41 protein-coding genes and 1 riboswitch are annotated in these 49,683 nt (G+C 46.1%); of the genes, 15 read left to right on the plus strand and 26 right to left on the minus strand.

The window, feature by feature from the left end; translation table 11 throughout:
• The 3 genes from H8A87_RS19900 to purD form a co-directional block, all read left to right on the plus strand.
• Positions 1–280: hypothetical protein (locus H8A87_RS19900; RefSeq protein WP_232370215.1), on the plus strand; the 280-nt coding region annotated here is incomplete at its 5' end.
• Positions 281–389: 109 nt separating this feature from the next.
• Entirely contained in the window at positions 390–1,979 is a 1,590-nt protein-coding gene (purH, locus tag H8A87_RS12280; RefSeq protein ID WP_198690249.1) for a bifunctional phosphoribosylaminoimidazolecarboxamide formyltransferase/IMP cyclohydrolase, read from the plus strand.
• A 30-nt stretch (positions 1,980–2,009) separates the two neighbouring features.
• Positions 2,010–3,293 carry a phosphoribosylamine--glycine ligase gene (purD, locus tag H8A87_RS12285; RefSeq protein ID WP_198690250.1) on the plus strand — a complete coding sequence of 428 codons (1,284 nt, stop codon included), beginning with the start codon at positions 2,010–2,012 and terminating at the stop codon, positions 3,291–3,293.
• Positions 3,294–3,318: 25 nt separating this feature from the next.
• Here purD and H8A87_RS12290 read toward each other — a convergent pair whose 3' ends face one another.
• The 7 genes from H8A87_RS12290 to nudC all read right to left on the minus strand — a co-directional run bounded on the left by H8A87_RS12290 (position 3,319) and on the right by nudC (position 7,820).
• On the minus strand, positions 3,319–4,005 hold the full coding sequence (locus H8A87_RS12290) for a DUF1481 domain-containing protein (RefSeq protein WP_198690251.1): 687 nt from the start codon (positions 4,003–4,005) through the stop codon (positions 3,319–3,321).
• Positions 4,006–4,022: 17 nt separating this feature from the next.
• Positions 4,023–4,295 (minus strand): nucleoid-associated protein HU-alpha, encoded by a 273-nt coding sequence (hupA, locus tag H8A87_RS12295; RefSeq protein ID WP_198690252.1) that lies wholly within the window; start codon positions 4,293–4,295, stop codon positions 4,023–4,025.
• Positions 4,296–4,480: 185 nt separating this feature from the next.
• Positions 4,481–5,071 carry a YjaG family protein gene (locus tag H8A87_RS12300; protein ID WP_198690253.1) on the minus strand — a complete coding sequence of 197 codons (591 nt, stop codon included), beginning with the start codon at positions 5,069–5,071 and terminating at the stop codon, positions 4,481–4,483.
• Positions 5,072–5,147: 76 nt separating this feature from the next.
• Positions 5,148–5,825, minus strand: a complete 678-nt coding sequence (nfi, locus tag H8A87_RS12305) for a deoxyribonuclease V (RefSeq protein WP_198690254.1) — start codon at positions 5,823–5,825, stop codon at positions 5,148–5,150.
• A 4-nt stretch (positions 5,826–5,829) separates the two neighbouring features.
• The gene (hemE, locus tag H8A87_RS12310; protein ID WP_198690255.1) at positions 5,830–6,894 is read right to left on the minus strand and encodes a uroporphyrinogen decarboxylase; all 1,065 of its coding nucleotides are present in this window, start codon (positions 6,892–6,894) and stop codon (positions 5,830–5,832) included.
• Positions 6,887–7,012, minus strand: coding sequence for a hypothetical protein (locus H8A87_RS20200; protein WP_269749545.1), 126 nt, complete (start codon positions 7,010–7,012; stop codon positions 6,887–6,889). Before H8A87_RS20200 ends, hemE begins: the two co-directional genes overlap by 8 nt.
• A 37-nt stretch (positions 7,013–7,049) precedes the next feature.
• Positions 7,050–7,820, minus strand: a complete 771-nt coding sequence (nudC, locus tag H8A87_RS12315) for an NAD(+) diphosphatase (RefSeq protein ID WP_198690256.1) — start codon at positions 7,818–7,820, stop codon at positions 7,050–7,052.
• A 215-nt stretch (positions 7,821–8,035) separates the two neighbouring features.
• On the opposite strand from nudC, the gene H8A87_RS12320 reads away from it, so the two are divergent.
• The 7 genes from H8A87_RS12320 to thiH all read left to right on the plus strand — a co-directional run bounded on the left by H8A87_RS12320 (position 8,036) and on the right by thiH (position 14,572).
• Positions 8,036–8,698, plus strand: a complete 663-nt coding sequence (locus H8A87_RS12320) for an HAD family hydrolase (protein WP_198690257.1) — start codon at positions 8,036–8,038, stop codon at positions 8,696–8,698.
• Positions 8,699–8,760: 62 nt separating this feature from the next.
• Positions 8,761–8,885: riboswitch (TPP riboswitch) on the plus strand.
• A gap of 166 nt (positions 8,886–9,051) precedes the next feature.
• On the plus strand, positions 9,052–11,022 hold the full coding sequence (thiC, locus tag H8A87_RS12325; RefSeq protein WP_198690282.1) for a phosphomethylpyrimidine synthase ThiC: 1,971 nt from the start codon (positions 9,052–9,054) through the stop codon (positions 11,020–11,022).
• The gene (gene thiE / locus H8A87_RS12330; protein ID WP_198690283.1) at positions 11,006–11,680 is read left to right on the plus strand and encodes a thiamine phosphate synthase; all 675 of its coding nucleotides are present in this window, start codon (positions 11,006–11,008) and stop codon (positions 11,678–11,680) included. Before thiC ends, thiE begins: the two co-directional genes overlap by 17 nt.
• Complete coding sequence (locus tag H8A87_RS12335; protein WP_198690258.1) at positions 11,674–12,468, plus strand: HesA/MoeB/ThiF family protein; 795 nt, start codon at positions 11,674–11,676, stop codon at positions 12,466–12,468. Before thiE ends, H8A87_RS12335 begins: the two co-directional genes overlap by 7 nt.
• Positions 12,465–12,665 (plus strand): sulfur carrier protein ThiS, encoded by a 201-nt coding sequence (thiS, locus tag H8A87_RS12340; RefSeq protein WP_198690259.1) that lies wholly within the window; start codon positions 12,465–12,467, stop codon positions 12,663–12,665. Before H8A87_RS12335 ends, thiS begins: the two co-directional genes overlap by 4 nt.
• Before the next feature lie 18 nt (positions 12,666–12,683).
• A complete protein-coding gene (locus H8A87_RS12345) occupies positions 12,684–13,451 on the plus strand; it encodes a thiazole synthase (protein ID WP_198690260.1) in 768 nt (255 codons plus the stop codon).
• Complete coding sequence (gene thiH, locus H8A87_RS12350) at positions 13,448–14,572, plus strand: 2-iminoacetate synthase ThiH (RefSeq protein ID WP_198690261.1); 1,125 nt, start codon at positions 13,448–13,450, stop codon at positions 14,570–14,572. The genes H8A87_RS12345 and thiH overlap by 4 nt, the downstream gene beginning before the upstream one ends.
• A 128-nt stretch (positions 14,573–14,700) precedes the next feature.
• Here thiH and H8A87_RS12355 read toward each other — a convergent pair whose 3' ends face one another.
• The 7 genes from H8A87_RS12355 to malT form a co-directional block, all read right to left on the minus strand.
• Entirely contained in the window at positions 14,701–15,045 is a 345-nt protein-coding gene (locus tag H8A87_RS12355) for a hypothetical protein (protein ID WP_198690262.1), read from the minus strand.
• A 349-nt stretch (positions 15,046–15,394) separates the two neighbouring features.
• Positions 15,395–15,991, minus strand: a complete 597-nt coding sequence (locus H8A87_RS12360) for a DUF1349 domain-containing protein (protein WP_198690263.1) — start codon at positions 15,989–15,991, stop codon at positions 15,395–15,397.
• A gap of 14 nt (positions 15,992–16,005) precedes the next feature.
• A complete protein-coding gene (locus tag H8A87_RS12365) occupies positions 16,006–17,115 on the minus strand; it encodes an MFS transporter (RefSeq protein ID WP_198690284.1) in 1,110 nt (369 codons plus the stop codon).
• Between the two features lie 112 nt (positions 17,116–17,227).
• Positions 17,228–17,866 carry an HAD family hydrolase gene (locus H8A87_RS12370; protein WP_198690264.1) on the minus strand — a complete coding sequence of 213 codons (639 nt, stop codon included), beginning with the start codon at positions 17,864–17,866 and terminating at the stop codon, positions 17,228–17,230.
• Between the two features lie 13 nt (positions 17,867–17,879).
• Positions 17,880–18,941 carry a zinc-dependent alcohol dehydrogenase gene (locus tag H8A87_RS12375; RefSeq protein ID WP_198690265.1) on the minus strand — a complete coding sequence of 354 codons (1,062 nt, stop codon included), beginning with the start codon at positions 18,939–18,941 and terminating at the stop codon, positions 17,880–17,882.
• Entirely contained in the window at positions 18,941–20,191 is a 1,251-nt protein-coding gene (locus tag H8A87_RS12380; RefSeq protein ID WP_198690266.1) for a class-III pyridoxal-phosphate-dependent aminotransferase, read from the minus strand. The genes H8A87_RS12375 and H8A87_RS12380 overlap by 1 nt, the downstream gene beginning before the upstream one ends.
• 211 nt (positions 20,192–20,402) lie before the next feature.
• Positions 20,403–23,120: an HTH-type transcriptional regulator MalT gene (malT, locus tag H8A87_RS12385; protein WP_198690285.1), complete on the minus strand. Its 2,718-nt coding sequence runs from the start codon at positions 23,118–23,120 to the stop codon at positions 20,403–20,405.
• A 356-nt stretch (positions 23,121–23,476) separates the two neighbouring features.
• Between malT and malP the strand changes: the two genes are divergently transcribed.
• On the plus strand, positions 23,477–25,924 hold the full coding sequence (gene malP, locus H8A87_RS12390; RefSeq protein WP_198690267.1) for a maltodextrin phosphorylase: 2,448 nt from the start codon (positions 23,477–23,479) through the stop codon (positions 25,922–25,924).
• A gap of 9 nt (positions 25,925–25,933) precedes the next feature.
• Positions 25,934–28,093 (plus strand): 4-alpha-glucanotransferase, encoded by a 2,160-nt coding sequence (gene malQ, locus H8A87_RS12395; protein WP_198690268.1) that lies wholly within the window; start codon positions 25,934–25,936, stop codon positions 28,091–28,093.
• A gap of 442 nt (positions 28,094–28,535) precedes the next feature.
• Here malQ and malG read toward each other — a convergent pair whose 3' ends face one another.
• The 3 genes from malG to malE form a co-directional block, all read right to left on the minus strand.
• Positions 28,536–29,426: a maltose ABC transporter permease MalG gene (malG, locus tag H8A87_RS12400; protein ID WP_198690269.1), complete on the minus strand. Its 891-nt coding sequence runs from the start codon at positions 29,424–29,426 to the stop codon at positions 28,536–28,538.
• A gap of 12 nt (positions 29,427–29,438) precedes the next feature.
• Entirely contained in the window at positions 29,439–30,995 is a 1,557-nt protein-coding gene (gene malF, locus H8A87_RS12405) for a maltose ABC transporter permease MalF (RefSeq protein WP_198690270.1), read from the minus strand.
• Between the two features lie 102 nt (positions 30,996–31,097).
• Complete coding sequence (malE, locus tag H8A87_RS12410; RefSeq protein ID WP_198690286.1) at positions 31,098–32,297, minus strand: maltose/maltodextrin ABC transporter substrate-binding protein MalE; 1,200 nt, start codon at positions 32,295–32,297, stop codon at positions 31,098–31,100.
• Positions 32,298–32,726: 429 nt separating this feature from the next.
• On the opposite strand from malE, the gene malK reads away from it, so the two are divergent.
• The 3 genes from malK to malM are packed head-to-tail and all read left to right on the plus strand — an operon-like array spanning position 32,727 to position 36,088.
• Positions 32,727–33,836: a maltose/maltodextrin ABC transporter ATP-binding protein MalK gene (gene malK / locus H8A87_RS12415; RefSeq protein WP_198690271.1), complete on the plus strand. Its 1,110-nt coding sequence runs from the start codon at positions 32,727–32,729 to the stop codon at positions 33,834–33,836.
• 33 nt (positions 33,837–33,869) lie between these two features.
• Complete coding sequence (locus H8A87_RS12420; protein WP_198690272.1) at positions 33,870–35,126, plus strand: maltoporin; 1,257 nt, start codon at positions 33,870–33,872, stop codon at positions 35,124–35,126.
• Positions 35,126–36,088, plus strand: a complete 963-nt coding sequence (malM, locus tag H8A87_RS12425; protein ID WP_198690273.1) for a maltose operon protein MalM — start codon at positions 35,126–35,128, stop codon at positions 36,086–36,088. The genes H8A87_RS12420 and malM overlap by 1 nt, the downstream gene beginning before the upstream one ends.
• 134 nt (positions 36,089–36,222) lie before the next feature.
• On the opposite strand, the gene H8A87_RS12430 is transcribed toward malM, so the two are convergent.
• The 9 genes from H8A87_RS12430 to secE form a co-directional block, all read right to left on the minus strand.
• Positions 36,223–36,495, minus strand: coding sequence for a hypothetical protein (locus tag H8A87_RS12430; RefSeq protein ID WP_198690274.1), 273 nt, complete (start codon positions 36,493–36,495; stop codon positions 36,223–36,225).
• Positions 36,496–36,932: 437 nt separating this feature from the next.
• Complete coding sequence (gene rpoC / locus H8A87_RS12435) at positions 36,933–41,159, minus strand: DNA-directed RNA polymerase subunit beta' (protein WP_198690275.1); 4,227 nt, start codon at positions 41,157–41,159, stop codon at positions 36,933–36,935.
• A 131-nt stretch (positions 41,160–41,290) separates the two neighbouring features.
• A complete protein-coding gene (gene rpoB, locus H8A87_RS12440; RefSeq protein WP_198690276.1) occupies positions 41,291–45,319 on the minus strand; it encodes a DNA-directed RNA polymerase subunit beta in 4,029 nt (1,342 codons plus the stop codon).
• Between the two features lie 455 nt (positions 45,320–45,774).
• Entirely contained in the window at positions 45,775–46,140 is a 366-nt protein-coding gene (rplL, locus tag H8A87_RS12445) for a 50S ribosomal protein L7/L12 (RefSeq protein WP_198690277.1), read from the minus strand.
• 63 nt (positions 46,141–46,203) lie between these two features.
• The gene (gene rplJ, locus H8A87_RS12450) at positions 46,204–46,701 is read right to left on the minus strand and encodes a 50S ribosomal protein L10 (RefSeq protein ID WP_198690278.1); all 498 of its coding nucleotides are present in this window, start codon (positions 46,699–46,701) and stop codon (positions 46,204–46,206) included.
• 336 nt (positions 46,702–47,037) lie between these two features.
• Positions 47,038–47,742, minus strand: a complete 705-nt coding sequence (rplA, locus tag H8A87_RS12455; protein WP_198690279.1) for a 50S ribosomal protein L1 — start codon at positions 47,740–47,742, stop codon at positions 47,038–47,040.
• Positions 47,743–47,745: 3 nt separating this feature from the next.
• Positions 47,746–48,174, minus strand: coding sequence for a 50S ribosomal protein L11 (gene rplK, locus H8A87_RS12460; protein WP_198690280.1), 429 nt, complete (start codon positions 48,172–48,174; stop codon positions 47,746–47,748).
• Between the two features lie 208 nt (positions 48,175–48,382).
• Positions 48,383–48,928 (minus strand): transcription termination/antitermination protein NusG, encoded by a 546-nt coding sequence (gene nusG, locus H8A87_RS12465; RefSeq protein WP_099114156.1) that lies wholly within the window; start codon positions 48,926–48,928, stop codon positions 48,383–48,385.
• 3 nt (positions 48,929–48,931) lie between these two features.
• Positions 48,932–49,315, minus strand: coding sequence for a preprotein translocase subunit SecE (gene secE / locus H8A87_RS12470; RefSeq protein WP_198690281.1), 384 nt, complete (start codon positions 49,313–49,315; stop codon positions 48,932–48,934).
• Positions 49,316–49,683: the final 368 nt, after the last annotated feature.

The following is a 49,683-nucleotide window of genomic DNA, read 5'->3' on the forward strand; positions in this document are numbered from 1 at the left end:
TTCGCCTCAGGAGTCAAGCGGTTATTTTCGCTTTCTGCCGCCTGCCCGCCGCGGCGTGTCTCAGCTCAGCGTCGGTCAGTGGTGGCGCATTATAGGGAGTTTTCTGAGACTGGCAATAGTTTTTTTCGAAAAAAATTATCGTTTGCTGCATTACACAGCAAATAGCCTATTTATACCAACTTACACACAGAGTTATGCACATTTCGATATTTTGATGAAATTTGTCGAGCATCACGCAAACGTTTTCGTTACAATCTCAGAGGGAAAAATCGCCACATGATTTTTTCAAATTGTTTTGAAATGTTATTGCAGAAGCCATTTTTTCTCTCAATCAGTAGCTTTTTCTCAATAACACATTCTTGTTTTATGAAATCCAAGGGATCACACCAATGCAACAGCTTCGTCCAATCCGTCGTGCCCTGCTGAGTGTTTCTGACAAAGCGGGGGTTGTTGAATTTGCCAAAGCCTTATCCAGTCGCAGTGTCGAACTGCTTTCAACAGGGGGTACTGCTCGTCTGCTGGCCGGGGCCGGACTAAACGTCACTGAAGTTTCAGACTATACGGGCTTTCCCGAAATGATGGATGGACGGGTCAAGACACTTCATCCCAAAGTTCATGGCGGCATTTTGGGCCGACGTGGACAAGATGATGAAGTGATGTCACAACACCAGATTTCACCGATTGATATGGTAGTCGTTAATCTTTATCCCTTTGCACAAACCGTCGCAAAGCCAAATTGCTCTCTGGAAGATGCCATAGAGAATATCGATATCGGCGGCCCAACGATGGTTCGCTCTGCTGCCAAAAATCACAAAGACGTCGCGATTGTTGTCAACAGCCAGGATTACAACAAGATTATTGAGGAAATGGATAGCAACCAAAACTCACTGACACAGGCCACTCGCTTTAATTTAGCCATCAAGGCATTTGAGCATACAGCCGCTTATGACAGTATGATTGCCAACTATTTTGGCAAACTGGTTCCCGCTTATCATGGCGAGACTAGCCAACCATCAGGACGCTTTCCTCGCACGCTGAATCTGAATTTCATTAAAAAGCAGGATATGCGTTATGGCGAAAACAGCCATCAAGATGCAGCTTTCTATATAGAAGAACAAATCACTGAAGCTTCGATTGCGACGGCAACCCAGTTACAAGGCAAGGCTCTCTCTTATAACAATATTGCAGATACCGATGCCGCACTGGAATGTGTGAAAACTTTCTCCGAGCCCGCCTGTGTGATTGTCAAACACGCCAACCCTTGTGGTGTTGCGATTGGTACTGACATTCATACCGCCTATGACCGAGCCTTCAAAACCGATCCAACTTCCGCGTTCGGTGGCATCATTGCCTTTAACCGAGAGCTGGATGCCGATACCGCCAAAGCCATCATTGAGCGCCAGTTTGTTGAAGTCATCATTGCTCCTTCTATTAATGAAGCCGCCCTGCCAATTTTGGCAATTAAACACAATGTTCGCATTCTAGTATGTGGTGAATGGCATTCGCTTGTTGCTAACTTAGATTTCAAGCGTGTCAACGGTGGTTTGTTAGTTCAGGATCGTGATTTAGGAATGGTGGAAGAAAGTGATCTGTATGTTGTATCCAAACGCCAACCAACAGAACAAGAGATGCAGGATGCTCTGTTCTGCTGGAAAGTCGCGAAGTTCGTCAAATCCAATGCCATTGTTTATGCCAAGGATAATATGACGATTGGCATTGGTGCCGGACAAATGAGCCGTGTTTACTCTGCCAAGATCGCTGGTATTAAGGCGGCCGATGAAGGATTGGAAGTTCAAGGCTGTGCCATGGCTTCAGATGCGTTTTTTCCATTCCGTGACGGTATTGATGCCGCTGCCGCAGCGGGTGTGAGTTGTGTTATCCAACCAGGTGGCTCCATTCGTGATAATGAAGTGATTGCCGCTGCCGATGAACACGGTATCGCCATGATTTTCACTGGCATGCGTCATTTCCGCCATTAACAACTTCTGCCTTATTAATAGGAGCTTCAGATGAACATATTGATTATTGGCAATGGCGGAAGAGAGCATGCATTGGCATGGAAAGCAGCACAATCGCCTTTGGCAAATAAGGTTTATGTTGCACCGGGTAATGCAGGCACTGCGCTGGAAGCGAATTTGGAAAACGTGGACATTGCCGCGACCGATATTGATGGATTATTGGCGTTTGCCCAAAGCCATGATATCAGTCTGACTATCGTGGGGCCTGAGGCTCCACTGGTTATCGGCGTGGTCGATACTTTCCAGCAAGCAGGGCTGACTATTTTTGGCCCAACAAAAGCGGCTGCTCAACTGGAAGGCTCCAAAGCCTTCACCAAAGATTTCCTCGCTCGCCATCATATACCTACGGCGGACTATCAAAATTTCACAGAAATTGAACCCGCACTAGCCTATTTGGAAAAAATAGGTACACCGATCGTCATTAAAGCCGATGGTCTGGCCGCCGGCAAAGGTGTAGTCGTCGCCATGATCATGGAAGAAGCACAAAGCGCTGTCAAAGATATGCTGGCAGGTAATGCTTTTGGCGATGCAGGGCATCGTATTGTCATCGAAGAATTTCTGGATGGGGAAGAAGCCAGTTTTATTGTCATGGTGGATGGCAAAAACGTGGTTCCTATGGCAACCAGTCAGGATCACAAGCGAGTAGGTGACGGCGATACCGGGCCAAATACCGGAGGCATGGGAGCTTATTCACCAGCGCCAGTGGTAACAGATGAAATCCACCAGCGCGTTATGGAAAAAATCATTTATCCTACTGTCGAAGGAATGACGGCCGAAGGTCATACCTACGTTGGTTTTCTCTATGCGGGTTTGATGATTGATAAACAGGGCGAACCGAAAGTGATCGAATTTAACTGTCGCTTTGGTGATCCTGAAACCCAGCCTATCATGATGCGTCTGCACTCTGATTTGGTCGAACTATGTCTTGCAGGAGCAAAAGGCCAGTTAAGCGGAAAAACATCCTCATGGAATCCTCGTCCTGCATTGGGTGTCGTCCTGGCAGCGGGAGGCTATCCAGCCAATTATGCCAAAGGTGACATTATCAGTGGGTTAGCTCTGGAAGCAAATAGCGATGAAAAGGTCTTTCATGCTGGAACCGCTTTCAACGACGAAGATGTTGTCACTGCGGGTGGGCGTGTTTTATGTGTTACTGCTTTAGGTAACGACATTGCTGACGCGCAGAAAAAGGCTTACCTGAGAGCCGAACAAATTAGTTGGAAAGGATATTTTTACCGCAAAGACATTGGCTACCGGGCGATTACTCGTCTGAAATAAATCTAAGCCGGCGAAAGGAATAGAATTACAGCTTATCTTTCGTCGGTTCCCAACGACAAAAATCATCATTAGCGACCAACAATAACTGCTTCCCTTCTGGCGAATCTAGCCACGCAATAGTCAGTGAACCGGAACTATTGTTTTGCCTTTCTTTAATCCATCTCCGAGCATAAGGCTCAAACTCAGTGGATAATTGTTTCCCTGAACAGGTGGTAACTTGACCATCCTGCCAATGCCCCTGTAATAGCTTAATTTTTCCTGCAATTAAGACATCACTGATTTCAGCTATCTGCTTGGCATCAAACCGCAGACGAATCACATCATCATCGGAAAGCAGTTCATTGCGTGCTTTCAATTGCCGCAGCTTAAAAATGACCGCGTTATTTTGATCAATACGCAACGTTTCTACGATTGGAGGATTATCAAGCACATTACGACGGATTTGCCATAAGCTGCCATAGCGATATTCGTAGAAAGTAACAATGGTATTTTTATTACGGTACGGACTGTAAACGCTCATAATAACCTGAGGCTTACTGTTTTGAGCATTCAAGCGCCATAAGCGGATAACACCGCCGTCGGTTACAAAACCACTGGCGTTGAAAAGTGGTGTTTTTGACTGAATCGAACAGGCGCTGAGCAAAGAGATGAACCCTAATGCTAGCAGCCCCTGTAGAATCAACAAAAGGGGTTTTAAATTTCCCCCTCTCATTTTTTTTCGCAATGCGCTTATTTAACTGCGTCTTTCAGAGCTTTACCAGCGGAGAAAGCAGGTACGTTTGCTGCTGCAATTTTAATTTCTTTACCAGTCTGTGGGTTACGGCCGGTACGTTCTGCGCGATGGTTAACTTTGAAAGTACCAAAGCCTACCAGCTGCACTGCATCACCAGTTTTCAGGGATTCAGTGATTGCGTTCAAAGTTGACTCCAGAGCAGCTTTAGCCTGAGTTTTGGTCAGATCTGCGCCTGCTGCAATTGCATCAACTAATTCGGTCTTATTCATAGATTATCCTTACAGTGTGTTTATCGTTTGCAAAGCATCGAGTGCGACGGATATGCCGATTTGACAGCACCCCTGCATACACGCACCGATAGCCACTTCTTTTCGCCCACCAATGTAGAACAGAGTGAGGGCAAATGTGAAGCCTTTAAATACGGCAAATCAAGCACTAAGTCACGTTTTATGAGTTATTGCTCCAAATTTATGCCGATATTGCTCACCCCCGCCTCACGGAGATCAGCCTTTAATCCTTTAACTAATTCGAGGTCCCGTTCTTCGCAATTTGCCAATAAACGGAAAATCTCCCATTGAATATCCCATTCGTCCTCAATGGCAGGTAATACTTTTAACTCATCCTCGGTCATTTCCCTACCGGCCTGCGTCATTTCCAGCATAGCAACAGTACGGATGGATATTTCACTGACGGCTATTGCATGTTCTAACGTCGAGCCACTCAGACGAGAATGAATTACTTCACCCAATGCAATGCACGCATCAATCGCTGGATACACACCATAAATATCATAATCTTCTGATGATGGGATAATGGCTTCCAATTTTTCCAGCTGATTATCAAAATTCACTTTTGCATCTTTGACGACCAATATTTCCCACACTAGATCCAGAATGTGTCGATACTGTGCGGGGTCTACAAACCCACTTTGGTGACAAAACACCTGATAATTTGGATACATCCGCTCACATAGACTAGCCATAAAAGTCAAATGCTGCCAACTTTCGAGTTTCTCCAACCTCAGGTGGATCGGGTTTCTTAACATTGGTCGTTACTCATGATGCCTAATTTGCGCCGAAGTTTACCTGAAAATCAAGAATATCCACACATTTCCGCCACAATTATAGATTTTTCTGCATTGTTTGCTTAAAAAACGATCTATTTGAGGCAATCCCATCCGCCCAACGGGTCGGCTCAGGCAGCCTATATCCTTTTATACACTGTTCAACCCAGAATATAGCACTGGCAATACTGACCTTATGTCCAATGGAAATATAGAGTGGATTGCATCTCTTTTTGCTTCGCAGCACGACACCAATCTGCTCACCATGATCCATCAATGGCTGACAACTTCCCGGAGTTTCTCCCACTAGTGCATGTTCACCACACAGACGGCTTTTTGCCACACCGATTGTCGGAACATCCGCCAGCAATCCAAAGTGACTGGCAACTCCAAAACGCCGAGGATGGGCAATACCTTGTCCATCCACCATGACTAAATCAGGCCGCTGTCTTAACTTTTGCCAAGCAGCCATCAATGCAGGGTATTCACGAAATGAGAGTAAACCAGGGATATAGGGAAGTACCGTATCAATTCTGGCGATTTGGTATTCGACCAATTCTAGCGAGGGATACTGCAAAACCGCAACTGCGGCACGGGTTACCGTACCGCTTTCTTCGAATCCAACATCAGCACCCGCAATGAACCTTGGCGTAAAAGGCGTAGAAAAAGCATCATGGCGAATAACCTGTCGTGATTTCTCTATCTGTTCCTGACGTAGTATCTTTGTATCAATCATAGAGTCATTGATGATATTTTACTGAAAGTCTATGTACGGCTTCAACGAATGCTCCGGCATGTTCCGGTGGGACATCCTGATGGATACCATGCCCCAAGTTGAAAACATGCCCGTTGCCTACACCAAAATCTTGTAAAATCGTCGAAACTTCTTGTTCAATGCGAGCTGGCTGAGCATACAACATGGATGGATCCATATTGCCTTGCAAAGCGACCTTATCTCCAACACGACGACGGGCATCAGCAATATTGGTTGTCCAATCCAAACCCAGTGCATCACATCCCGTTGCAGCCATCGCCTCAAGCCATTGCCCTCCCCCCTTGGTAAACAGGGTAACAGGCACTCGGCGGCCTTCGTGTTCACGGATCAATCCATCAACAATTTTATGCATATATTGCAGGGAGAATTCAAGATAATCACGGTGGGACAAAACGCCCCCCCACGTATCGAAAATCATGACAGATTGAGCGCCAGCTTTTATTTGCGCGTTCAAATATAGAATAACGCTGTTTGCCAATTTATCCAGTAACATATGTAAAGTAGCGGGCTCCGCATACATCATGGCCTTAATTTTGGTGAAAGCCTTGCTGCTTCCTCCCTCAACCATATACGTTGCCAGTGTCCACGGGCTACCTGAAAAACCGATTAAAGGGATCTGCCCTGCCAGCGCCTTGCGAATGGCACGTACGGCATCCATGACATAGCCCAGATCCTGTTCTGGATCAGGCACGGGCAATTTTTCCACATCGGCATGATTCAAAATCGGAGATTGAAAACGTGGCCCCTCACCCGCTTCAAAATAAAGTCCCAATCCCATTGCATCTGGAATAGTCAAAATATCGGAAAATAAGATAGCCGCATCCAATGGAAAACGGCGCAAAGGCTGGAGAGTCACTTCACAAGCCAATTCAGTGTTTTTGCACAACGAGATGAAATCGCCCGCCGCCTGACGCGTGGCTTTATATTCAGGTAAATATCGGCCGGCCTGACGCATCATCCATACAGGTGTGATATCAACAGACTGACGTAATAATGCACGCAGATAGCGGTCGTTTTTCAACTCATTCATGACAAGTTCCCTTGATTAATTGGCCACAGCCTTCTTTCACTGCAACATACGCGACAAAAAGCTGACGCATTTTAACATGCCGGAAATTGTAACATGCCAGAAATTGAACTTCTGTCATAACCTCCAATAACGTGATTTACTCGCCTATCATCGGGTTATTGATGACGACATAACGCAACCGTATCTTCGATTAGACGGCGGGCAATCGTATCAGGAGGAGGAATCAACGGAAGATTATCGTAGCGATACCAATCTGCGCTAATAAGCTCGACGGGATCAGGGGTGATTTCACCGCTATCATAATCGGCTAAAAATCCCACCATCAATGAATTTGGGAAAGGCCACGGCTGGGACGCGACATAACGCAAGTTACGGATCTTAATCCCACTCTCTTCCATCACTTCGCGATGCACCGCTTCTTCCAAGGTTTCACCTACTTCAACAAATCCGGCAAGTACTGTATGGATACCATTGCGATGACGCTGGTGCTGTGCCAGCAAAATATGATCATCACGGCGGATACCTACAATAATGCTGGGCGCAATTTGTGGGTAATAACGTTCATGGCAATGATTGCACAAACAGACCCATTCGTGCTCGCTATGCTGCATCTCATGACCACAGTAACCACAATAGTGATGCGAACGATAAAACTCAGCCAATTGGACACCACGTCCTACCAGTTGAAATAATTCGGTATCCCGATCAGCAATTAAACGGGGAGAAGACATATCTGAAGCCATTTTCTGGCGAACCAACCAAACCGTTTCTCCCAGCCACTCGCCGATGGGTTGTGCCTTATGGCCTTGCAATGACCACTGTCTGGCAGTTCCTGACGGTAACTCCCCTTGTGGTAGCCAAACCTGATTGTCAAGACTGACAATCCACCAGCCCCGTTCTATACCCGCCAGTTTTTGTTGCATCATCTGTTATCTGTTCCACCATCAGTTGGGCCATTGTCTTAATAACGTCTTGTCCGAATTCAGAATACTCTTTTCATCATCTTCCGTCTTCAATCTGTTATATTAGTGACTCTTATGAATATTCATTAATTTAAAACCAGTAGGTATAGTGTCAATCAGATTCCCGATTCGAATTTAATAAAAATAAAATACATACCTTAAACTAAGGAATAGCAACTATGTCACAACAAATTGCCGTATTTGATCTGGATGAAACCCTGATTGGCGGAGATTCCAGCCAGTTATGGACACAATATCTATGGGAGAAAAGCATCATTACTGATCCTCGTTTTATAGAAGCAGACCAGAAAATGATAGCTGACTATTGTGCAGGTAAACTGGATATGCACAAATATCTGGCATTCAGTTTGCAGGCACTCAGCCAAATTTCCCATGAACAAATAGATATTTGGCTAACAGATTTTGTAGAAACAAAAATCAAACCCCTCTTCTATCCCGCAGCCCAAAAACAATTGGATATTTACCGGCAACAGAACATTCCCATCATTATTATTTCTGCCACGGTTTCTTTCGTAGTCAAGAAAATCGCTGCGGCATTTGGCGTACAAACCGCAATGGGTATTGATATGGCGATGGAAAATGGCTGCTATTCCGGCGATATTCAAGGAGTTCCCACCTTTCGTGAAGGGAAAGTCACCCGTTTGCAACAATGGCTCGCAGAACAGAACTTATCGCCACAGCATATTTCAGTCTATACGGACTCCATAAATGATTTGCCAATGTGTTTATTTGCCAACGAAGTATTTACTGTCAATGCAGATATGCAATTACGCTCGGAAGCAGAACACCGTGGATGGAATCAATTGAATTGGGTTCTATAAAAGGGCTGGATACGACGTTATTTTAGGTTGTAGTTTTTACAATCCACTTTATACTCTGGGATGTTTTCTTGTCGGAGTGCCTAGCGTTCAGCGTATACCACGATGGACACAGGCTGAGACCGTTAATTCGGGATCCGCAGAACCTGATCGGGCTAATACCCGCGAAGGGAACAAGAGTAATCACTCCGCTGTCAGTATCATCGTACATCTAAATACCGTGTACAAATACCAATCAGCACCAACCATTACTCCTGCGAGCTCCAGACAAGCAATTTTCTCAACTTAAGCCTGATCAGCAATGACACAGGCGATAACACAGTCAGGAATTTGCTATGTCTAAATCCAACGATACCGTGGTTTCAAATACCATCATCCCAACGGCTGATATCTCACCAAAAGCCCATCCTGCAAGGCCACGTAAGGCCCAACGAGATGCAGCACAAGCGTTCATCAATTCAGTCCAAGGCGTGACTTTTCCCAACTCAAAACGCATTTACCTCGAAGGTTCACGCCAAGATATTCAAGTGCCGATGCGTGAGATCCAACTATCCCCCACACTCATAGGTGGCACAAAAGAAAATCCCCAATTTGAGGAAAATGAATCGGTTCCCGTTTATGACACCTCCGGCCCTTATGGCGATCCTACGTCCGTACTGAATGTGCAGACGGGTTTGCACAAGATCCGCCAGCCGTGGATCGACGAACGCAATGATACCGAGCCTGTTTCAGTCCTCAGTTCCGATTTTACCCAGCAACGCCTCACAGATGCAGGGCTAGATCACCTGCGCTTTCACCATCGCCCACATCCACTGAAAGCCAAACAGGGTAAGCGCGTCACCCAATTGCACTATGCGCGCCAAGGTATCGTCACACCAGAAATGGAATTTATCGCATTACGTGAGAATATGGGACGAGAACGCATTCGCAGTGAAATCCTGCGCCAGCAACATGCAGGGCAAAATTTCGGTGCTAACTTACCAGAAAACATCACACCAGAATTTGTCCGTCAGGAAATTGCTGCCGGTCGCGCGATTATTCCCGCCAACATTAACCATCCCGAATCCGAACCGATGATTATCGGCCGCAATTTCTTGGTCAAAATAAATGCCAATATCGGTAACTCCTCCGTCACCTCGTCCATTGAAGAAGAGGTGGAGAAGCTAATTTGGTCTACCCGCTGGGGCGCGGATACCGTGATGGATCTCTCCACCGGACGCTACATCCACGAAACTCGCGAATGGATACTGCGCAATAGCCCAGTCCCTATCGGAACCGTACCCATTTATCAAGCACTGGAAAAAGTCAACGGCATAGCAGAAGACCTGACATGGGAAATGTTCCGCGATACCTTACTGGAGCAGGCCGAGCAAGGGGTGGATTATTTCACCATTCATGCTGGTGTATTGCTGCGTTACGTGCCGCTGACCGCCAAGCGGCTGACGGGCATTGTTTCCCGTGGTGGCTCAATCATGGCGAAATGGTGTCTCTCTCATCATCAAGAAAACTTCCTCTACACCCACTTCCGAGAAATTTGTGAAATCTGTGCTGCCTATGACGTATCCCTCTCTTTAGGAGATGGCCTACGACCCGGCTCAATTCAGGATGCCAATGACGAAGCACAATTTTCTGAACTGCATACCCTTGGCGAGCTGACCAAAATCGCGTGGGAGTATGATGTTCAAGTCATGATCGAAGGGCCGGGGCATATCCCAATGCAATTAATCCGCCGCAATATGACGGAAGAACTGGAGCATTGCCACGAAGCCCCATTCTATACATTAGGGCCACTGACGACTGATATCGCCCCCGGTTATGACCATTTCACCTCCGGCATCGGAGCCGCCATGATTGGCTGGTTTGGCTGTGCAATGCTGTGCTATGTCACGCCCAAAGAACATCTCGGCTTGCCCAATAAGGACGATGTGAAGCAAGGCCTGATTACTTACAAAATTGCGGCACATGCGGCTGATCTTGCCAAAGGCCATCCCGGTGCTCAAATCCGTGACAATGCCATGTCGAAAGCACGCTTTGAATTCCGCTGGGAAGATCAATTCAATCTAGCGCTTGATCCTGACACCGCCCGTGCCTATCACGATGAAACCTTACCGCAGGAATCGGGCAAAGTTGCTCATTTTTGCTCCATGTGCGGCCCCAAATTCTGTTCAATGAAAATTACGCAAGACGTACGCGATTATGCGGCAAAATTGGAACAGGAATCCGGTATGGAACAGATGTCAGAAGAATTTCGTACCCGTGGCAGCGAGCTGTATCACAGTGCAGAGGACATGACTCATGAAAAGCCAGCTCATGAAAAATCAGCCTGACACGTCAAAGACCCCGCTTGCTCCTTTTGCCCCGACAGCACATCGTTTGGGGCTTTATCCCGTAGTGGACTCCCTGACGTGGATTGAGCGATTACTGGAAGCAGGCGTCAGAACTCTGCAATTGCGTATCAAAGATAAGCCGGAAGAACAGGTAGAGAACGCGATCAAATCCGCCATTACATTCGGTCATCAATACAACGCCCGTTTGTTCATTAACGATTATTGGCGTCTGGCGATCAAACACCAAGCCTATGGCGTTCATTTGGGACAGGAGGATCTGGATATCGCCGATCTCAATGCAATCCAACAAGCGGGGCTACGCCTGGGCATTTCCACCCACGACCAACACGAACTGGCACGAGCGAAACTCCTGCGGCCCTCTTATATCGCATTGGGGCATATTTTCCCCACGACCACTAAAGAAATGCCCTCATCACCGCAAGGTCTTGAGGCACTAAAACATCAAGTTGGGATCACACCAGAATACCCCACCATCGCTATTGGCGGCATCTCACTGGATCGTGTACCGGATGTGGTTGCAACAGGTGTTGGTGGTGTGGCATTGGTCAGTGCCATCACAAAAGCAAAAGACTGGAGACAGGCAACGGCCAGGTTACTTCATTTGGTTGAAGGGCAGGATCGGGGGCTTTTATGTTAAACGATCAAGAATTTATGCGTTACAGTCGCCAATTATTACTGGAAGACATTAGCCTTGAAGGGCAAGAAAAATTAAAGACCAGCAAGGTGCTGATTGTCGGACTCGGTGGATTAGGCTCACCTGCGGCGCTCTATCTCGCGGCTGCGGGAGTGGGAAACCTTTACCTTGCGGATAATGACAAGTTGCATATTTCAAACCTGCAACGCCAAATCCTCTATCGCACGACAGATATTTCCGCGAACAAAGCCCAATTAGCGGCGAAACATCTGGCTGACCTGAACCCGCAAATCAATATCACTGATCTGACCGAACGGCAAGATTATGAGTCTTTGACTAATACTATCAATCAGGTCGATTTGGTACTGGATTGCAGCGATAACATGACCACCCGCCACGCCATCAACGCCGCCTGTGTTGCGGAAAACAAACCGCTTATCAGCGGCAGTGCGGTCGGATTTAGTGGACAACTGATGGTATTCGAGCCTCCTTACCAATACGGCTGCTATGCCTGTCTCTATCCCGATCAGGAAGAACCTCAACGCAATTGTCGGACCGCCGGTGTTTTAGGCCCTATCGTTGGAGTGATCGGTACATTGCAAGCATTGGAAACAATCAAAATGCTGGTTGGCCTTCCCTGTTCCTTGAGTGGAAAACTCCGGCTCTTTGATGGCAAACAGCAGAGCTGGAGCACATTACAGCTTACCCGATCATCACAGTGCCCAGTTTGCAGAACGGTTAGCACAAAAGCTGATTCGGATAAAAATCGAGCCGGGAAAGAAATGGCATGAACATTATCGTCAACGATCAAACTATTACACTGAGTGCGTCCATGACGGTACAGCAGTTGCTGGAACATATACAGCGTACTCAATCAGGAACCGCTTTGGCTATCAATCAAACCATTATTCCGCGCTCAGAATGGCACACCCATCAGATTAATGACGGGGACAATATTCTGCTGTTTCAGGCCATTGCTGGTGGCTAATATTGCTGGAGGCTAATTATGTTAAAGATTGCTGATACCCCGTTTCACTCCCGCCTATTTACCGGAACAGGCAAATTCGCCAATGCAGGATTAATGATCGAAGCGATCCGGGCCTCTGGCAGCCAATTAGTGACAATGGCGATGAAGCGCATCGATCTCCATGGCAATGACGATGGCATTCTCGCGCCACTGCAACAGTTGGGCGTCAGACTACTGCCCAATACCTCTGGAGCCAAAACTGCGGAAGAAGCGATATTCGCCGCTCGTCTCGCACGGGAAGCGTTGGGAACTAACTGGATTAAATTAGAGATCCATCCCGACGTAAAATACCTGCTACCCGACCCGATTGAAACGCTAAAAGGGGCAGAACAGTTAGTGAAAGAAGGATTTATCGTCCTGCCCTATTGTGGTGCTGATCCTGTGCTGTGCCGCCGACTAGAAGAAGTCGGCTGTGCGGCTGTCATGCCGTTGGGTGCTCCTATCGGCTCAAATAAAGGATTACTGACTCGCGACTTTCTGCAAATCATCATCGAACAGGCCAACGTGCCCGTTGTTGTAGACGCAGGAATCGGAGCACCGAGCCATGCACTGGCGGCCATCGAAATGGGAGCGGATGCTGTTCTGGTCAATACCGCCATCGCAGTTGCTCGTCATCCTGTCAAAATGGCTCAGGCGTTCAAAACCGCCATTGAAGCAGGCGAGCTGTCACATCAGGCTGGCGTGGCAAACCAGAAATCCCATGCTGAGGCTTCCAGCCCGCTGACCGATTTTCTGGGGGCGTTATGACAAACAACACATTTCGCCAACGCTGGCAGCAACTGGATTGGGATGACATCACTCTACGCATCAACAGTAAAACAGCGCAGGACATTGAACATGCGCTAAACAGCGATCGCTTGACGCTGGATGATTTTATGGCTTTGCTCTCCCCTGCTGCACTGCCTTATCTTGAGTCACTCGCCCAACGGGCACAGCAACTCACCCGCCAGCGCTTTGGTAATACCGTGGGATTTTTTATCCCACTTTATCTTTCCAATCTGTGTGCCAATGACTGCACCTATTGTGGTTTCTCTATGAGTAATCACATCAAACGCAAGACACTCAATGAACAGGAGATAGAAGCGGAATGCCTCGCGCTGAAAAAACAGGGATTTGAACATATTCTGCTGGTGACAGGGGAACATCAGAACAAAGTTGGCATGGATTATTTTCGCCGCTACCTCCCTCTGATCCACCGCTATTTCAGCTCTGTCTCAATGGAAGTCCAACCATTGGCACAAGAGGAATACGCTGAACTGAAAACACTGGGATTGGATGGAGTCATGGTCTATCAGGAAACTTATCACCCACCCAGTTATCAATTGCACCATTTGAAAGGCAAAAAACAGGATTTTCACTGGCGATTGGAAACACCGGAACGTCTTGGGCGAGCGGGGATTGACAAGATTGGGTTAGGAGCCTTGATCGGACTATCCCACAATTGGCGAACTGACTGCTATATGGTCGCGGAGCACCTCTTTTTCCTGCAAAAACAGTTCTGGAAAAGCCGTTACTCCATCTCCTTTCCACGTCTACGCCCCTGTGCGGGCGGCATTGAACCCGCTTCTTTGATGAATGAGGCCGAGCTGCTACAACTGATTTGCGCATTCCGCCTGCTGGCACCGGATGTGGAACTTTCTCTTTCTACCCGCGAATCACCGTTCTTTCGCGATCACGTTGTACCGCTCGCTATCAATAACATCAGTGCAGGTTCAAAAACCCAGCCGGGTGGCTATGCCGATGACCATCACGAATTGGAACAATTTGCTCCCCACGATAACCGTTCTGTTTTTCAGGTTGCTGAAGCTCTGGTCAAATCAGGTTTACAACCTGTTTGGAAAGATTGGGATAATTATTTGGGGCGGTAAATAACTACTGCCATTCCCGCCCGATAGAATGGGCGGGAATATATCGCCTTTATCTTTGATAATTACGAATTTGTTAGCTGCAATTTGAGACCTATAGAGTGTATTATTCCAAGAGCCACAGCCCATTATTAGTTATCATCAGATCCAATAATTATGATATTTGTGGCAAATGAATCTCTACCCTGAATAGAAGAGTAATTTGAAGCGTTATAAGTTACTACATAATCCCCTGAAAACTGATTTTTATTAAAATAAAATGAGAAGAACAGTTTAACTTCGGCAGGATCTGACGGGTCACCCATAGTATGTACTTCGCTTTTATGTGATCCGAAATAAATATAAAGCTTGTCTTCTTTACTCAAGTTATCATATGGGGGAACTTTAACTTCAATGTCTCCTTGTATTTTAGATTTATCCAAAAAACAATTGCGAGCTTGAGGGAAAATAAGCGCAGGCAACAATACATAACTCATAATTTATCCTCATGAAATTATTTACATTATGCAACTTACTCATTAAATTGGGTATAACCAATATAAATAAAAAAACACAATGACCAATGAAAATAAGTTATCACCAAATAAAACCATAACAAACTTATTTTATTGGTAGATTTAATATATCCAATATATGGAAGATAAATTCACCTTAATAACTCGACATAGGATAAAAATAAAATATTAAAACATATGGATAAATGTATTTGATTATTAACATACTCCAACTTTAATAACCTTGTTCAATGATATTATCATAATAAATTTTATATCTTGATCATCACTTTTACAGTTAGATAATCAAGATATAAGGTTATTTAAGACACTAACTCAAATCATGCAAATGTTTTTTCAACGATGATGTCAGCCTGAAATCTGAAAATTTCACCTGTAATCCTTCACGCTCTGGCGAACAGCACATAGCCCCGACAAAGATACGCTGATTACTCACCGCAAAAGGGGACAATCGCAGTAACGGCCATGCCACGCCATCAGTAGAATATTGCAACCTGATAGCTCCCTCACCATAAGTTATCCGTAGCCAAAACTTATCGGGATTACCCGGAAAAACACCCATCGCCCAGTCAGAACATCCATTCGTCAGTACACTGCCAATAGTTGCCTGACCATCAGAATGTTCGATGCCCGCTTTTAGCCAATGCTGCTCATCCACCAGCAGCATAATGCCAGCCTGATCGTATAACTGCTTAAACTGGCCTTCTATACAAAACTGAAAAGTGAAACCATCATCAAGCTGAAAATCATTAATATAACCACCAAATACATGACCACTATGACGCTGAAAACCATACCATGTATCACGCCAGAAATCGGTTTTATTATCCGTCGTGACATGAAGCTCATTATCCTGGCACCGCCATGAAGCGGGCTCATTCAACCAATGGCATTGCTGCAAATTCATCAATATTTACCCTGTTATTTTTTGGTGGGATTAACCAAACCATATCCCGCTAACAATGAAAGAGAAAGCAAAGCAATACAAGCAAAAGCACCATGCAGCGTGACCTGATGTGCCAAACCTCCAATAATTGCCGGGCCGAGCAGAATCCCCGAATACCCCATCGTCGAAACGGCAGAAACCGCCAACGCATCAGGCATGACTTTCTGCTGCCCGGAGGCGGTGAAGAACATCGGAGCCAAATTAGATAGCCCAGCCCCTATCATCAGGAAAGAAATTCCCAACTGAACCATGCCAGATGCCAGATAGATCAGAACAAAACCCGAGGTCGCCAAAATTGCACTGCCCAAAAACACGCGCCGATATCCACACGCTGCAATAATTTTATCACCCAAAAATCGACCGCATGTCATGGTAATGGCGAAAAGGGTATAGCCAAAGCCCGCCTGATGGCTGCTCATGTTATGCACACTACTTAACAAGATCCCGCTCCAATCCAGCATGGAGCCTTCCATCAGATACACGACAAAACAGAGAGAACCGATCAGGACAACAATGCCACGAGGTAAGGCAAAAAATGGCGTTTCCTCCGTTTCGGCGTTATCCAGCAATCCATTCCACGCTGGCAATAACAAAAGGATAACGAAGAGTGCCGCGGCAACTGTGACCTGAAATGAAGGAATGCCCATAAACAGTAATAGGCTGACAGATCCTGCTCCCGCAATTCCACCTAAGCTGAACAACGCATGAAACCCCGACATAATCGGCTGATGTACTCTTTTCTCAATATTGACCGCATGAATATTGATTACTACATCTGTCGCCCCAATTCCGGCACCGAACACAAACAAGGCACAAGCCAGTGTCAATGGGGTCGAAAGCACACTTAATCCCGGTAATATCAAGATAGCCAGTAAGGTAAAGAAGGTAAAAATCTTCCGGCAACCGAAGCGAGTCGCCAACATTCCCGCTATCGGCATCATAATGAAAGAGCCAATACCAAACGCCAGTATCAACAACCCCATTGAACCATCATTCAACCCCAACCGCTCCTTCACCAACGGGATCAGCGGTGCCCAACTCGCAATACTAAATCCAGCAATAAAAAACGAAACTCGGGTTGCCATGATAGGCTGTTTTATCGAAGAGACTGCATATTCTTCAGACAACTTAATTCCTCCATAGATAATGCCCCCCACAGGCTTTGGCGGAGGACACCAAATATTGATCACCAAAACATCACATTAACTTAGCACTTATCCCAGAGAATTGGGGAATATCCGCTAACTTCTCAATGATGCAGGAAGCCTGCCCATACTGTTCTGCCATCGACAAGGCATGAGGCCAAGCATATATCCACGGAATACCTGCCTGTTTTGCCGCCGCGATACCCAAATCAGTGTCTTCAATCACCAATGTTTGCCCAACATCCATCGCTTTCAGTTTCAGCATCGCTAGATAAGGATCAGGAAAAGGCTTGGTTCTTTCGACATCATCACCAGAGATCAAGGCAGGTTTATCCTTCAAATCCAGCAAGCTCAAATTTGCCAAACACACTTCACGCGGCGCTGTAGAGACAAAACCAAAAGCAATACCATTTTGCTGTAAGGCCACTATCAGTTGGATAATTCCCGGACGTAGATAATGATCAGATAGCTTTTCCTTATAGACTGAAATGATCCTATCGGTGATGCCTTGTTGTTCCAGTGGTGGAATGCCAATTTCATCCAGTGTTTCCGATAGGCTCAAGCCAATCAGTTGCTGTGGTTGAACATGGCGAGTGTAGTCAGGAGCCAGCTCGCACAACACATCAAAATGCAACTGCTCACTATCGACAATAACTCCATCAATATCAAAAATGACATTCAATTTATCCATAGGAAACATTCCATCACTTAAGATCAGCAAGGCGAATCAACACCTTACAATTTGGTGTACTGAGCGGTACTTGCGTTTTTTCCGCAATATCACAGCCAACGGTCAGAAAAGCCTGCCGATAATCGTCAAAATCAAAGACCTGACTAATCAAACGATTGGCAGGGATCACACCATCTCGGATCATGGCATAAGCACGCTCAAAACTGTTGTTCAGGGAGTCAATGGAACCGATGACCGAAAGACTTTTATCCGCAATTTTCAGAATATCGAGACTGGCATGTTTATCTTTCAGGGCAACATTGAGCAACTTCCCACCTGGCGCCAAGTGGTCAAAAACATATTCAGTCAATTGCCCCGTTGTATCGACACACAGATCAATCCGAGCTAATTTGTCGCCATATTCCTGTGTCAACGCTTCATCAAAATCGGTATATAACCGACATTCTGCGGGCAGGTTTTTGGTAGCAAATTGCACACGGCTAGGATTTTTCTCGACCATAAAAGCTTTGACACCCCGCTCATGCAGCGCCCAAATATAAAGCATCCCCATTGGGCCAGCGCCCGCCACTGCTGCGCGAATATTGGTATGAGTGATTCCCAGTTTATCCACACCCGTCAAAGTGCAGCTCAATGGCTCAGTTAACGAAGCTTCTTCCATACCAACATGATCATCTAACTTGACCAGTGAACTTTCTTTCCCTCGATATTGTTCAGCAAACGCACCGTCATAGGAAACACCAGCTTCCGTTCCCAATTTTCTTTCACAGTGGTTTTGGTTACCTGTCTGACACATCCGGCAATGCCCACAGGAATATGTCGGATTGATAACGACACGATCGCCAACCTGAAATCGGGTCACACCACTACCCACTTGCGCCACGACTCCTGTGGTTTCATGACCCAATGTGGTTCCTGGCACCGCAACAGGGTAAGAACCAGTGATAATTCCCACATCAGTGCCACAAACACCACATACCGCAATATCAACGACAACATCATCCGGTTCAATGCAGGATAAGGGTTCAACATCCTGTATCTGAACATCCCATACTTGATGAAATTTAAGAGCTTTCATTATGCAACCTCCCTGTGTTTCTGCACGATAGACGTTAATTCCGCAAAAGTCAGATCCAGCTTATGCAGGATTTCATTCAAATGTTCCTTTGTACAAATTAATGGAGGACGTACCTTGAGGGCCCGCCCCTTGCCATAACGGGAACCACGCAGAATCAAATGGTGGCGGGCTGCGGTTGCAATCACCTCCGCCGCAAATTCTGGCGTTGGCGTATCAAAGCCATACATATAACCCACCCCCCTGACTCCCGTAATGTCTGGGTATTTATGCTGCAATTCCAGTAACCCATCACGCAAGTAGGCTTCATGCTGCTGTACATTTTCCAGAATGTGATCATCTTCAATAATGTCGATGATTTCGTTGAGGGCAACCAAGGAAAGAGGGTTGGCGCCAGAAGTGCTTGAATGTTCGAACGATTCCAGCACATCCAGTGAAGAACGCATCAGTACGCCGCCAGTCGGAATACCGACTCCTCCGGCACCTTTGGCGAAGACAATGATATCCGGCTCCAATTCCTTGGCATAACCTGTCGAAGCAAAGAAAGTTCCGGTACGACCAAAACCTGTCTGCACTTCATCCGCAATAATGATGATGCCATGTTGGTGGCAGATATCCCTGATCTTACGGTAGAACGCCACAGGGAAAACGGTATTCCCACCATTCCCCTGAATCGGTTCAATAATCAGACATGCAATATTGTCGCTAGAGCCCAATTGAATGAACTGCTCTAGATCGACAAACTGCTCTTCTTCCGGCTGTAATTGCGATTCCGCCAAGACACTGGTAGGTGCAGGAATTTTTATCGAACCATCAATATTAATATGAAAGTCTTTAATCCTGAACGCATTACCAGAGATCTGCGCTGTCGCAAGAGATTGACCGTGATGAGCAAGAAAGAACGAGATAACACCTGAGCGCCCTGTGGCTTTTTGGGAAATGCGAATGGCGCATTCAACCGCGCTGGAGCCAGAAACATCCCGCAACCAGATACGGTCTATCCCTTCTGGTGTATGTTTCACCAATTTACTCAAAATATACTGTGACATTTCATGTGTATAAGCCGAACTCAAATGTGTACATCTATCAATCTGCTGCTTGAGTTTTTCTGCAATCCTATGGTTTGTGTAGCCAAGCGGTAAATTAAACGTTCCTGATGCTGCATCTATATATCTTTCGCCATCGATTTCCAAATAAGGGCCGTAACCGACAAAACGGGAAAGCATATCTTCGAGATGATTTTTATTTTCCATAATCACTAACCACCATTAGTTATTTTTAACAAAAAACGTACTACCTATGATGGGATTAGCTTAGACCCATTAAAAAGTTATAGCGATCACATAAAACCAACAAAAAATGTAAAATGATTTTAAAAATTAATTTATATTTTAATTTTATATCATTTATCATTTATATTTATTTATCTTATTAAAGAAAATATCACCTCAGTTAAATATTTGCCTACTCAACACCTAGCCCCATCATTTGCATTAAGATTTGAGCCTGCTGAATAGCTTCCTGCCGGTGCGTGATCCCCATTTTCTGGTACAGATTCCGTATATGGGTTTTGATGGTGGTCGCCGCCACATCCAGTTCTGTGGCAATTTGCTCGTTGCTGTAGCCAGAATAAATCAAACCCAATACCTGCCATTCACGCTGGGTTAACGGACTATTGCGGATAAGCTCCGGTACGTCAGGATGAGTGAGTAATTGTTCAACAAATGTCTCATCAAAATGGGCAAATTTATGCCGATGCTGACGGTTAATTTCCCGCAGGATACGCTGCGCCCGATGCTGTTCCATCTCAGGTAAAATATTGAGTTGGATAAGCTGGCGCAGTTGCAAGGCCATCAACTCTCCTTCAATAACAAAATGGCTGATAAACCCCGTGCGGTTAGCCAAACTCAAGGCTTCCATCAAAACATCCTGAGCCTCAGCCTTGCACTCAAGTTGCCAGTAAAGTAGATTGCACAGCAAAAGATTACGGTTCAGATCACTGATCAACACCAATTTTCTCGCGTATTCATTTAGCGTCTTCAAGATGGATTCGGCTTCTTCATACTGACCCAGCAAGATTTGAGAACGGGCAATATTGCGCCATTGGTTTTGATTGAAATGATTACAGAAGCTTTCTGGCCGTTCTGCCTGTATCAACCATTGAGTCACCGAACTGCTATCCTCCAAACTCTGCCAGATGATGACACGTAGCTTGTCGGTATTCGTTCGCCAATCACGATGATAATGCCCATTGCTCAACAAGTTTTCGCAACGAGATAAGTAACGGCGGGCATTATCAATGTCCCCACGAACCAAAGAACATTTTGCCAGTTGGGTCAGACATTGTAATTGCTGCTGTGGCTGAAAATTGGATAGCACTTCCAACCCTCGACGAGCTGCCTCTTCCGACTCATCAATGCGTGCCCAACACCACAAAAGCTGCGAACGGATCCTCAGCAAAAATTCATGCATCGGCAACTGTTCCAGATGCTGTTCACGAATCAAATCAAAAGCTTGGTTCTGAATATCATAGGCTGCCTGCAAATAACCTTGTGCTAGTAAAATCTCACTTTGTTGCAACAGTGCCCATAAAGCATAGTGATAAACATGGCAAAGACGGGCAAGCTGTTCCGTCTGCTTCATCAGAGCTAATGCACTGACCAGTTGCCCATTGCAGTGCAATACCTCTCCTTTCACTGACATCGCCACAATGCGGCCATATTGATTATCCGGTAGCAAGGTCGCCAGTGCCTTCTCAGCCAAGACATCAGCATCATTCGGCCGTCCATCGTTAATCGCTACTTGAGCTCGCAGAGCATCAAACTCCGCCAACAACTCTGGCTCAATCGCTATCTGTTTCTGCTTCAACGATTGTTCTGCCTGATTCAATAACGCATTCACCTCATAATGGCGATGCTGACTCTGCGCCAGCCACGCCTGCAACAACACCAAACGCGGGCTTTCCAACAATTGCTCATACGGCAGTGCGTTCATGCACTCTTCCAGTAGGGACAATTTGCTTTGGTTAAACAATTCCCAAGCATGTTGCAGCAAAATATCCCGTAACAACACCGTATCTCCCGCAGCAAGGGCATGATGAATAGCTTCCCCCGGATATCCCTGCATTAACCACCCTTTCACTGCCGCCCTGTGTAATTCTGGCATTTTTGCGGCCATTTCCCATTGGCAGCGTTGGCGTAAGAATGAAGCAAACAAAGGATGAAAACAGAACCATTCACCAGAATCATCCATGCGTTGGATAAACAACCCCTGACGCTCAATATCTTCAAGCCGCTGCTGGCCGTTTTCTTCCCCCGTCAGGCAAACAATCAAACCATCATTCATGGAGCGCAGAATAGAACTATGCAGTAAAAAATCCCGCGTCGCGTGATCCACCCGATTTAAAACTTCATCCACGAGATAATCCGCAAGATGGCTGGCATTAATCCCCGAAAGGCGCTTTGCTGATATTTCAGCCGTATTGCCCGATTGACGGGCAGAGAGGGCGATAAGCTGCAACGCAGTTGCCCATCCCGCAACGTCATTGCACAACTGTTTGCAATTATCAGCATCCAATGGAGCGACTAACCGTTTGGCAAAAAATTGCTGGGTTTCCTGATAATCGAACGCTAACTGCTGACTATCAATCTCCAGTAATTGTTCGCGCACGCGTAGATTGGCAATTCCCAACGATGGCAGGTGACGCGATAGAATCACCAGCGTCAAATTTTCTGGCTGGTGCCGGAGGAAAAAACGCATCGCTTCATGAATAAGACCATTCACTATCAGGTGATAATCATCGATCACCAGAAAAATCGGCTGCTGCCATTCGCTAAGTTCAATAAACAATTGAGCAAACAATGCAGGTAAATTGGCATATTGGTGCTTCTGGGCCAGCACCTCACTTTTCACGCAGTGTCCCTTCGTTGCCTGCTGAATGGCCGCGATCAAATAGCTGGCAAAACGCTCCGGCTGATTGTCGCTGTCATCAAGAGAATACCATCCCAGATTATCTTGCCCAGCAGCCCATTGGGACATCAGAGTAGTTTTACCATACCCCGCAGGGCTAGTTATCAACACCAATCGATAATCTTGTACCTCATTAAACTTTTCGAGCAGACGCTCTCGCATGACCATATTATTCAGACGAAGGGGGCGACTGAGTTTCGATGGGATAAGCATTAATTTTCTCCCCTCACAAGCAATGAATAAAACTGATACCAACATTCTGTCCGATGCAATTGACTCACTTACACTATTAACATTCATCAACGCCCAACCAAATTTAGAGAAACGCCCATCTTTTGCAAACAAGTTGATTGGTTTCATTGTGTTAAGTTGCACCCTGTCACATTCTTTGATTGCAACCTTTCCATTTCTCTATGAAATTGCGAAAAAGTTCGAAAGAAATGGCTACGCCCTTACACTCCTCCCCGCGAATATTTTCATGGGATGATGCTTCCCACTTCTCTAGCCTTCAGCATATCCCGTTAAATAATCCGCAAACTTTGCTTATTCAGTGACAGGATGACGACGCCATGCAACTATCTACATTAGACAAAAGCCCCACATTAGATAAAAAAAACGAATTAGATAAAGCCGCATTTCAAGCGGCTCTCACGCGCCAATGGCAACGTTTTGGCCTTGATTCAGCTCAGGAAATGACGCCACATCAGTGGTGGCAAGCTCTTAGTGCGGCTCTTTCTGAATTACTCCCCCTTTCCATTCAGCAAAACCGTGCCAATCCATCTTCTGGCAGCCAACGTCATGTAAACTATATCTCGATGGAATTTCTGATAGGTCGCCTGACAGCCAACAACTTATTGAATCTTGGTTGGTATGATGATGTGCAAGCTTACCTGGCGGAAAATGGCATCATTCTGAGTGACCTATTGGAAGAAGAAACCGATCCCGCTTTGGGTAATGGGGGGCTAGGGAGGCTGGCAGCCTGTTTTCTAGATTCAATGGCGACCCTCAATCAACCTGCTACGGGATATGGCCTAAATTATCAATACGGCCTATTTCGCCAATCCTTTGAACACGGGCAACAAATTGAGGCACCCGACAACTGGGGGCGCGAGTCTTATCCGTGGTTCCGCCATAACTCACAATTAAAAGTTGACGTTAGTTTTGGTGGTGAGATCGTGACAACTGCCGATGGTCATGAAACTTGGATCCCTTCATTAACCCTGATTGGTGAAGCATGGGATTTACCAGTGATTGGGTATGATAATGGCGTAACTCAGCCACTACGCCTGTGGCAAGCAACATATGATAGCCCCTTTGATCTGTCACTTTTCAATGATGGGCAGTTCCTGCATGCCGAACAACAAGACATTGAAGCTGCCAGCCTGACCAAAGTGCTCTACCCGAATGATAATCATCAAGCCGGTAAACGCCTGCGCCTGATGCAACAATACTTCCAGTGTGCCTGTGCTGTGGCAGATATTCTGCGCCGCCACCAACAAGCAGCACGCAAAATAGAAGAACTGCCACGATACGAAGTTATTCAGCTTAACGATACCCACCCAACTATCGCTATTCCTGAAATGATGCGTGTTCTGCTTGATGAGCACCATTTGAATTGGGAAAAAGCATGGGAAATCACGGGAAAAACCTTCGCCTATACCAACCATACCTTGCTGCCAGAAGGCTTGGAGCGTTGGGATGAACAACTGATTAGCGAGCTACTGCCACGTCACCACCTCATCATTCAAGAAATCAACCGACGCTTTAAAAAAACCGTGGAGCAAATCTGGCCTGATAACCAACAAGTCTGGGAAAAATTGGCAGTAATCCATGACAATCAAGTCAGAATGGCCAATCTCTGCGTTGTCGCCTGCTTTGCCATCAACGGAGTCGCAGCACTGCATTCATCCTTGATCGTGACAGACCTGTTCCCTGAATATCATCAACTGTGGCCAACTAAATTCCACAACGTGACCAATGGAGTAACCCCTCGTCGTTGGTTAAAACAGTGTAATCCGGCGCTCTCTTCATTGATTAGCCAGACATTAAATCGCGAATGGGTTAACGATCTTGATACCCTCAAACTGCTTGAGCCTTATGCTGACGACACCGCATTCTGTACGACTTATCGAGCCATCAAACAGGAAAATAAAATCCGCCTGTCCAACTATGTAAATAAAGTGATGGGGCTAAAACTTGATCCTCATGCCATTTTCGATGTGCAAATAAAACGTCTACATGAATACAAACGTCAGCATCTGAATCTACTCCATATTTTGTCACTTTATCGTCAAATCCAGGAAAATCCAGAGCTGGATATCCATCCTCGTGTCTTCTTATTCGGTGCCAAAGCCGCCCCTGGTTACTATCTGGCAAAAAATATCATTGCTGCCATCAATCATGCCGCCGAAAAGATCAATCATGATCCAATCGTTCGTAATCGCATCAAGATCGCTTTTATCCCCGATTACAATGTTTCCGCAGCGGAATTGATGATCCCAGCCGCAGATGTATCAGAACAAATCTCCACAGCGGGCAAAGAAGCCTCTGGTACAGGCAACATGAAACTGGCCTTAAACGGCGCGCTGACCATCGGAACATTGGATGGTGCGAATGTTGAAATCGCCGAACAGGTTGGAAACGACAATATCTTTATCTTCGGAAAGACCGTAAAAGAAGCAAAAGCCTTACTGAACAACGGCTACAATCCACAAGATATTCTCCAACAGAACCATCATCTAAAAGACATACTGGATGCCCTATCCAGTGGCGAATTCAGCCACGGAGATACACACGCATTTGATCTCATGTTACATAGCCTGACTGATGGTGGTGACCCTTATTTGGTACTGGCCGATTTCGCTTCCTACTGCCACGCCCATAAGCAAATTGACACTCTGTATCGTGATACCCAAGTTTGGACACGTAGCACTGTTCTCAACACCGCCCGAATGGGTAAATTTAGTTCTGATCGCGCCATTCAGGATTATCAACAGCGTATCTGGCAAACCAAATAGGGATTTAGTATGGAAAACAAACGCCTCGATGATTTGGCAACTGAGGCCGGAATTGCCAGCGAATATATTAATGCCTATGGGAAGCCGCAAGCTATCCCAGCTGAAATCAGGCATCGGATATTGGAAGCCATGAATACAGAGAAACTGGTCGGTAGACCGGTTTCTCACTTACATGCCTCTGCTCATGCTCCTTCTTTGCCTAACGTTAAAGTGATTATGCAAGGGCAGATAGTAACTCTGCCCTTGCACGAGACAAACAGTTACCAATGGCAGATACACACTGAACAAGGGGAAATATTTCATGATCACTGCCAAAATAAACTCACTTTGCCAACCGATCTCCCTTTGGGATACCACACTCTGACGCTAATACCGGAAGCGAAACAAGAAGCCGACTCTCAACAGCAATCCATGCAACTTATTGTTGCTCCCGAACGCTGCTACGAGCCGCAAGCCCTAACACATGGTGAAAAACTTTGGGGGGCTTGTGTTCAACTTTATACCCTGCGTTCAGAAAATAACTGGGGAATTGGCGATTTTGGCGACCTGAGATGTATGCTGCAAGAACTGGCACAACGTGGTGGTGCCTTTGTTGGCCTGAATCCCCTGCATGCCATATATCCCGCAATGCCCGAAAATGCTAGCCCTTACAGCCCATCCTCCCGTCACTGGCTCAATATCATTTATATTGCAGTGCATAAGGTGGAAGATTTTACGTGCAGTGCCGAAGCGCAAAAATGGTGGCAATTGCCGGAGACACAGCTCAAACTCCAACATGCCCGTCAAGCGGAATGGGTCGATTACCCCACCGTGATGACACTAAAAATGTCCGCACTACGTCTGGCTTATCCGCAATTTAAGCTCCGGTCTGACAATGACTCCCAACAAATCGCGTTTCAGCAATTTGTAACCAAAGGCGGCAAAAATCTTTACTTTCAAGCGATTTATGATGCTCTTCACCATAAACTGTATGGAGAAAATATCACTTATTGGGGCTGGCCCGTATGGCCGGAGCAATACCGTGAACCAGAAAGTGACGCCGTTAAGGCATTTTGTCATTCACACCCACAGGAAGTAGAATTTTTCCTTTGGTTACAATGGATAGCCGATATTCAGCTTACCGAGTGCTTCACTACCAGCCAAACCAATCACATGCCGATTGGCATTTACCGTGATCTTGCTGTCGGTGTGGCACCAGGCGGCTCAGAAACATGGTGTAACCGAAACATCTATTGCACCAAGGCATCCATAGGAGCGCCACCCGATATTCTGGGACCACGAGGACAAAACTGGGGGCTTCCGCCAATGAATCCCCATGTATTAAAAACTCAGGCCTATCAACCTTTCATTGAGTTATTGCGTAGCAATATGCGCCATTGCGGGGCATTACGTATCGATCATGTGATGTCTCTACTCAGGCTCTGGTGGATACCACAAGGAGAAACCGCTGATAAAGGCGTTTATGTCCACTATCCGGTTGATGACCTGTTGGCGATACTGGCACTGGAAAGCCAGCGCAATCATTGCTTGGTGATTGGCGAAGATTTAGGAATTGTGCCGGAAGAAATTGTCGATAAATTACGGGATCGAGGGGTTTATTCTTATAAGGTGTTTTATTTTGAGCGCAATGAGCGAGGTGAATATCGTTCTCCCGATGAATATCCCGTGCAAGCAATGGCAACCATTACCACCCATGACTTACCCACCTTACGCGGATTCTGGCAAAACAGAGATCTAGCTTTAGGAAAAGCCATTGGTTTATACCCTGATAAAGCACTCCTTGCTGAGTTATATACTGAGCGCAAACTCTGTAAGCAGGCATTATCGGCCAGTTTAAATCGCCGCAGTTATCTATCGGAAGAACTGACAATGATGGATACATCATCATCCTTGCAGCAAGCAGCACCTCTCATTCAAGCCGAACAGCCCATGTCAGCCGCTATCAACCAAGGCGTCCACCGCTATATCGCCCATAGTGCTTGCGCCTTATTGGGATTGCAACCTGAAGACTGGCTGGATATGGAACAACCCGTCAATATTCCGGGAACCACTACAGAATATCCTAACTGGCGGCGCAAGCTCACCACCACATTGGAAGCTATGTTTACGGATGCATATATCAACCAATTGTTGCGAACAGTAGGAGAGCGCCGAAAGCAAGGCTCATAACCCTTAGAACCACCAGCTATAAAACAATATTGGTGGTTCATCCTTGGCGTAAACAAAATAGAAAGCGCGAAAATGGCATTATTATGAGTTGGATGAAAAGGAGACGAAACCACTTTTCTGTTAGCTCTGCGGCATATTGACGAGGCCAAAGGAGGAATGGCAACGATTGCGGACAAATCCAGAAACCCACCTTCATTGAACGCTCTCCAAAAGAGAATTTCACCCTGAAAATCATCACGCGTGTGTACATGCTTCTGGCCTTAAATTTGCTGCTAATGCAGCATAAACGCTCTGACAGCTTATGTTTACGGTTCAATAAGATGGTTATCATTGTAAACTTCGTACCAGCTTACTATTTCAGTACGAATCTGGTACGAAGTTTGATAGTTTTTACCTGATGTTTTTTGCGAAAAGTTTTGCGCTGATAGACTTTAATCAGACATCAACCTTTCACGCCTCCCGATGTCAATCCACCAACTAACCAACGTTGAGCAAGTAAGAAAACCACAGTGATAGGAATGGCAGAAAGCACAGCCGCAGCGGCAAAGTCTCCCCAGAGATAATTTTGTGGGTGAAGGTATTGCTGCATTCCCACTGCCAGCGTGTAATTGTCTACATCCCGTAACAGCAGGGACGCAACAGGCACTTCAGTAATCACACCAATAAAAGACAGGATAAACACAACAGCCAATATTGGTACAGAAAGCGGCAGCAGTATCAAACGGAAAACTTGCCATGATGTCGCCCCATCCAGCATGGCCGACTCTTCCAGCGAGCGATCTATCGTTTCAAAATAACCTTTGATCGTCCACACATGCAGAGCAATCCCTCCCATATAGGCAAAAATCACACCTCCGTGGGTATTGAGGCCAAGAAAGGGAATATATTCTCCCAGACGATCAAATAAGGCATATAGCGCCACTAACGAGAGTACCGCAGGGAACATCTGAAAAATTAGCATGCTTTTAAGTAAGATACTTTTGCCACGAAAACGCATGCGGGCAAAAGCATACGCACAAGTCGTTGATAGCGCTACAATCCCCGTGGCTGTAATAAATGCGACTTTTATGGAATTCCACAACCACAACAGAACAGGAAACGGCGGTGAAATAACCCGCCCATCTGAAGATTCCACACTGTAGCCCAATGCCAACTTCCAATGCTCCCACGAAATAGTATCTGGAATCAGACTACCAGTAGCAAAATTTCCCGGCCGTAAAGAAATGGCAACGACCATCAGCATCGGGAACAGAATCAAGGCAATAAAACTCAGTATCAATGCATGTGTTGTCCATATCCGCCACCGCTGCGATTTGGATTGCACCATCGCCATACCTTTTCCTCCTCAATCAAATTTAATACGGGTGGTTTTTAGGTTGATGATGGCTAACGCCCCCACCAGCAAGAATATCAACGTAGCAATCGCCGCCGCCAGGCCAAAATCCTGCCCACCACCTCCTTCAAAAGCGATACGGTAGGTATAACTTACCAAGAGGTCGGTATAGCCCGCAGGTGTTGTCGTACCAATGTGGTCGGGTCTTCCATTGGTTAGCAATTGAATCAGGACAAAGTTATTGAAGTTAAAAGCGAAGCTGGCAATCATCAACGGCGTCAATGGCTTAATCAGTAATGGAAAGGTAATTTTGGTGAAGTTCTGCCATGGCCCTGCCCCATCAATTGCCGATGCCTCATAGAGATCATCAGGGATTGACTTGAGCAACCCCATGCAGAGGATCATCATGTAAGGATAACCCAACCACGTATTCACAATAATCAGCATCGTGCGTGCTAATGTTGGATCTGTAAACCAATCCGGTTTCAAGCCAAACAACCCATTAAGCACCAGATTAATTTCACCAAAACTCTGGTTAAATAATCCCTTAAAAATCAGGATAGAAATAAACGAGGGAACAGCATAAGGTAAAATCAGTAGCACTCGGTAAATTGCCCTTCCTTTGATGGCTTCCCACTGCACAATACAGGCAAGCATCATACCCAGCGCAACGGTCAATATTACTGTCAGCAGGGAAAAGATCACCGTCCAGACAAAAATAGATAGAAATGGTTTTTGGATCCCCTCATCCTGCATCACCCGCTGAAAGTTTTTCCAACCAATGGAAACCGTGAACCCGGGACTTAACGTTTCCTTATCCCATCCCCCTTCAGCATTAATGGATTGATAGAATCCTATATCCATATTCGGTCTGTATTGTATGCCAGTTTGTTTATTCGTCAGCGTGACTTCATCTTCGCCAAGGGAATAAAGAGGGTGTATAGCGGAAAACTGGCGCAGTGAACTCATTCGCAACTTATTACCATCGGGGAGAACAGCGACTAATTGGCCTAATACCTGTCGATGTTGGGTAATCGTGCGTAATGTCGCAGCATCATGCTCAAACGCTTTTTCCTGCTCATGCAAAGGCAAAATAATTTCTTCTGTCCCAGACAAAGAAAAAGGTGCTGACACCAGTAAATGGGAGTTATCAGGGATAGTCAGTGCCAGAACCCACTGTTCAGATTCAGGATAAAGTTTGAAATTAAATGTCTGGCCTGCTTGATATTGGCGACTCATTAATACCTTTTGGGCACGTTCAAGAGTCAATTGGTTGGTGCTGCTATAGTTGGTAAAAGCAATGGCAATGGTGCAAATAAGCGGAAACAGTATAAACAACCCTATTCCGGCAATTCCTGGGTAGGTATAGCGCCAGACATAAGCTTTACGGTTGGCAAAAACATAAATACCACTTCCCAGTAATACCAGTGTCAACATAGCAAACAAGTATTCTCCCTGCGCATACATCAACACGACTAGATAGCCGGTAAAAAATAGACACAACCCCACCGCAAACCATTTCAAGACCGGGTGCTGCCACCATACTGTTTTTTCTAGTGTCGCTGACATCTTGCACTTCCTGTTACTATTGCCCGTGATGAAGTTCTCGTGATTAAGGGCCTATTCCAATAGACGCCAAGGCTCCTTTGAACTCAGGAGCCTATCATTCGTTTATTTTGTTATTCTCGCTTCGGCATCATTAAGCGCCGCATCTACCGTCTGGCGACCACTGATCGTGTTGAGCACCGCACTGCGCATGGCGTACCAGAAACTACTCATTTGCGAAATATTCGGCATAATTTCGCCTTTCTGAGCGTTTTCCATCGTGGCAGCAATACGCGGATCTTTCGCAAGGATCTCTTGATAGGATTTCAAAGCTACCGCTCCCAACGGCTTATCTTTATCCATCATTGCCAAGCCTTCGTTAGTAAGCAGGTAGTTTTCCAGAAATTCCTTCGCTAGTTCTTTATTGGGACTGGCCGAATTAATTCCCGCAGTTAAAATGCCAACAAAGGGCTTAGAGGAATTTCCTTTGAAAGTTGGCAACAAGGTCACGCCATAATTAATCTTGCTGTTATCTATATTCGCCCATGCCCACGGACCATTGATCGTCATTGCTGTTTTGCCTTTATTAAAGGCAGCCTCGGCAATGGAGTAATCGATATCAGCACTGAGATGTTTGTTTTTGACTAAATCAATCAGAAACTGCATTCCCGCTTTGGAGCCTGCGTTATTAACACCGCTGTCTTTAACGTTATAAGTACTATTCTCTGCCTTGAAAGCATACCCACCATCAGCCGCAATCAACGGCCAGGTGAAATAAGGCTCCTGCAAATTGAACATAATTGCGCTTTTATTTTGCTTTTTCAGCTCATTATCCAAGGCTGGGATCTCTTCCCATGTTTTTGGGGGAGATTTGATCAAATCTTTATTGTAGATAAGAGAGAGTGCTTCAACTGCGACAGGATATCCCACCAATTTTCCGTCATAACGTACGGCATCCCACGTAAAAGGAAATAGCTTATCAATAAAATCTTTATCAGGTGTAATTTCAGCTACCAAGCCTGATTGGGCATAACCACCAAAGCGATCATGTGCCCAGAAAATGATATCTGGCCCATCTCCGCTAGCAGCGATCTGGGTATATTTTTCTTCCAATTTATCAGGATGCTCAACAACGACTGGAATTCCCGTTTCTTTTGCAAATTTGTCACCAACCTGTGCCAACCCGTTGTAACCTTTATCACCATTGACCCAAATGACTAGCTTGCCTTCCTCCAGTTTCGCAAAAGCGGGAGTTGCTAGTATCCACGTCGTTAAAACGGAAAGTATCAGAGTGCGGGTACCCACTTTCAAAACTTTTTTAGTCATCATTCCGCCCTTTTTATCATTTGTCAGTTCAGGATGAATTTCTTCATTACTAATTTCTTCACTACAAAGCTAGAAAATGGTTCCCAGTGTGCAATCAACATGAAAAAGACTCATCCTCCCCTACTCTACGCCTCACTTCAAATGAGTGTGAGCCAGCTTACAAAAATAATTAAAATCAGAAAGTTAAAACCAATATGACATCTTTTTTTGCGATTTAAGTCACACCTTATCTGACAATTTGTTCTTCCATTCCCCAATCACATTAAGCTCATCATCCTAATTCCTCCCCCATAAAAAACTCAGGGATGGAGGATTCTCACGTCTGTTGTTTTGTACACAATCCTGCCATCAGTTTTTCACTAGGTTTCTCACTACGATGAATAAGAAACACATAGGAAGCTGAGGTGGCAAATTCGAGGGAGGGAACAAATGTCTAGCGTCACATTCCGCAATGTATCTAAATCGTATGGTGAAACAGTCATTTCCAAAGATCTCAATCTTGATATTCAGGAAGGGGAATTTGTCGTATTTGTCGGCCCATCAGGGTGCGGAAAATCAACGTTACTAAGGATGATCGCGGGGTTGGAAGACATCACATCCGGTGATTTGTTGATAGCAGGAAAGCGAGTGAATGATGTTCCGCCAGCCAAACGCAGTGTCGGCATGGTTTTTCAATCTTATGCACTATATCCCCATCTCTCTGTTGCAGACAATATGTCATTCGGAATGAAACTGGCTGGGGCCAAAAAAAACGATATTCAAAAGCGAGTGCAACAAGTTGCAGAAACCCTCCAACTTGCCCACTTGCTGGCTCGCCGTCCCAAGGCGCTATCCGGCGGACAACGTCAGCGAGTCGCCATTGGTCGAACACTAGTGGCGGAACCGAATATCTTTCTGTTGGATGAGCCCCTTTCCAATCTGGATGCTGCTCTGCGTGTACAAATGCGAATTGAGATTTCACGCCTGCACAAGCGCCTGCGACGTACAATGATCTATGTAACCCATGATCAAACCGAAGCCATGACACTGGCGGATAAAATTGTTGTGCTGGATGGCGGCAATATTGCCCAAGTTGGCAAACCACTTGAAATTTATCACTACCCAGCCAACCGTTTTGTTGCGGGTTTCATTGGTTCACCGAAAATGAATTTCCTACCAGTCAAAATCTCTGCCATTGCCGTCGATCAGGTGCAAATTATCCTACCCAATGGTCAACCTATTTGGTTACCTGTTGAAAGTAAAGGACTCACTGTCGGAAGTAATGTGTCTTTGGGAATTCGCCCCGAACACCTTTTGCCTAATGATGTAGCCGATGTTACGTTAGAGGGGACAGTACAGATCGTGGAACAACTGGGGAATGAAACTCAGATTCACATCCGCATACCTGCCATTCATCAAAACTTGGTTTACCGCCAACCTGATATTGTTCTCGTGGAAGAAGGAGCGAACTTCACTATTGGGTTAGCTCCCCATCGTTGTCACCTTTTCCGCGAAGACGGAACCTCATGTCAGCGTTTACATGAAGAGCCCGGAGTTTAAATCCGCGCTATAAAAAATAACAGGGGAATCATCATGCGTATATTGTCTCTCTCATTGGCCATGCTAACTGGCCTATTATCCATGCAAGCTGTTGCAGTAGAATTTCACGGCTATGCCCGTTCGGGCATTGGCTGGACCGGTAGTGGCGGTGAGCAAAAATGTGCTCAAACCACGGGAACGCCGAGTAAATACCGTCTAGGCAACGAATGTGAAACCTACGCGGAACTTAAACTAGGGCAAGAATTATGGAAAGATGGCGACAAACGTTTCTATTTTGATACCAATATTGCTTACTCTGTAGCCCAGGAAAAAGACTGGGAATCCACCAACCCCGCTTTCCGTGAAGCAAACGTGCAGGCAACGAATATCATTGACTGGTTGCCCGGCTCAACACTATGGGTCGGTAAACGTTTCTATCAACGACACGATGTGCATATGATCGATTTCTATTACTGGGATATTTCCGGCCCTGGTGCGGGTTTGGAGAATCTTGATCTTGGTTTTGGTAAATTGTCTCTCGCAGTAACCCGCAATACAGAATCCGGAGGGTCGCGTGGTTGGATCGCTGGTGAACGTAAAGAAATCCCAACCTCGAATGATGTTTTCGATATACGGCTAGCCAACTTACCTGTCAATGCTGGCGGCACACTGGAGCTTGGCATTAATTATGGACGAGCCAATGCTCGCAAGGGATACCAGCTTGATAAAAAGGCATCCAAAGACGGTGTGATGCTGACCGCCGAACATACTCAAAGTATATTCGGTGGTTTCAACAAATTTGTCTTACAGTACGCAACTGACGCGATGACTTCTAACAACAATGGTCGTTCCGAAGGTGCCAGTGTAAACAATGACGGGCATATGCTGCGACTTATAGATCATGGCGCAATCAGTATCACAGATAAATGGGATCTCATGTATGTCGCCATGTATCAGAATATTGACCGCGACAATAACGATGGCAACACATGGTACACCGTGGGTGTCCGTCCAATGTACAAGTGGACACCGATAATGAGTACTCTGATGGAAGTTGGTTATGACAATGTGAAATCTCAACGCACCAAGGCAACCAATAATCAGTACAAAATCACACTGGCTCAACAATGGCAAGCTGGAGATAGTATCTGGTCACGCCCAGCCATTCGTTTATTTGCCACTTACTCCAAATGGGATGAGAAGTGGGGTTACACCAAAGGTGTTGCTTACCGTGATACATCAGCACAACGATTCAGCCGTGGTAACAGTGATGAATTTACGTTTGGTGCCCAATTTGAGGCTTGGTGGTAATGAAAACAAAACTACTCCCACTTTGCCTCAGTGCTCTGCTCTGCAACATAATTCCTGCTGTGAGTTATGCTGCATCAGATACCGCTGTATCCGATGCAGTAATCACGAATAAAACAGAGTCTGACATAAAAACGTCTAACGCTATCGCGCCTACTTTTTCTATGTCAGCCTTGCAGAAATTACAGTGGCAGCCAATTAATGCTCATGACACGCAGACCATTATCCTCAATGACGCGTCACAACAACTTAATGACGGAGATATTCGCGGAGCGATAGCCGCATTTGCTTTGCCAGCTAATCAAGGCTCATTGGAAATTATACTGAACAGTCTGATAAAGGATAAGCAAGTATATTCGCCAAATGTTTTAGTCCTTGATGAGCAACTCCATCCTGCTGCCTTTTATCCAAGCCACTATTTTCGCTATCAACGGCCAGGCATTATGTCCGTTGATCGGCTTGAAGGTGTATTAAAGCTGACACCAGCATTGGGACAACAGCGAATTTATTTACTTATTTATACCACCCGTGCTGATTTGCAAGCCTCTACGCAAATGGTCGATCCCGCTAAAGCCTATGCTCAGGGGATAGGTAATGCGGTTCCTAATATCCCAGACCCGATTGCTCGCCATACAGAGACTGGAGCATTAACACTAAAAGTGAAATCAGAACGCGATACCGGCAATATTCTGATTGGACAGGTATTTTCTACACCTGCACCCAAACCAGTCACAATCGGTGCTACACAGGTAACAACAGCCCCTGCTGCGTCTATACCGCAATCTGTTGCACCTACAGTGAAACCTGTACTGAACGATACCGAACAATATTTCAATGACGCCATCAAGAGAGCCATTAGCAGTGGCGATATTGATAAGGCGTTGAAACTACTAAATGAAGCGGAGCGCCTTGGCTCTCCAACTGCGCGGAAAACTTTTATTAAAATGTTAAAGAATAAAGGATAGATTTGATTTATCAAATAGTTATAGTGATATTTGGCATTTAACTTAAGAGCCTAATGGAATAGGCTCTTAATATGCTATAAACCCATTAGTCTACTCTAATGAATTATCATTATCTTGAGTTAACATCAGCATATTTATTTAAAATAATCCATAATGCCTTTTTTATTCAAATAATTTTTTATTTTTCCACGAATTTTATAAACCAAACCAACCAACATTGCCAACAATAACAGATTAAACATAAACCTAGGTATTATTCCATAAAAGATAATCAAGAATAGAATGCCTATAGAAAACAAAGAAATAACAATATCTTTTACGGCAACATTAAATATCCAAGCTAAAAATTTCATTATACATTTTATGATTCTATAAAATATTTCCAGCACATCTGCCAATACATCCATCAATATCATCCTCCATAAAATTATTCTCAACCTAACTATCACTTATAATAAAGGAAAAAATTATAGTGTTATCGAATAATCCATTGTTAATTATCGAATAAATAATTTTACATCTTATAGTCGATTATCAATCGGTTACAAAAGCATTGGATCTGGTTTATTAGCAAAAGTTCTTGCCATTTTTTCAGTCGAATCTGTCCGTAATAGATAATTGATCCAGAAAAAAGGATTATCATCCAACTTTATTTTATCCTATGTCGTAGTGACGACAAAATGAAATATGGATTGGTAAAACGCATCAAAATGGGAAGAAAATAATTGCAATAATATGAATGATTCATCTCATTTTGATTTTCCATCCAATAAAAAATGCCCTCTACTAAGAGAGGGCATTTCACGATTAGCTATACGTATAGAGTATGCTACTTATTACGATATTACTCTTTATCGCTGCTACTACCGAAACCTGCATTCAACAATTCAGCAAGGTTTGCAGTGGCTTCATCAACGCTAACTGGTGGCACTTCGGCCGCTTCGTTTGCGTGACGGCGGCGAATGCGCTCCTGATGGTAAGCATAACCTGTACCCGCAGGGATCAGACGACCAACAATGACGTTCTCTTTCAGGCCACGCAGTTCATCACGTTTACCTGCAACAGCGGCTTCAGTCAGTACGCGGGTTGTTTCCTGGAACGACGCCGCAGAGATGAAGGATTCTGTTGCCAGTGATGCCTTGGTGATACCCAACAGGTCACGATGGAAGGTTGCCGGTACTTTGTCATCCTGCTCCAGCTTACGGTTCGCGACTTTAACGCGCGCGTATTCAACCTGCTCGCCTTCGAGGAATTCGGAGCTACCCGCACTCGCGATAGTCACTTTACGCAGCATCTGACGAACGATAACTTCGATGTGTTTATCGTTAATCTTAACGCCTTGTAGACGGTAAACTTCCTGTACTTCGTTGGTGATGTAACGAGCAACCGCGTGAACACCACGTAGGCGCAGAATGTCATGTGGAGATTCTGGGCCATCGGAGATCACGTCGCCGCGTTCAACAACTTCACCTTCGAATACGTTGAGCTGACGCCATTTAGGGATCATCTCTTCGTAAGCATCACTACCATCCAGCGGGCTGATTACCAGACGACGTTTACCTTTGGTTTCTTTACCGAAGGAAACGATACCGCTGATTTCTGCCAGGATAGCCGGCTCTTTCGGACGACGAGCTTCGAACAGATCCGCAACGCGTGGCAGACCACCGGTGATATCTTTAGTACCGCCAGATTCCTGAGGAATACGCGCCAACGTATCACCCGCAGAGATGGATATGCCATCTTCCAGCTGAACAATCGCTTTACCCGGCAGGAAGTACTGAGCAGGCATATCTGTACCTGGGATCAGAACATCTTTACCCTGAGCATCAACGATTTTCAGTGCTGGACGCAGATCTTTACCGCTACCGGTACGCTCTGCACTGTCCAGAACTACCAGTGAAGACAGGCCGGTCAGTTCGTCCGTCTGACGGGTGATGGTTTGACCATCTACCATGTCGTAGAACTGGATGATACCGGATACTTCACTCACGACTGGCATGGTATGTGGATCCCAGTTCGCAACGGTCTCGCCGCCGGTCACTGTCTCGCTATCACCTTTCGCCAATACCGAACCGTAAGGCACTTTATAGCTTTCTTTGGTACGGCCGAAATCGTCAATCAGGCGCAGTTCGGTATTACGGGAAGTAATAACCAGTTTGCCCGCTGAGTTAGTAACGAATTTAGCATTGGTCAGTTTCAGATGACCTTTGTTACGAACCTGAATGCTGGATTCTGCTGCCGCACGAGATGCCGCACCACCGATGTGGAACGTACGCATCGTCAGCTGTGTACCCGGCTCACCGATTGACTGTGCCGCGATAACACCAACTGCTTCACCTTTGTTAATACGGTGACCACGAGCAAGGTCACGGCCATAACAGTTCGCACAAACACCGAAGTCAGTTTCACAGCTTACTACGGAACGTACTTTCACGCTGTCAACAGAGTTTTCTTCTAACAGATCACACCATTTTTCGTTCAGCAAAGTGTTACGTGTAACCAGAATATCCGCTGTGCCTGGTTTCAGAACGTCTTCAGCCGTCACACGGCCCAATACGCGCTCACGCAGTGGCTCTTTAACGTCACCACCTTCGATAACCGGAGTCATCAGGATACCGTTATGAGTACCACAGTCATCTTCAGTCACAACCAAGTCTTGGGCAACATCAACCAGACGACGAGTCAAGTAACCGGAGTTCGCCGTTTTCAATGCGGTATCCGCAAGACCTTTACGAGCACCGTGAGTTGAGATGAAGTACTGGAGTACATTCAAACCTTCACGGAAGTTCGCGGTGATCGGGGTCTCGATGATGGAGCCATCTGGAGTCGCCATCAGACCACGCATACCTGCCAACTGACGGATCTGAGCAGCAGAACCACGAGCACCGGAGTCAGCCATCATAAAGATGTTATTGAAAGAAACCTGCTGTTCTTCTTCACCGTTACGGTTAATAACAGTTTCAGTAGACAGGTTTTCCATCATCGCCTTAGCAACACGTTCGTTCGCCGCAGCCCAGATATCGATAACTTTGTTATAGCGTTCGCCAGCAGTTACCAGACCAGACTGGAATTGTTCCTGAATTTCGGCCACTTCTGCTTCTGCTTCCGCGATGATGCCTTCTTTCTTCTCAGGAATAACCATGTCGTCGATACCTACGGATACCCCTGAACGGGCAGCGTAAGCAAAACCGGTATACATGGTCTGGTCAGCTAAGATAACTGTTGGTTTCAGGCCCAGTACGCGGTAACAGGTGTTCAGCATTCTGGAGATTGCTTTTTTACCCAGCGCCTGGTTAATCAGTGAGTATGGCAAACCTCTAGGCACGATCATCCACAGGATGGCACGACCGATAGTGGTATCCACCAGACCTGTATTAACGGTGACATTGCCTTCGCCATCTTTCACTTCTTCAGTGATACGGACTTTGACACGAGCGTGCAAAGAAGCCAGACCTGCGCGGTAAACACGCTCTGCTTCTTTAGAACCGCTCAGAACCATGCCTTCGCCTTTCGCGTTAACACAGTCACGCGTCATGTAGTACAGACCCAATACAACGTCCTGAGATGGAACGATGATTGGTTCACCGCTCGCTGGAGACAGAATGTTGTTGGTAGACATCATCAGCGCACGTGCTTCCAGCTGTGCTTCCAGCGTCAGCGGTACGTGAACAGCCATCTGATCACCATCGAAGTCGGCGTTATAAGCCGCACACACCAATGGGTGCAACTGAATCGCTTTACCTTCGATCAGTACGGGTTCAAATGCCTGAATACCCAAACGGTGAAGGGTCGGTGCACGGTTCAGCAGAACCGGGTGCTCACGGATCACTTCATCCAAGATATCCCATACAATGGCTTCTTCACGCTCAACCATTTTCTTGGCTGCTTTGATGGTAGTCGCCAGACCACGCAGTTCCAGCTTGCCGTAAATGAATGGTTTGAACAGCTCCAGTGCCATCTTCTTAGGAAGACCACACTGATGCAGGCGCAGGTATGGACCTACGGTAATTACAGAACGGCCTGAGTAGTCAACACGTTTACCCAGCAGGTTCTGACGGAAACGACCCTGTTTACCCTTGATCATGTCTGCCAAGGATTTCAGAGGACGCTTGTTGGAACCGGTAATCGCACGACCGCGACGGCCGTTGTCCAGCAGCGCATCAACCGCTTCCTGCAACATACGTTTTTCGTTACGTACGATGATGTCTGGCGCAGCCAGATCCAGCAGACGTTTCAGACGGTTGTTACGGTTAATCACGCGACGGTACAAATCGTTCAGGTCTGACGTTGCGAAACGACCGCCATCCAGTGGAACCAGTGGACGCAGATCCGGTGGCAAAACTGGCAGTACGGTCAGAACCATCCACTCTGGTTTGTTACCAGACTGAATGAAAGCTTCCAGCAGTTTAATACGCTTGGTCAGTTTTTTGCGCTTAGTTTCAGAGTTGGTTTCATTCAGCTCTTCACGCAAAGTTTCGCATTCGTTTTCCAGATCCAGATTTTTCAGCAAAGACTGGATCGCTTCTGCGCCCATTTTTGCATCAAATTCATCACCGAACTCTTCCAGTGCATCCAGATACTGTTCTTCAGTCAGGATTTGGCTACGCTCAAGGCTAGTCATGCCGCCTTCGACAACCACATAGGATTCGAAGTACAGTACGCGTTCAATGTCGCGCAGAGGCATGTCCAGCAACAAACCGATGCGGGATGGCAGCGATTTCAGGAACCAGATGTGCGCGGTTGGAGATGCCAGCTCGATGTGTCCCATACGTTCACGACGAACTTTGGTTTGGGTCACTTCAACGCCACACTTCTCACAAATCACACCACGGTGTTTTAATCGCTTGTATTTACCACACAAGCATTCGTAATCTTTTACTGGCCCGAAAATACGTGCACAGAAAAGACCGTCACGCTCAGGCTTGAACGTACGGTAGTTAATAGTTTCCGGCTTTTTTACTTCCCCGAATGACCACGAACGGATCATATCTGGGGAGGCCAGAGCAATTTTGATCGCATCAAACTCTTCGGTCTTGGTTTGCGCTTTCAGAAACTTCAATAAGTCTTTCACGAAATGGCTCCTGTCGGAGTTAGACCTGTTAGGTGAGTGGCACATGCCACTCCCCCCTTATGACCAGTGTAACCACTGGCTGATAGACTGTCCGACATCTTCATGCCGGACAGTACCAGCGGTAAAACGATTTACTCGTCTTCCAGCTCGATGTTGATACCCAACGAACGGATTTCTTTCAGCAATACGTTGAAAGATTCCGGCATGCCGGGTTCCATCTGGTGGTTACCATCCACGATGTTTTTATACATCTTGGTACGACCATTAACATCGTCGGATTTAACGGTGAGCATTTCTTGCAGGGTGTACGCAGCACCGTATGCTTCCAATGCCCACACTTCCATCTCACCGAAGCGCTGACCACCGAACTGTGCCTTACCACCCAGCGGCTGCTGAGTAACCAGGCTGTAAGAGCCAGTAGAACGGGCGTGCATCTTGTCATCAACCAAGTGGTTCAATTTCAGCATGTACATGTAACCAACGGTTACCTGACGCTCAAATTGCTCACCAGTACGGCCGTCGAACAGTGTGATCTGACCAGAAGTCGGCAAACCACCTAATTTCAGCAGTTCTTTGATTTCGGTTTCTTTTGCACCGTCAAAGACTGGTGTTGCGATTGGCATACCTTTTCTCAGGTTTTCTGCCAGACGCATCACTTCTTCGTCGGTGAAGGTGTTCAAGTCAACTGTCTGACTGGTATCGTCACCCAAATCATAGGCTTTCTGGATGAACTCACGCAGTTTGGCAACTTCTTGCTGCTGTTTCAGCATCGCATTGATCTTGTCACCAATGCCTTTTGCCGCCATACCCAAGTGAGTTTCCAGAATCTGACCGATGTTCATACGTGATGGTACACCCAGCGGGTTCAGTACGATGTCAACAGGTGTACCGTTTTCATCGTAAGGCATGTCTTCGATTGGGTTGATCTTGGAAATAACACCCTTGTTACCGTGACGACCAGCCATCTTGTCACCAGGCTGGATCTGACGTTTCACAGCCAGATACACTTTGACAATTTTCAGCACGCCCGGTGCCAAATCATCGCCCTGTGTGATCTTACGGCGTTTAGCATCCAGTTTTTTCTCGAACTCTGCTTTCAGTTCGTCATACTGTTCTGCCAGCTGCTCCAGCTGATTTTGTTTTTCTTCATCAGCCAGGCCCAGCTCCAACCAACGTTCACGAGGCAGTTTGCTGAGTTTTTCCGCTTCAATACCACCGGCAACCAGTACAGAGTGAATACGGGCAAACAAGCCAGATTCGAAAATTCGCAGTTCTTCTGTCAGGTCTTTCTTCGCATCACGCAACTGCATTTCTTCGATTTCCAACGCACGCTTGTCTTTCTCTACACCATCACGAGTAAAGACCTGTACGTCGATAACCGTACCAGAAACACCGTTTGGTACGCGCAGTGAGGAGTCTTTCACATCAGACGCTTTCTCACCGAAGATCGCACGCAGCAGCTTTTCTTCTGGTGTCAGCTGAGTTTCACCTTTCGGTGTCACTTTACCAACCAGAATGTCGCCGCCTTTCACTTCCGCACCGATATAAACAATACCGGATTCGTCCAGTTTAGACAGCGCAGCTTCACCCACGTTAGGGATGTCAGCCGTGATCTCTTCAGGCCCCAGTTTAGTGTCGCGGGACACACAGGCCAGTTCCTGAATGTGAATGGTGGTGAAACGGTCTTCCTGAACAACACGTTCAGATACGAGGATGGAGTCCTCGAAGTTATAACCATTCCATGGCATGAACGCCACGCGCATGTTCTGACCCAGTGCCAGCTCACCCAAGTCGGTGGATGGACCATCAGCCAGTACGTTACCACGCTCAACCAGTTCGCCCAGAGAAACACATGGCATCTGATTGATACAGGTGTTCTGGTTGGAACGGGTATATTTGGTCAGGTTATAGATATCAATGCCCGCTTCACCCGCGTACATTTCATCTTCGTTAACCTTGATAACGATACGGGATGCGTCAACGTACTGAACCATACCGCCGCGTTTAGCAACAGAGGTTACACCGGAGTCAACTGCTACCGCACGCTCCATGCCTGTTCCTACCAGCGGCTTATCAGCGCGCAGAGTTGGAACTGCCTGACGTTGCATGTTCGCACCCATCAATGCACGGTTGGCATCATCGTGTTCAAGGAATGGGATCAGGGAAGCACCGACGGACACGATCTGTTGTGTCGAAACGTCCATGTACTGAACCTGATCACGGTTGAACAAGCTGGATTCGTCGTAATGTCGGCAAGTGACCAGTTCTTCAACGAAATGGCCTTCTTCATCCAATACGGTGTTAGCCTGTGCAATGACGTAATTACCTTCTTCGATCGCAGACAGGTAGTGGATCTCATCGGTCACTACACCATCACGAACTAAGCGGTAAGGGGTTTCAAGGAAACCATACTCATTGGTACGCGCATAAACGGACAATGAGTTAATCAGACCGATGTTTGGACCTTCAGGCGTTTCGATTGGACATACACGACCGTAGTGAGTTGGGTGTACGTCTCGAACTTCGAAGCCTGCGCGTTCACGGGTCAGACCGCCTGGACCCAACGCTGAAATACGGCGTTTATGGGTAATTTCAGACAGTGGGTTGTTCTGGTCCATGAACTGAGACAGCTGACTGGAGCCAAAGAACTCTTTCACCGCCGCAGAAATTGGTTTGGCGTTGATCATGTCCTGTGGCATCAGGGTATCCAGATCGCCCAAAGACAAACGCTCTTTCACGGCACGTTCAACACGAACCAGACCGACGCGGAACTGGTTTTCAGCCATTTCGCCAACGGAACGGATACGACGGTTGCCCAAGTGGTCGATATCGTCAACTTCACCTTTACCGTTACGGATATCAATGAGCTTCTTCATCACGTCAGTGATGTCTTCTTTGCTCAGGATACCGGAACCTTCAATCTCGTTACGATCCAGCGAGCGGTTGAACTTCATGCGACCAACCGCAGACAGATCATAACGATCTTCAGAGAAGAACAGGTTCTCAAACAGGTTTTCTGCGGCTTCACGTGTTGGTGGTTCACCCGGACGCATCATGCGGTAGATTTCAACCAGCGCGCTCAGGCGATCATTGGTTGGGTCAACACGCAGAGTCTCGGAGATGTATGCACCGTGGTCCAGATCGTTGGTAAACAGGGTCTCGATAGATTTATGACCAGACTGACTCAGACGTGCCAGCAGATCCAAAGAGAGTTCCATGTTAGCAGCACAGATGATTTCACCTGTGTTCTGGTCGATGTAATCTTTTGCTACAACTTTACCCGCGATATATTCGACAGGAACCTCAATGCGGTCTACCTGATCTTTTTCTAACTGGCGGATATGACGAGCAGTGATACGACGGCCCTTTTCAACATAAATCTTGCCGTTCGCTTCGATATCAAATGAAGCAGTCTCGCCACGCAGACGTTCTGGAACCAGAGTCATCTGCAATTTATTGTCGCGAATTTCGAAAACGGTTTTGTTGAAGAACAGGTTCAGGATGTCTTCAGTAGTATAATCCATCGCGCGCAGAATAATCGAAGCCGGCAGTTTACGACGGCGGTCAATACGCACAAACAGGTTATCTTTTGGATCAAATTCGAAATCCAACCATGAACCACGGTAAGGGATGATACGTGCGTTATACAGTACCTTACCAGATGAATGGGTTTTACCCTTATCACTGTCAAAGAAAACGCCTGGACTACGATGCAACTGAGATACGATAACGCGCTCAGTACCGTTGATAACGAAAGTCCCGTTATCAGTCATGAGTGGAATTTCACCCATGTAGACTTCTTGTTCTTTGATATCTTTGACTGTGCCTTCTGGCGCTTCACGCTCATAGATCACCAGACGCAGCTTAACGCGCAGCGGTGCGGAGAAAGTCACACCACGGATCTGACACTCTTTGACATCAAAAACAGGTTCGCCAAGACGGTAGCTTACATATTGCAGCTCGGAATTGCCGCTGTAACTCTGAATTGGGAACACAGAACGGAAGGCCGCTTCCAGTCCATTCTGGCCTTCAGGATCTTGCTCGATAAACTTCTGGAACGAGTCAAGTTGGATAGAAAGAAGGTATGGAACATCCAAAACTTGTGGACGTTTACCAAAATCCTTACGAATACGTTTTTTCTCGGTATAGGAGTAAACCATAGGGTTCCTCAGCTCGCTGACAAGTGACCCACTCTGTCCGCCCTTAAGGACAGCACGCTGCAACACTATTTTTTTCGAACAGAAAATAGAATATTTTCCGTAATACTCATTACTATTACTCTTAAATCATTTCATTGCGTTACCTTACTACCGAGCTACCCGAGTGGATCGTAGCTGAGAACGCAGTATATTAAGTCGTCAATAGGAAGAAGTATTTTGGGTTAATTAGCAGCCAAACAGTGTGAAATGCTACTAACTCCCTACATAATGCTTTTCGAACAATATCGCTTTCAGACAATACCGCTCTCAGGCAATATGGCCTCAGACAATGCTGTTAAAACAAGGCGTTCAACTACAACCTTTACAAACAATGCCCTTACAGCGCAAAAAGGCTGGCGATCAAAAAATCGCCAGCCGTCAGCCTTTAAAGTTAGGCTGCGAACTTAAAACTGATCTTACTTGATCTCAACAGAAGCACCAGCTTCTTCCAGAGATTTTTTCAGAGATTCAGCGTCATCTTTGCTGATTGCTTCTTTTAGTGCTGCTGGTGCGCTTTCAACCAGGTCTTTAGCTTCTTTCAGACCCAAGCCAGTTGCGCCACGCACTGCTTTGATTACAGCAACTTTGTTAGCACCAATGCCAGTCAAGATTACGTCGAATTCAGTTTTTTCTTCGACAACTTCAGCAGCGCCACCAACTACAGCTACAGCTGCAGCAGCAGAAACGCCGAATTTTTCTTCCATCATGCTGATCAGTTCAACAACGTCCATTACAGACATTTCTGCAACTGCGTCCAGAATTTGTTCTTTAGTGATAGACATAACAAGTGTTCCTAAAATTCAGAAAAAGTTTATACGTTAAAAAGCGACGAAGGAAATAGGCAATTAAGCGGCTTCTTTCTGATCGCGTAGCGCAGCCAGAGTGCGAACCAGTTTGCCTGCAGAGGCTTCTTTCATGGTTGCCATCAGGCGTGCGATTGCTTCTTCGTAAGTTGGGAGTGTTGCCAGACGATCGATATTTGATCCTGGGATAAACTCACCTTCAAAGGCTGCCGCTTTAATCTCGAATGCTGGGTTCGCTTTCGCGAAATCTTTGAACAGACGAGCAGCTGCGCCCGGATGTTCAGAAGAAAAAGCAATCAAGGTTGGACCAACAAACGCTTCTTTCAGGCACTCATATTCAGTACCTTCAACAGCACGACGCAGCAGGGTGTTACGTACAACACGTACGTTAACGCCAGCTTCACGGCATGCTTTACGCAGTTCAGTCATTTTACCTACGGTAACGCCACGAGAATCCGCAACAACCGCAGACAGCGCGCCTTTGGCTACTTCGCTGACTTCAGCAACAATCGCTTGTTTGTCTTGAAGATTTAGTGCCATTAGCTTCTTGCTCCTGGATTAACCGGGAAAACCCGGAACTCACTTCACTCAAGACACAAAATGTGCCTGAGCGCTAAAACACGGTGAGCAGAATCCAGAAAATAAATTTCATTTGGCTCTGTCACCGTCTACGCAGGATATTAAGTAATTACTTACGCCTGCGGTCTTGGACGGGGCTTGGATTAAGGCCAAGCTCCAACCGAAAATTTGTTATTTGCCGATAATGCCTTATTTTTCGAAGGTTGTGTGTTATTGAACACGCTATCAGGCAAATTCGAAGCGTCAGATTTTAGACAAATCTGACGCTAAGGTAAAGCGTTATCTCAGCTTAAATGATTAAGCTGCTGTTGCGTTCAGACCAGACTGGTCGATCGCAACACCTGCACCCATGGTAGTAGACAGGCTAACTTTCTTGACGTAAATACCTTTAGCAGAAGATGGTTTAGCTTTTTTCAGCGCAACCAGCAGAGCTTCCAGATTTTCTTTCAGTTTGTCAGCGTCGAAGTCAACTTTACCGATGGTGGTGTGAATGATGCCGTTTTTGTCGTTACGGTAACGAACCTGACCTGCTTTAGCGTTCTGTACAGCTTCAGCAACGTTAGGAGTTACAGTACCAACTTTCGGGTTTGGCATCAGGCCACGTGGGCCCAGGATTTGACCCAGTTGGCCAACAACGCGCATTGCATCTGGAGATGCGATAACTACGTCGAAGTTCATCTCGCCTTTCTTAATCTGTTCAGCCAGATCTTCCATACCTACCAGTTCAGCGCCAGCAGCTTTAGCCGCTTCAGCGTTAGCGCCCTGAGCAAATACAGCAACACGTACTGAACGACCAGTACCGTGTGGCAGTACAGTTGCACCACGAACGTTTTGGTCAGATTTACGAGCATCGATACCAAGATTAACAGCTACGTCAACGCTTTCTACGAACTTAGCAGTAGCCAGTTCTTTCAGCAGAGCAACAGCTTCGTTGATGTCATATTGTTTAGTTACATCAACTTTTTCACGGATAGTGCGCATGCGCTTGGTTAGTTTAGCCATTGATTAACCCTCCACAACCAGGCCCATGGAACGAGCAGTACCTTCGATTGAACGCATCATAGCGTCAACGTCAGCACCAGTCATGTCCTCAGCTTTAGTTTCAGCAATTTCACGAATTTGAGCGCTGGTTACTTTACCAACTTTCTCTTTGTTCGGTTTACCAGAACCAGATTTCACACCTGCTGCTTTTTTCAACAGAACAGCCGCTGGTGGGGTTTTGGTAACGAAAGTGAAAGAACGGTCTGCGTAAACAGTAATAACAACTGGAGTTGGCAGGCCTTTTTCAAGGCTTTCAGTTTTAGCATTGAACGCTTTACAGAATTCCATGATGTTAACGCCCTGCTGACCCAGAGCTGGACCAACTGGTGGGCTTGGATTAGCCATACCAGCTGCAACTTGCAGCTTAACGTAGGCTTGTACTTTCTTAGCCATCTATATTTCCTCTATGTGGGTGTTATCGCCTCAAACATGAGGCTCCCCTGACGATGTAGGCCCCGTCTAAAAGACCAAGCCACTTAAAACTTACCTAAATTATCTAGGAAACATTTTCTAAAAAACAACCCAGATAAAAACAAAAGGCGCGAAATTGTATGCTAATTTCACACCCCTTGCAAGCGAGCCCGCTTATTTAAGCATCAGTTCAGACTTTCTCTACCTGACTGAAATCCAGCTCGACTGGTGTAGCACGACCGAAGATAGAAACCGAAACTTTCAGGCGGCTCTTCTCGTAATCGACTTCTTCTACAACACCATTGAAGTCTGCAAACGGGCCATCGCTGACACGAACCATTTCTCCTGGTTCGAACAGTGTTTTTGGCCGTGGTTTATCACCAACTTGCTGAAGACGATTCATAATCGCATCAACTTCTTTATCGCTGATTGGTGCAGGGCGATCAGATGTGCCACCGATAAAACCCATTACGCGAGGTACACTGCGAACCAGATGCCAAGTTGCATCGTTCATTACCATTTGTACCAAGACATAGCCAGGAAAGAATTTACGCTCGCTTTTACGACGTTGACCACTGCGGATCTCAACAACTTCTTCTGTCGGTACCATTACTTCACCGAAAGAATCTTCCATATCTTGTAATTTGATATGCTCACGCAGAGATTGAGCGACACGACCTTCAAACCCAGAAAATGCCTGTATGACATACCAACGCTTTTTTGGGGATTCAGACATTTTTTAAAACCTCAGGCCTGTAATAAATGAAACTAAACGCACCAGAATACCGTCCAATCCCCACAAAATCAGGGACATGATAGCCGTCACAACCGCAACAATCAGAGTTGTATGCAGCGCTTCCTGGCGAGTTGGCCAAATGACTTTACGCATTTCAATGCGGGCTTCACGGGCAAATGCTAATGCAGCTTTACCTTTCGCAGTCCACAATGCAACTGCTCCTGCAAGGGCAACAATAGCAACGACGGCTATCGCGCGCAGAGGCAGGTTATACTCTCGGTAATAGTAATTACCCACAATAGCAACCACCAGCAGCACTGCCACCAATAGCCATTTTGCTATATCAAGACTACGCCCGCTTTCTTGAGCATCGCTATTCGCACTCATAAACCAACCTGTAACTATTTGTAAGTAACTATGATGTAAATAGATAGCCAGCTTGCCTCGCAAGAGCAAAACAAATCAGACCGAACCCAAAGATAATTGTAATTGTATCTGACTCGGCGCCATAATTCAGCAGGACTTTTGTATCTGAATGATATCAAAGCCCATCCGTTGTATCAGAGCCTATCTCACCAATAATTAAGAATAACCGTTAAACAGCGATTTGTCTGCTATTGGGCAATTATTGATGAACAACTATTGATGAGATAGGTTCTTCTTAAAACAACGTATAAAAAGGGCATCTATTGATGCCCTTCCAAAATGAACACATTAAAAAAATTATGCGATCACTTTAGCAACAACACCAGCAC

The sequence above is a fragment of the Xenorhabdus lircayensis genome (assembly GCF_016306625.1).
GTDB lineage: Bacteria > Pseudomonadota > Gammaproteobacteria > Enterobacterales > Enterobacteriaceae > Xenorhabdus > Xenorhabdus lircayensis.

Bases quoted from the DNA above. Each gene is read 5' to 3' on its own strand.
- purH (WP_198690249.1), top strand. From the start codon at position 390: ATGCAACAGCTTCGTCCAATCCGTCGTGCCCTGCTGAGTGTTTCTGAC.
- purD (WP_198690250.1), top strand. From the start codon at position 2,010: ATGAACATATTGATTATTGGCAATGGCGGAAGAGAGCATGCATTGGCA.
- H8A87_RS12290 (WP_198690251.1), bottom strand. From the start codon at position 4,005: ATGAGAGGGGGAAATTTAAAACCCCTTTTGTTGATTCTACAGGGGCTG.
- hupA (WP_198690252.1), bottom strand. From the start codon at position 4,295: ATGAATAAGACCGAATTAGTTGATGCAATTGCAGCAGGCGCAGATCTG.
- H8A87_RS12300 (WP_198690253.1), bottom strand. From the start codon at position 5,071: ATGTTAAGAAACCCGATCCACCTGAGGTTGGAGAAACTCGAAAGTTGG.
- nfi (WP_198690254.1), bottom strand. From the start codon at position 5,825: ATGATTGATACAAAGATACTACGTCAGGAACAGATAGAGAAATCACGA.
- hemE (WP_198690255.1), bottom strand. From the start codon at position 6,894: ATGAATGAGTTGAAAAACGACCGCTATCTGCGTGCATTATTACGTCAG.
- H8A87_RS20200 (WP_269749545.1), bottom strand. From the start codon at position 7,012: ATGACAGAAGTTCAATTTCTGGCATGTTACAATTTCCGGCATGTTAAA.
- nudC (WP_198690256.1), bottom strand. From the start codon at position 7,820: ATGATGCAACAAAAACTGGCGGGTATAGAACGGGGCTGGTGGATTGTC.
- H8A87_RS12320 (WP_198690257.1), top strand. From the start codon at position 8,036: ATGTCACAACAAATTGCCGTATTTGATCTGGATGAAACCCTGATTGGC.
- thiE (WP_198690283.1), top strand. From the start codon at position 11,006: ATGAAAAATCAGCCTGACACGTCAAAGACCCCGCTTGCTCCTTTTGCC.
- H8A87_RS12335 (WP_198690258.1), top strand. From the start codon at position 11,674: ATGTTAAACGATCAAGAATTTATGCGTTACAGTCGCCAATTATTACTG.
- thiS (WP_198690259.1), top strand. From the start codon at position 12,465: ATGAACATTATCGTCAACGATCAAACTATTACACTGAGTGCGTCCATG.
- H8A87_RS12345 (WP_198690260.1), top strand. From the start codon at position 12,684: ATGTTAAAGATTGCTGATACCCCGTTTCACTCCCGCCTATTTACCGGA.
- thiH (WP_198690261.1), top strand. From the start codon at position 13,448: ATGACAAACAACACATTTCGCCAACGCTGGCAGCAACTGGATTGGGAT.
- H8A87_RS12355 (WP_198690262.1), bottom strand. From the start codon at position 15,045: ATGAGTTATGTATTGTTGCCTGCGCTTATTTTCCCTCAAGCTCGCAAT.
- H8A87_RS12360 (WP_198690263.1), bottom strand. From the start codon at position 15,991: ATGAATTTGCAGCAATGCCATTGGTTGAATGAGCCCGCTTCATGGCGG.
- H8A87_RS12365 (WP_198690284.1), bottom strand. From the start codon at position 17,115: ATGGCAACCCGAGTTTCGTTTTTTATTGCTGGATTTAGTATTGCGAGT.
- H8A87_RS12370 (WP_198690264.1), bottom strand. From the start codon at position 17,866: ATGGATAAATTGAATGTCATTTTTGATATTGATGGAGTTATTGTCGAT.
- H8A87_RS12375 (WP_198690265.1), bottom strand. From the start codon at position 18,941: ATGAAAGCTCTTAAATTTCATCAAGTATGGGATGTTCAGATACAGGAT.
- H8A87_RS12380 (WP_198690266.1), bottom strand. From the start codon at position 20,191: ATGGAAAATAAAAATCATCTCGAAGATATGCTTTCCCGTTTTGTCGGT.
- malT (WP_198690285.1), bottom strand. From the start codon at position 23,120: ATGCTTATCCCATCGAAACTCAGTCGCCCCCTTCGTCTGAATAATATG.
- malP (WP_198690267.1), top strand. From the start codon at position 23,477: ATGCAACTATCTACATTAGACAAAAGCCCCACATTAGATAAAAAAAAC.
- malQ (WP_198690268.1), top strand. From the start codon at position 25,934: ATGGAAAACAAACGCCTCGATGATTTGGCAACTGAGGCCGGAATTGCC.
- malG (WP_198690269.1), bottom strand. From the start codon at position 29,426: ATGGCGATGGTGCAATCCAAATCGCAGCGGTGGCGGATATGGACAACA.
- malF (WP_198690270.1), bottom strand. From the start codon at position 30,995: ATGTCAGCGACACTAGAAAAAACAGTATGGTGGCAGCACCCGGTCTTG.
- malE (WP_198690286.1), bottom strand. From the start codon at position 32,297: ATGACTAAAAAAGTTTTGAAAGTGGGTACCCGCACTCTGATACTTTCC.
- malK (WP_198690271.1), top strand. From the start codon at position 32,727: ATGTCTAGCGTCACATTCCGCAATGTATCTAAATCGTATGGTGAAACA.
- H8A87_RS12420 (WP_198690272.1), top strand. From the start codon at position 33,870: ATGCGTATATTGTCTCTCTCATTGGCCATGCTAACTGGCCTATTATCC.
- malM (WP_198690273.1), top strand. From the start codon at position 35,126: ATGAAAACAAAACTACTCCCACTTTGCCTCAGTGCTCTGCTCTGCAAC.
- H8A87_RS12430 (WP_198690274.1), bottom strand. From the start codon at position 36,495: ATGGATGTATTGGCAGATGTGCTGGAAATATTTTATAGAATCATAAAA.
- rpoB (WP_198690276.1), bottom strand. From the start codon at position 45,319: ATGGTTTACTCCTATACCGAGAAAAAACGTATTCGTAAGGATTTTGGT.
- rplL (WP_198690277.1), bottom strand. From the start codon at position 46,140: ATGTCTATCACTAAAGAACAAATTCTGGACGCAGTTGCAGAAATGTCT.
- rplJ (WP_198690278.1), bottom strand. From the start codon at position 46,701: ATGGCACTAAATCTTCAAGACAAACAAGCGATTGTTGCTGAAGTCAGC.
- rplA (WP_198690279.1), bottom strand. From the start codon at position 47,742: ATGGCTAAACTAACCAAGCGCATGCGCACTATCCGTGAAAAAGTTGAT.
- rplK (WP_198690280.1), bottom strand. From the start codon at position 48,174: ATGGCTAAGAAAGTACAAGCCTACGTTAAGCTGCAAGTTGCAGCTGGT.
- nusG (WP_099114156.1), bottom strand. From the start codon at position 48,928: ATGTCTGAATCCCCAAAAAAGCGTTGGTATGTCATACAGGCATTTTCT.
- secE (WP_198690281.1), bottom strand. From the start codon at position 49,315: ATGAGTGCGAATAGCGATGCTCAAGAAAGCGGGCGTAGTCTTGATATA.